Below are 54948 nucleotides of genomic sequence, written 5' to 3' on the forward strand. Positions count from 1 at the left end.
GCAGCAGCCGCCGCTGATCCCGCATGCCATCCACGGCTACCAGATCACCAAGAACTTCAACAAGTGCATGGACTGCCATGCCTGGCAGAAGACCAAGAACACCGGGGCCACCAAGGTGAGCGTCACGCACTTCAAGTCGCGCGAGGGCACCGAGCTCGACAACATCAGCCCGCGCCGCTACTTCTGCACCCAGTGCCATGTGCCGCAGACCGATGCCAAGCCGCTGGTGGAAAACAGCTTCCAGCGTGCGCGGGGGCTGCAGTGATCCGCCGGCCCGAGGCAGCGGCCGGCGTGCCGGCACCGCGCATTGAAGGAGACATGACGTGAACGACCACGAGAACGACAAGAGCCGGGCCCGGCCCGGCCTGATCCGCCGCTTCTGGCTGCTGGCCACCGGCGGCTTCGGCCTGGCCTTTGCACTGGGCATCCTGTTCTGGGGCGGCTTCAACACCGCGATGGAGTGGACCAACCGCGAGGCCTTCTGCATCTCGTGCCACGAGATGCGCGACAACGTCTACGCCGAGTACCGCAACACCATCCACTACCAGAACCGCACCGGCGTGCGCGCCACCTGCCCCGACTGCCACGTGCCCAAGGAATGGGGCCCGAAGATGATCCGCAAGATCCAGGCAAGCAACGAGGTGCTGCACAAGATCCTGGGCACCATCGACACGCCGGAGAAGTTCAACGCCAAGCGCGCCGAGCTGGCCCAGCACGAGTGGGACCGCATGAAGAAGAACGACAGCCGCGAATGCCGCAACTGTCACGACTTCAGCTACATGGACTACGCCGAGCAGAACCGCCGCGCCGCCACCAAGCACCAGGTGGCCTTCAATGCCGGCCAGACCTGCATCGACTGCCACAAGGGCATTGCCCACACGCTGCCGCCGATCGAGCAGCACATCGGCGCCGACAAGGCCGCCGCGGTGCAGGCCCCGGCCATGGCCCCGGCGCACCACGCGGCCGACGAAGGCGCCAAGGCCCCTGCGGCAGGCGCCAGCGCGGCCAGCGGCGGCTGAGGGTCCGGCAAGAGGTCAGCCAGTGGGTCGGCCAGTGGGTCGGCCAAGAGGTCGGCCAAGAGGTCAACCAAGAGGTCAACCTAGGGGCCGCTGAGCGGCCACGCCGGCCGCAGCGGCCGGCGCAGCGCTCAGGGCCGGCGCGGATCGCGCCCGGCGGCCAGATCGGCCAGCGCCTGCACCACCACCGCGCGATCGGCGGTGTCGTCGGGCTGGGTGGCCAGCCAGGCCTGCAGGCGGGCCTGGGCCCGCGGCCGGTCGGCCTGCTGCAGCGCGGCCAGGCCGTCGAGCAGCAGCACGCCGGGGTGCTGCGGCGCCAGGCCCTGCGCCTGCGCCAGCAGCTGCAGCGCACGCGCGTCAAAGCGCCGCCCGGCGGCCATCAGCCGGGCCTCGATCCAGTCGATCAGCAGATCGGCATCGCCCTGCGCCAGCGCCGCCGCGCGCTCGTAGGCTTGCGCGGCCTCGGCCTGGCGGTCCAGCACGCGGTATGAGCGTGCCAGCATGGCCCACTCTTCGGGGCGCGCCTGCCCGGCCGCGGCGGCCAGCCGCCGCTCGAGCCGCAGAACCATGCTGGCGGCATCGGGCGCGGCGCGGTGCTGGGCCGGGTCGAGCGCGCGCAGCTCACCCTGGCCGGCGTACAGCGCGGCCACCGCCAGCGGCAGCCCGGCCGCCACGCCCCAGAACCACAGGCGGCGCGCACGCGGCGCGCGCGGCAGGGCCAGCGCGGCGGCAGGTGCAGCGGTAGGTTCGGCGGATGCAGTGGCGGGTGCGGCCCCGGCCGGTTCGGGCGTTCCGGCCACCGCAGCCACATCGGCCACCGCAGCCACCTCGGCCGCCGCGGTCTGCTGCGCCAGCCAGGCACCGGCCGCCGCCACGCCGGCGCCGGCCACGGCCATGAAGGGCCAGGCGCCCCAGCCCAGGGTGCTGGCGGTGGCCAGGCCGATGTCGGCGCTCATGCGCGATCTCCTGTGGGTGGGGCCGCCGGGCCGGGCAGGCGCCGGGCCGCGCGGGCCACGGTGGCCACTCCGGCCAAGGCCAGCAGCCCGGGCACCACCCACAGCAGCGCGGTGGCGGCTGTCAGCGGTGGCTGGTAGGTGACGAAGTCGCCATAGCGCGCCACCAGCCAGTGGCGCACCTGCTCGGGCGTCTGGCCCTGGGCCAGGCGCTGGGTGATCTCGCGCTTCATGTCCTGCGCCAGCGGCGCGGTTGAATCGGCCAGGCTCTGGTTCTGGCAGACCACGCAGCGCAGCTCGCGCAGCAGCTGCTGCAGCGCCTCGTCGTACGGCGCCGCCATGGTGGGCTCTGTCAGGGCCTGCGGTGTCTGCGGTGCCTGCGGGGCGGTGCCGGGCGCGGCCAGCGCCAGCGTGGCGCACAGGCCGGCCGCGCTGGCCGCCACGCGGGCCCGCAGGAGCGCTCGGCGCGCGCTCATCGGCCGGCTCCGGCCACGCCCGCCGCCAGCAGCGGCAGGATGCGCTCGCGGATCACCTGCGGCGTCAGCGCGCCGACATGGCGGTGCACGATGCGGCCGGCGGCATCGGTGACAAAGGTCTCCGGCACGCCGTAGACACCCAGCTCGAGGCCCAGGCGGCCATCGGCATCCACGATGCTGGCGTGATAGGGGTCGCCGCCCTGGCGGCTCAGCCACTGCCGGGCGGCGGCGTCGTGGTCCTTGTGGTTCAGGCCCAGCAGCTGATCGGCGCGGCCTTGCGCGCGCAGCTCGGCGGCCAGCGCCAGCAGCGCCGGGTGTTCCTCGCGGCAGGTGCCGCACCAGCTGGCCCACACGTTGATGACCCGCGCTCGCCCCGCCAGTGCGGTGTGGCGCAGCGCCGGGCCTGCCGGCGCGGCCTGGGCGGCCGGATCGGCGGCGCCCAGGCGGGGCAGGTCAAAGGCCGGGAAAGGCTGGCCCAGCAGCGCCGAGGGCAGCGCCGTCGGGTCCTGCCGCAGACCCAGCGCCAGCAGACCCAGCAAGGCGGCCACCGCGCCCAGGGCCAGCCCCAGCGGCCAGCGCCGGCGCGGCGTGGCCGTTGGCGGCAGCGCGGGCTGGGGCGGCGCCGCGGCGGCGGAGGCGGAGGCGGATGCTGAAGCAAGGCTCATGTCGGGTCTCCAGCCCAGGTGTGGGGCCTGCGGGTGGGCAAGGCGGCGTGGGGCGCCGCGCCGGGGCGCGGCAGCGGCTGCCGGTAGCGCCGGGCCAGCGCGGCAATGGCCGCCCCCAGCGCCATCAGCAGCGCGCCTGCCCAGACCCAGCGCATCAGCGGCTTGACCTGCAGGCGCAGCGTCCAGGGCGCCTGGCGCAAGACCAGGGCGTCGGCCTGGGTGGCCGTGGCGCGCCCGGCCGTCAGGCCCGCCGCGCCGGCCGGCAGCACCGGTTCGCCCAGTGCCACATAGAGGTCGCGCCACAGGCCCGGCACGATGGCCGATTCGCTGGTGGGCATGGCCGCGCCGGGGTAGGCGCGCTTTTCGGGCTGCAGCGCCAGCGCGGCCTGGCCCGGGCACTGCAGCGTGAAGCGGCCGCGCAGCGCGTCGTAGTTGGCCCCTGGCAGCGGCCGCACGCCGTCAAAGCGCAGCAGGCAGTCACCCAGCCGGGTCTGCTCGCCCGGCGCCAGCGTGGCATCGCGCTCCTGGCCATGGCCGTTGACCATGGCCACCCCGGCGGCAAACACCGCCACGCCCAGGTGGGCGATCGTCATGCCCCAGGCACTGGCCCCCAGCCGGCCCAGGCGCGGCAGCGCATGCGCCAGCGTGGCGCCAGCCAGCCAGCCGGCCAGGCACAGCGTGAGCCACACCGCCGGCCTGACCTGGCCAAACCGCGCCTGCAGCAGCCAGGCCAGCGCCACGCCCGTCAACGCCAGCGCCAGGCCGGCCAGGGCCGGCCGCGGCAGCCGGGTGTGCCAGGCCTGCTGGGGCCGCTTGGCGGTGTGCGGCGCCTGCGCGGCCTGGGTGGTGCCATCGCGGCGCAGCCGGGCGCCACCCCAGCGCAGCCAGGGCGCCAGGCCGGCCAGTGCCAGCAGCGGCAGCAGCAGCGGCTGCAGCACGGCGTCAAAGTACGGTGCGCCCACCGACAGCTTGCCGGCCTGCAGCGCATCGATGGCCAGCGGGTACAGCGTGCCCAGCAGCACCGAGCCGCAGGCCGCCATCAGCAGCGCGCCGGCCAGTGCCAGGCCGGCCTCGCGCGAGGCCAGCGTCCAGGGGCCGGGCGCGCGGCGCGCGGCCAGCCGCGCGGCCTGCGTGCCCAGCAGCGCGGTGGCCACCAGCAGCGTGGCGGCCACCATCGCCAGCATCCACACGCCGCGGCGCGGATCGCTGGCAAAGGCATGCACCGAGGTCAGCACCCCCGAGCGCACGAGGAAGGTGCCCACCAGGCTGAGCGCGAAGGCTGCCACCGCCAGCACGCCGGTCCACAGCGCAAAGCTGCCGCGCTGCTCGCGCGCGGGCAGCACGTGCAGCAGCGCGGCCAGGGCCAGCCAGGGCATCAGCGAGGCGTTCTCCACCGGGTCCCAGAACCACCAGCCGCCCCAGCCCAGTTCGTAATAGGCCCACCAGCTGCCCAGCGCAATGCCCAGGGTCAGGCAGGCCAGCGCGGCCAGCACGAAGGGCCGCAGCAGGCGCACCCAGGCTTCGTCGGCGGTGGGCCGCAGCAGCCGCGCGATGACCACGGCAAACGGCACCACGGTGCCCACATAGCCCAGGTACAGCAGCGGCGGATGGAACACCAGGCCGGGGTCCTGCAGCATGGGGTTGAGGTCTTGTCCGTCCTGCGCCGCGGGCAGCAGGCGCAGAAAGGGGTTCGAGGCCAGCAGCACGAAGCCCAGCATGGCCACCGACACGGCGCCCAGCACGCCCACGCTGCTGCGCGCCAGCGCGGCGTCGCGCCGCTGCAGCACCGGGGCGGCCAGCAGGCTCCAGCCGGCCAGCACCAGCGCCCACAGCAGCATCGAGCCCTCGTGGCCGCCCCACACCGCCGCCAGCCGGTAGACCAGCGGCAGCTGGGCATTGCTGTGCTGGGCCACGTAGACCAGCGAAAAGTCGCGCTGCGCAAAGGCCGCGGCCAGCGCCACGAAGGCCCCGGCCACCGCCAGCGCCTGCACCCGCAGTGCCGCTGCCGCCAGGCGCGGCGGCGCGCCCCAGGCAGCCGGCGCCAGGCCGGCCAGCGCCTGCAGCGCGGCCGCGGCAAAGGCCAGCACCAGGGCCAGCTGGCCCAGCTCGCCGGTCATGGCCGGGCCCCCAGGGGCGCCGCGGCGGTGGCCTGCGGCGGCATCTCCACGCCGGGCGGGCGGTAGTTCTCGTCGTGCTTGGCCAGCACCTCGCTGGCCAGCAGGCTGCCATCGGGCTGCAGCCGGCCCTGCGCCACCGCCCCCTGGCCCTCGGCAAACAGGTCGGGCAGCACGCCGCGGTACAGCACCGGCACGGCGTGGCGGCGGTCGGCAATGACGAACTGCACCTGCATGCCGTCGGCCCCGCGCCGGATCGAGCCGGCCTGCACCATGCCGCCCAGGCGCAGCTGCTCGCGGCCGGCGGCCTCGCCGGCCAGCACCTGGGCCGGCGTGACAAAAAACACCAGGTTGCTGCGCAGCGCGCGCGCGGCCAGCGTGCCGGCCACACCCAGCAGGCCCAGCACGGCCAGGCCCAGCAGCAGGCGGCGGTGGCGCGGCTTCATGGCCGAGCCTCCGGGCCCTGCGCCAGGCCGGCTTCGGCCTGCTCGCGCCGCAGCCAGGCCCACTCGGCGGCCAGGGCCAGCGCGGTGAGGGCCACGGTGGGCCACACATAGGCGCCGTGGCGCCCCATGCGCGCAAAGGCCGCCAGATCGGGCCACCAGGGGGTGAGCAGGGTGTTCAACCAGTCAGGCATGGCCAGGCGCTCCGTGGACGGTGTGGTGGCTGGCCCGCCCCAGCGGGGCCGCTGCGCTGGCGGCCATGGCGCTGACGGCGGGGCCTGGCCCGCTGGCCTGGCCGCGCAAGGCGTCGAGCCAGTGGCTGGCCCGCTGGCGCGCGGCCAGGCGCAGCCGGAAGCGGCGCAGCACCACGGCGGCCGTCCAGGCCCAGGCGGCAGCACTGCACAGCAGCAGGGCCACCAGCATCGGCGTGGCCATGCGGGCGCCGCTGCTGGTGATGGTGGCGCCCTGGTGCAGCGTGTTCCACCACTGCACCGAGAAGTAGATGACCGGCAGGTTCAGCGCACCCAGCACCGCCAGCAGCGCGGTGCTGCGGTCGGCGCGCTCGGGGTCGTCGTGCGCGCGCTGCAGCGCCAGCTGGCCCAGCACCAGCAGCAGCAGCAGCAGCGAGGAGGTCAGCCGCGCATCCCACACCCACCAGCTGCCCCACATCGGCCGGCCCCACAGCGCCCCGCTGGCCAGGCTCAGTGCCGCCCACAGCGCCGCGCTGGGCCGCAGCGCCTGCGCCATCACGAACGACAGCCGGGTGCGCCAGACCAGGCCCACGGCGCTCCACAGCGCCAGCATGGCGTAGCAGAACATGGCCAGCCACGAGGCCGGCACATGCAGGTAGATCAGGCGGTAGCCCTCGCCCTGCACGGCATCGGCGGGCGTGACCACGAAGCCCAGCCACAGCCCCGGCACGGCCAGGGCCAGCGCCAGCCACGACAGCGGGCGGATCAGGCGCCGCGCCAGCGCATCGGCGCGGGGCGGGCTGGCAAACCAGAACACGATTCGGTTCAGCGACATGGTCTTGCTCCGCTCATTCCTCTATCGCCGCGGCCACCGCGGCCGCCGCGGTGCAGGGCGCCAGCACCGCGGCCAGCGCCAGCAGGGCGCCCAGCAAAGACAGCTCGGCTGCGGCCGGCAGGCCACGCTGCGCCTGGGCCACGGCCAGCGTGCCGAACACCAGCGCCGGCGTGGCCAGCGGCAGCACCAGCAGCACCGCCAGCGCAGCCTGGCCGCGCGCGCCGGCGCACAGTGCCGCGGCCGCGGCGGCCAGCAGGGCCAGCACGCCGGTGCCCAGCGCCAGCGCCAGCAGCAAGGTGCCCAGGGCCTGCGGCGCCAGCGCGAACTGCAGCGCCACCAGCGGCGCCACCAGCAGCACCGGCACCGCGGCCAGCACCCACTGCACCGCCATGCGCGCGGCCATCAGCAGCGCCAGCGGCACGCCGGCCAGGCGCCACTGGTCGAGCCAGCCGCTGCGCAGGTCGTCGTCGAACAGGCGCGCGCTGGCCAGCAGCACGGCCAGAAACGCCGCCACCCACAGCACACCGGGCGCCAGCAGCTGCAGCGTGGCCGCCTCGGGCCGCAGCGCCAGCGGGAACAGGCTGGTCACGACGACAAAAAACACCGCCTGCAGCGCCAGATCGGCCGGGCGCTGCCAGGCCAGCTGCCATTCGCGGCCGACGATGGCCCGCAGCGCCGGCGTCCAGTGCCGATCGGCCGCGGCCTGCAGGCCGGCCAGCGGCAGCGCGGCGGATGGCGGGGTCAGGCCCATGCCAGGCCCGCTGACCGGCTGGACGATGGCGCGCGGGCCGGCGGCGGCGCCGCGGCGGCCAGCCGCAGCACCTGGGCCCCGCTCAGGGCCGCGGGCAGCGCCTGGTGCGAGCTGAGCACCACCGCGCCGCCGCGCCGCAGCTGGGCCTGGCACAGGGCGGCCAGCCAGTCGCAGCCGGCCGAATCCAGCGCATCAAAGGGTTCGTCCAGCAGCCACACCGCGCGCGGCAGCAGGGCCAGCACCGCCAGCGCCACCTTGCGCCGCTGGCCGGCCGACAGCGTGCGCAGCGCCTGCGCGGGCGGCACCTGCAGCTGCGCCAGCTGGGCGTCGATGCGCGCGGGCAGCGTGCCGCCGTCGGGCTCGCCGGCCAGCATCAGCCACTGGTGCAGGTTGCGCCGGGCGTCCAGCGCGTCGGCCAGCGGCAGCGTGTGCCCCAGCCACCACAGCCCGGCAGCCGGGCGCTGCAGCCGCACCTGGCCCAGCGCCGGCGGCCGCAGGCCGGCCAGCGTGCGCAGCAGCGTGGTCTTGCCGCAGCCATTGGGGCCCTGCACATGCAGCAGCTGCCCAGCCTCCAGGTTGAGCGACAGCGGCCCCCACAACGGGCGGCCGGCGCGCGCCGCCACCAGGCCCTGCGCCTGCAACAGCAGCGGCGCAGCGGCCCGACCCGCGCTGGCGGCTGGGGCTGGGGCTGGGGCTGGGGCTGGGGCTGGGGCTGGAGCTGGAGCAGGTCTGGGGGCGGGCCCGCAACCGGCAATGGCAATGGAAATTGCGATTGCGATGGCAATGGCAATGGCAAGCCGGACGGCTCGCACGCAAAGACGCAGGGTGACGGCATGGCAACTGGCGTTACGCCGACGTGCCGTCATTGGCGCGTCGCAGCGGAGTCGCCATTGTGGGAAGCCGCTGCGTCGTCGGACTTGACTCAGGTCAAGCCGGACTCTCGGCCACGGCCCGTGCCGGCACCGGGGCGCTCAGCGCCGAACTCACTGCAACGTTGACCGCGGCGCTCACCGCGACATTGACCGCGACATTGACCGCGGCGATGGACGCGGCAGGCACCAAGGCCGGTGCCGCGGGCCGCACCGCCAGCGCGGCCGCCAGCACCGGCTGCAGCGCCAGCACCGTGCCCACCACGATCAGCGCCGGCGCCTGCACCTGCTGCGCCAGCACGCGCGCCGGCAGCGTGGCCAGGCTGCCATGGGTGATGCGCTGGTCCGCCGTGCTGGCGCGCTCGATGGTGGCCGCCGGCGTGGCGGCCGGCAGGCCATGGGCCACCAGGGCCGCGCAGATCTGCGGCAAGGCGCGCAGACCCATGTAGAACACCAGGGTCTGGCCGGGCCGGGCCAGCGCCGGCCAGTCGAGCGCGGGCTCGCCGCCGGCCTCGTCGTCGCGCCCATGGCCGGTGGCCAGCACCAGGCGCTGGGCATGGTCGCGGTGGGTCAGCGGCAGGCCGAAGGCCGCCGCCGCGCCCTGCGCCGCGCTGATGCCGGGCACCACCTCGAAGGGGATGCCGGCTGCGGCCAGCGCCTCGGCCTCCTCGCCACCGCGGCCGAACACGAAGGGGTCGCCGCCCTTCAGCCGCACCAGCGCCCGCCCGCCGCGCGCCAGCGCAATCATCAGCGCCGTGATCTCGTGCTGGCGCAGCGCATGGCGGCCGCAGCGCTTGCCCACGTCGATGCGCCGGGCCTGCGGCGGCACCAGGTCGAGCACGCCGGGGCCCACCAGGGCGTCGTGCAGCACCAGCCCGGCCTGACCCAGCAGGCGAGCGGCCTTGACGGTCAGCAGATCGGGGTCGCCGGGGCCGGCGCCCACCAGGCTCACGCGGCCCGGCGGGCGCAGGCCGCAGGGCCGGCAGGGCGGGGCTGACAGGTCGTCATCGATGCGTCGCATGGCGCCTCCGGTTTGCGCTGGATGGGGTGAGTCGATTCTTGGCAGCGCCTGCCGGAGCGTCCTTGAACTGGTTCAAGGACGCCCGGCCGCTGCGCCGCAAGCATGCGTGCCACGACAAGGAACCAACCCAAGGAGTGGACACATGCCCGCCAAGCTTCTCCGACTGAACCCCCTGGCCGCCGTGCTGGGCACCGCCATCGCGCTGAGCGCCCTGGCCCCTGCGATGGCGCAGGACAAGAAGGCCGTCACACCGGCCGAGATGAACTACCAGGCCGGCGCCTCGCCGCTGGGCGCCGAGCCGATGGTGCAGAGCAGCCACCCGAAGGCACCGCCGATGACCCAGGCCGAGTTCGACCGCGCGCGCCAGATCTATTTCGAGCGCTGCGCGGGCTGCCATGGCGTGCTGCGCAAGGGCGCCACCGGCAAGCCGCTGACCCCCGACCTCACCCAGGCCAAGGGCACCGACTACCTGAAGGTGTTCATCGCCTACGGCTCGCCGGCCGGCATGCCCAACTGGCTGACCAGCGGCGACTTCGACGACAAGACGGTCGACCTGATGGCGCGCTACATCCAGCACGAGGCGCCCACGCCGCCCGAGTTCGGGCTCGAGCAGATGAAGGCCACCTGGAAGCTGATCGTGCCGCCCGAGGCCCGGCCCAAGAAGAAGATGAACGGCTACAACATCGCCAACATCTTCAGCACCACGCTGCGCGACACCGGCGAGGTGGCCCTGATCGACGGCGACACCAAGCAGATCATCAACATCGTCAAGACCGGCTACGCGGTGCACATCAGCCGCCTGTCGGCCTCGGGCCGCTACCTGTTCGTGATCGGGCGCGACGCCAAGATCAACATGATCGACCTGTGGATGCCCAAGCCCGACAACGTGGCCGAGATCCGCGTGGGCCTCGAGGCCCGCTCGGTGGACACCAGCAAGTACAAGGGCTACGAAGACCGCTACGCCATTGCCGGCAGCTACTGGCCGCCGCAGTACACCATCATGAACGGCGACACGCTGGAGCCGCTGAAGATCGTGTCGACCCGCGGCAACACGGTGGACAAGCAGGAGTACCACCCCGAGCCGCGCGTGGCCTCGATCGTGGCCAGCCACTACAAGCCGGAGTTCGTGGTCAACGTCAAGGAGACCGGCCAGACCCTGCTGGTCAACTACTCGGACATCGATGCGCTGAAGGTCACCACCATCGGCACCGCGCGCTTCCTGCACGACGGCGGCCTGGACTCGACCGGCCGCTACTTCATGGTGGCCGCCAACCAGAGCAACAAGATCGCCGCGGTCGACCTGAAGGAAGGCAAGCTGACCAAGCTGATCGAGGTGGGCAAGATCCCGCACCCCGGGCGCGGCGCCAACTTCGTGCACCCGAAGTTCGGGCCGGTGTGGGCCACCGGCCACCTCGGCGACGAGACCATCTCGCTGATCGGCACCGACCCGGCCAAGCACAAGGCCCAGGCCTTCCAGGTGGTGGAGACGCTCAAGGGCCAGGGCGGCGGCAACCTGTTCATCAAGAGCCACCCGAAGAGCCAGCACCTGTACGTGGACACGCCGCTGAACCCCGATCCGAAGCTCTCGCAGTCGGTGGCGGTGTTCGATGTGAAGAACCTGGCCAAGGGCTTCACCGTGCTGCCCATTGCCGAGTGGTCCGGGCTGAAGGACGACGGCGCCAAGCGCGTGGTGCAGCCCGAGTACAACAAGGCCGGCGACGAGGTCTGGTTCGCGGTGTGGAGTGCCAAGAACAAGGAGAGCGCGATGGTCATCGTGGATGACAAGACGCTCAAGCTCAAGGCCGTGATCAAGGACCCGCGCCTGATCACGCCCACCGGGCACTTCAACGTGCACAACACCCAGCACGACGTTTACTAGTCCCCCCCCGAAGCGGCCTGGTGGCCGCTGGGTTGACACGGCCTTTGCCGGAGCGCATGCCTTGAATCGAGTCCTGCCGCTGCTGCTGTGGCTGGCCTGTGCTGCGGCGCATGCCGCCGACGGCGCGCCGATGGCCCCCGCGCCAGAACGCCAGGGCGCACTGGTGCGCATGGTGCGGCAGGACTGCGGCTCGTGCCACGGCATGCGCCTGAGCGGCGGCCTGGGCCCGGCGCTCACGCGCGAGGCCCTGGCCGACAAGCCGCTGGCCTTTGTGGCCAGCACCATCTTCCACGGCCGCCCGGGCACACCGATGCCCGGCTGGCGCCGCCTGCTCACCGAGGCCGAGGCCGACTGGATCGCGCAGCGCCTGGTGGCCGGCTTTCCCGAGGAGTCTGCGCGGTGAACCGCCGATCGATGTTCACACTGGCGGCCACGCTGCCGGCCTGGCCGCTGCTGGGCAACCTGGCTGGCTGCGCCGGGGCGCCGCCGGCAGCCGCTGCACCGGTGGCCGAACCCGTCGGCACCGGCGACCTGGGCGTGGTGATCGAGCGCGCCCGCGGCACGCTGGCCATCGTCGACACCACGCAGCGCCGCGTGCGCGCCGAGGTGCCGGGCCTGGGCGACCTGTCGCATGCCTCGGTGGTGTTCTCGCGCGACGGCCTGCACGCCTATGTGTTTGGCCGCGACGGCGGGCTCACCCAGGTCAACCTGCTCACCCAGCGCATCGTCAACCGCGTGATGCAGGCCGGCAACTCGATCGGCGGCGCGGTCAGCGCCGACGGCACGCTGGTGGCGGCGCAGAACTACACGCCCGGTGGCGTGAAGGTGTTCGACGCCCGCACGCTGGCCCTGGTGGCCGACATCCCGGCCTGGTACGGGCCCGAAGCCACCGCCGGCGACGGCGGGCGCAGGCGTTCGCGCGTGGTGGGCCTGGTCGATCTGCCCGACCGGCGCTTTGCCTTCAGCCTGTTCGATGCCGATGCGATCTGGATCGCCGATCTGTCGCAGGACCCGACCCGCCCGCAGATCACCCGCCTGCCCGGCATCGGCCGCCAGCCCTACGACGCGCTGGTCACGCCCGATGGCCGCCACTACATCGCCGGCCTGTTCGGCGAGGACGGCCTGGCGATGGTGGATCTGTGGGCGCCGCAGCCGCAGGCGCGCCGCATCCTGGGCGGCTATGGCCGCGGCCAGCAGCCGCTGCCGGTGTACAAGATGCCGCACCTGCGCGGCTGGGCGGTGGCCGGCCGCCATGCCTACCTGCCGGCCATCGGCCGCCACGAGGTGCTGGTGGTCGACACCGCCAGCTGGCAGGAGGTGGCGCGCATCCCGGTGGCCGGCCAGCCGGTGTTCGTGATCGCGCGGCCCGACGGCCGCCAGGTGTGGGTGAACTTCGCCCTGCCCGACTACCACCGCGTGCAGGTCATCGACACCCCCAGCCAGCGCGTGATCGACACGCTGGAGCCCGGCAAGGCCGTGCTGCACATGGAGTTCACGCCGCGCGGCGAGCAGGTGTGGATCAGCTGCCGCGACGACAACCAGGTGCAGGTCTACGACACCCGGCGCCGCCTGCCCGTGGCGCGCCTGGCACTGGATTCGCCCAGCGGCATCTTCTTCACCGCGCGGGCCGCGCGCACCGGCTTCTGAACCCGCCCGCCATGCCCCTCCACCGCCCCACCCCCGCCGGCCTGTGCGCGCCCAGCGAGCTGCACCTGGCCCTGCTCAACCCCTGGCAGCACGGCTTTCCGCTGGAGCGGGCGCCGTATGCGCGCCTGGCGCTGGCCAGCGGCCTGCCCGAGGCCGCGGTGCTGCGCCACCTGCGCCGGCTGCAGTACGAGGGCAGCCTCAGTCGCATCGGCGGCGTGTTTGCGCACGAGGCCGGCGGCGCCGCGCTGCTGGCGGCCATGCAGGTGCCGCCCGCGCGGCTGGAGGCGGTGGCCGCCACCGTGTCGGCCCATCCCGGCGTGAACCACAACTACCAGCGCGAGCACGCCTACAACCTGTGGTTCGTGATGACCGGCCAGGACCCCGACGCGGTGGACGACGCGATCGCCCTGCTGCAGCGCGCCACCGGCTTGCACGCGCTGAGTCTGCGCATGCGGCGGGCCTATCGCATCGATCTGGGCTTTGACCTCGATACCGCCCACACCCCCGCGCGAAACCCCGGACGAAGCCGTTCCCGCGCCGGCCGCGGCCAGCCGGGCCAGGTGCCGCCAATCGCCGATCATGAGCGTGCGCTGGCGGCCCTGGTGGAAGACGGCCTGCCGCTGCTCAGCCGCCCCTTCGATGCCTGGGCCGAGGCCCTGGGCTGGCCGCCCGAGCAGGTGCTGGCCACGCTGCAGCGCTGGCTCGATCAGGGCGTGCTGCGCCGCTTCGGTACCGTGGTGCGGCACCACGAGCTGGGCTACCAGGCCAATGCCATGACCGTCTTCGACGTGCCCGATGCGCAGGTGGACGGTCTGGGCGAACGCCTGGCCTGCCAGCCCGGCGTCACGCTGGCCTACCGGCGCGAGCGCGCCGCCGGCTGGCCCTACAACCTGTACTGCATGGTGCATGGCCAGCACCGCGACGAGGTGCTGGCGCAGATCGCGGCGCTGCGCCGCACCACCGGGCTGCAGGCCTTCCACCACCAGGTGCTGTTCTCGTGCCGGCGCTTCAAGCAGACCGGTGCGCGCCGCTTTCGCGCCCTGCCGCCGGGCAGCCCGGCGCCCCATGCGCTGCAAGCGCCCCCCGAACCGCCGGAGATCCGCCATGCCACGGCCTGAGCCCCTCAACACCGCCGACCTGCAGCTGATCGCCCGCCTGCACGGCGGCCTGCCGCTGAGCGATCGGCCCTTTGCCGATCTGGCCCAGGACCTGGGCTGCAGCGAAAGCGCGGTGATCGAGCGCCTGCGCCATCTGCTGGCCCACGGTGTGCTCACCCGCTTCGGCCCGCTGTTCCAGATCGAGCGCGCCGGCGGGCGCTTCGTGCTGGCGGCCATGGCCGTGCCCGAGGCGCGTTTCGAGGCCGTGGCGCAGCAGGTCAATGCCCACCCCGAGGTGGCCCACAACTACCGCCGCGAGCACCGGCTGAACATGTGGTTCGTGCTGGCCGCCGAGTCGGCCGCCGCGGTGGACGGCGTGCTGGCCACCATCGAGCGCGAGACCGGCCTGCCGGTGCTGGCCTTTCCCAAGCAGCGCGAGTTTTTCGTCGAGCTGCGCCTGCCGATCACGGCACCCGCCAGCCCTGCCGGAGGCCTGCATGCCCTTGTCTGATTTTGACCGCCGCCTGGTGGCCGCCACCCAGGGCGGCCTGCCGCTGGTGGCGCGGCCCTACGAGGCCGTGGGCGCGATGCTGGGCGTGAGCGGCGAGCTGGTGCGCGAACGCCTGGGCCAGATGCTCGACGAAGGCCTGGTGCGCCGCATCGGCGCGGTGCCCAACCACTACCGCCTGGGCTTCACGGCCAACGGCATGACGGTGTGGGACGTGGACGACGCCGAGGTTGACGCGCTGGGCGAGCGCGTGGGCGCGCTGCCGGGCGTGAGCCACTGCTACCGGCGCCCGCGCCACCTGCCCGACTGGCCCTACAACCTGTTCGCGATGCTGCACGGCCGCAGCCGGGCCGAGGTCGAGCGCCAGGCGCTGGCCATCCACTGCCTGCTGGGGCCGGCCTGCCGCGGCCACGACATCCTGTACTCGAGCGCGATCCTCAAGAAGACCGGCCTGCGGCTCTGAGCCGCGCCCCACCCACGACGGAGAGACCCGCATGTTTCGCATCTCGCAGTTCATGCGCGAGCTGGCCCAGGCCCAGCGCAGCGGCCACTACCCGGCCGCCAGCGCGCAGCGCCCGCCACGCCCCAGCGGCCCGGTGGTGATCTGGAACCTGATCCGCCGCTGCAACCTCACCTGCACGCACTGCTACGCGCTGTCGGCCGACCACGACTATGCCGGCGAACTGAGCACCACCGAGGTGTTTGCGGTGATGGACGACCTGAAGTCCTTTGGCGTGCCGGTCCTGATCCTGTCGGGCGGCGAGCCGCTGCTGCGGCCCGACCTGGCGGACATCGCGGCCCGCGCCAAGGCCATGGGCTTCTATGTGGGCCTGTCGACCAACGGCACCCTGATCGATGCCGGGCAGGCCGACCGCCTGGCCGCGCTGGGCTTCGACTACGTGGGCATCAGCCTGGACGGGCTGCGCGACACGCACGACCGCTTTCGCCGCCTGGCCGGCGCCTTCGACCGCAGCCTGGCGGCCGTGCGCCTGCTGCGCGAGCGCGGCGTCAAGCTGGGCCTGCGCTTCACGATGACCGCGCTGAACGCCCACGACCTGCCGGCCCTGCTGGCATTGATGCGCCGCGAGCAGGTGGACAAGTTCTACTTCTCGCACCTCAACTACGCCGGGCGCGGCAACATCCACCGCGCCAAGGACGCACGGCACCAGGCCACGCGCGCCGCGCTCGACCTGCTGTTCGACCGCGCCTGGTCGGCCGCGCGCGATGCCGCCACGGCCCACGCCGAAGACTATGTCACCGGCAACAACGACGCCGACGGCCCCTACCTGCTGCAATGGCTGGCGGCCCGCGAGCCCGGCCTGCATGCCCGCTTCGGCGCGGCGCTGCACGCGCGCCTGGTGGCCGGGGGCGGCAACGCCTCGGGGCAGATGGTGGCCAACATCGACAACCTGGGACAGGTGCACCCCGACACGATGTGGTGGCACCACACGCTGGGCTCGGTGCGCGAGCGGCCCTTCTCGGCCATCTGGAACGACTTGTCCGATCCGCTGCTGGCCGGCCTGAAGCAGCGCCCGCGCCCGGTGCAGGGCCGCTGCGCCGGCTGCCGGCACCTGGCCATCTGCAATGGCAATACCCGGGTGCGGGCCCAGCAGGTCAGCGGCAACGCCTGGGCCGAAGACCCGGGCTGCTACCTCGATGACCACGAGATCGGCCTGGCCCCCGCCATGCCCGCGCCGGCCACGGCCGCGCCGCAGGCCGCCACCCAGCCGCCCGGCACGCGCCTGGCCGACATCCCGCTGGTGCTGGCGCCATGAGCCGGCCTGCCGAACCCCGCGCCGCGGCATGGCGCCTGCGGCGCGGCCGACTGGCACGGCTGGCACGGCTGGCACGGCTGGCCTGGGCCCTGGGCCTGCTGGCCCTGCCCGTGGCCTGTGCCCTGGGCCTACTGGCCGGGCCCGTGGCCGCCGCCGGCCCCGGCGAGATCGACGGCGCCGCGCTGTACCGCCAGCACTGCGCGGCCTGCCACGGCGCACAGCGCACCGGTGCCATGGGCCCGGCCCTGCTGCCCGAGAGCCTGGAGCGCCTGCGCCCGGCCGAGGCCCTCAAGACCATTGCCGAGGGCCGGCAGGCCACGCAGATGCCGGGCTTTGCCGCCAGCCTGACGGCCGACGAGATGGCGGCACTGGCGCGCCACATCCGCAGCCCCGTGCTGCCGGCGCCGCGCTGGGACGAGGCCGACATCCGCGCCAGCCAGGTCACGCACCGGGCGCCGCAGGCCCTGCCGGCGCAGCCGCAATGGCGTGCCGACCCGATGAACCTGTTTGTCGTGGTCGAGGCCGGCGACCACCATGTGAGCGTGCTCGACGGCGACCGCTTCACGGTGCTGCACCGCTTTGCCAGCCGCTACGCCCTGCACGGCGGCCCGAAGTTCACGCCCGATGGGCGTTATGTGTTCTTCGGCTCGCGCGACGGCTGGATCAGCAAGTTCGATCTCTACAGCCTGCAGCTGGTGGCCGAGGTGCGCGCCGGCCTGAACATGCGCAACGTGGCGGTGTCGGGCGACGGGCGCTGGGTGCTGGCGGCCAACTACTTTCCGCACACCCTGGTGCTGCTGGATGCCGGGCTGAACCTGGTCAAGACCTACGCCGCCACCACGCGCGACGGCCAGGCCAGCTCACGCGTCTCGGCGGTGTACGACGCGGCGCCGCGCAAGAGCTTTGTGGTGGCGCTCAAGGACATTGCCGAGCTGTGGGAGATCAGCTACGACCGCCAGGCCGAGCCCATCCACGACGGCCTGGTGCACGACCACCGGCTGGGCGAGGCGCTGCCCACGGCGGGATTTCTGGGTGTGCGCCGCACACCGCTGGACGAGCCGCTGGACGATTTCTTCTTTGACCCGCCCTACCGCCATGTGCTGGGCGCCACCCGCGCCAAGGCCAGCGGTGAACCCAGCGCGCAGGTTGTCAACCTCGACATCCGCCGCAAGGTGGCGGCCTTGCCGATTGCCGGCATGCCGCACCTGGGCTCGGGCATCAGCTTTGCGCGCGAGGGCCGCCGCCTGCTGATGAGCCCCAACCTGAAGGACGGCGCGCTGGACATCATCGACCTCGGCCCCGAGGGCGGCATGGCCGCGCCGGGCGATGCGCGCGCCTGGCAGCGCGTGGGCCGCATCGAGATGCCGGGGCCGGGCTTTTTTGTGCGCAGCCACGAGGCCAGCCCCTTTGCCTGGGCCGACTCGATGATGAGCCCCGGCGCCAAGGACACGCTGACCATCATCGACAAGCGCAGCCTCAGCGTGGCCGGCCAGGTGCGCGAGCCGGGCAAGACGCTGGCCCACATCGAGTTCAGCAAGGACGGCCGCCACGCGCTGGCCAGCGTGTGGGAGATGGACGGCGCGCTGATCGTCTACGACGCCGCCACCTGGAAGGAGATCAAACGCCTGCCGATGCGCAAGCCGGTGGGCAAGTACAACGTGTTCAACAAGATCACGCGCTCGGAAGGCACTTCGCACTAGGGCCGGTTCGCACTACGGGAACGGTCGCGAAGGCCGGCGGGCCAGGCCGGCCGCGCAGATCAGCACCACAACCAGATGCGGCGCAGCCAGCCGGGCACGCGGTCGGTCTTGGGGGTGTAGTGCTGGCGCAGGTGGGCGTACATCGCAAACTCCTGTTGATTCATCCAGTGTCGATGAGCCGGACTGTATAGAACAACAGGTACGGGTGCAAGAGGCCCGGACGGTGGGCGCGGGCCCCGCCGCGGTTGGGCGGGTCAGGCCTTCAGGCGGGCGATCCGGCGCCCCATCACCTGGCCTGAACCGGCGCCGCAGCGGGCACCGGCAGGGGCTGCAGCGTGCAGTCGATCCCCAGCCATTGAAGCCGCAGGCCCTGCACCGCCACGCCGGCGGCGCGGGCACGGGTACACACGGCGGCCGGATCGGCCACCGCCAGCGTGACGCCCACCAGCGCATCGGCCGCCTCGGCTGCATCGACGGCTGCATCGACGGCGGCACCGTTGGCCGCCGCGGCCGGCGGCCGCACGTCGACGAAGCCCTCGTCCAGCAGCACGCGCCAGCCCGCGCCGTGACGCGCGGCACTGCCGTCGCCGTCGCCGTCGCCGTCGCCGCGGCCGTCGCCATCGCCACGGCCATCACCATCACCACGGCCATCCGGCAGCGGCAGCGGCAGCGGCGCCGGCCGCGCCAGCACCTGCGCCCAGCGCCGTGCCAGCGCCTCGGGCTGGCGCGCGCGCAGGGTCAGGCCCAGCACGCGCTGGCGGCCGGCCTCGCCCGGCTGCACCTGCCAGTCGGGCCCGCCCCAGCGCCAGGCGGCGGCCGGCCGCGCCTCGTCGAGCGAGACGATGGCGCCGCCGATGTCCTTGGGGTGCAGGTGCATGGCCGCGATGTCGTCGAACTCGGCCTGCCAGACACGGCGCACGCCCAAGGCGTCGAGCCGCGCGCGCTCGCGGGCCAGGTGGTCGGTCTGCAGGATCAGCATGTAGCCGCCATCGCCCTGGCGCGCCAGGTGGCGGCCGCAGGCGGTGTCGGGCCGCAGCGGCGAGACCAGCTCGATGAACTGGTCGCCGAAGCAGAACACCGCGTTGTCGATGCCGAACTCGGCCACGCCGGGGTCGCGGTAGGGCGCGGGCAGTTGCAGCACCTGGGCCAGCAGCGCGCGGCCTGGGCCCAGCGCGTGGGTGGCAAGAACGATCTGGCGGATGCGCATGCAGGGCTCTCCGGGTGGGTGGCCGGGCTGGGTCGGTGGCCGGGCGGGGTCGGTGGCCGGGCTGGGAGCGCGGCCGGCGGGGGCGGATGGGGCGGATCGTCGGCCCGGCGCGCGTGCCGGCCTGTCACGCGCGGATCAGGGCAAACCCGGTTCTCGATCAAATCATCAGCTCACATACTCATCACACCAGTTTGATGCTTTGTTGACCTCGGTCTGCTTCAGTGAGGAATGTCCAGCCATGAACCCCAAGATCGCGCTGTTCGGCGCCGGCGGCAAGATGGGGGTGCGCCTGTCGCGCAACCTGATCGGCTCGCCCTACACCGTGGCCCATGTGGAGCCCGGCGCCGCTGGCCGCCAGCGCCTGCACGACGAACTGGGCATCAGCGCCCAGCCGGCCGACACCGCGCTGGCCGGCGCCCAGGTGGTGGTGCTGGCCGTGCCCGACACGCTGATCGGCCGGCTGGCCGCCGAGATCGCGCCGCAGCTGCAGCCCGGCACCCTGGTGATCACGCTGGACGCGGCCGCGCCCTTTGCCGGCCACCTGCCGGCGCGGCCCGACCTCAGCTACTTCGTCACCCACCCCTGCCACCCCACGATCTTCAGCCCCGAGGTGCACACCCCCGGCGCGCCCGACTACTTCGGCGGCGGCACGGCGCCGCAAAGCATCGTCAATGCGCTGATGCAGGGCCCTGAAGCGCATTACGCGCTGGGCGAGGCCATCGCCCGCACGCTGTACCAGCCCATCCTGCGCAGCTACCGGGTCACGGTTGATCAGATGGCGCTGCTGGAGCCGGGCCTCAGCGAAACCGTCTGCGCCACCCTGCTCGACACCATGCGCGAGGCCATGGACGAGGTGGTGGCCCGCGGCGTGCCGGCCGACTGCGCGCGCGACTTCCTGCTGGGCCACATGACCATCCTGGCCGCGGTGATCTTCAAGCAGATCCCCGGCCAGTTCAGCGATGCCTGCAACAAGGCCATCGTCAACGGCAAGCCGCGCCTGCTGCGCGACGACTGGCGCCAGGTCTTCGACCGCGAAGAGATCGCCGAGAGCATCCGCCGCATCACCTGAGCGCGCGCCGCGCCAGGACACCCGGGCACCCGGGTGCCCGGGCCGGGCCCTGGCGCTGATCGCCACCACCACAAGCCACGAAGGAGACAAGACCATGACCCGCTCCACACAGCGTCCGCTGCGCGCCCTGCGCGCCACCCTGGCCGCCCTGCTGGCCACCGGCGCCGGCCTGGCCGCAGCCCAGACGGTGCTGAAGATCGGCTACACGCCGCCCACCGCCTCGCACTACGGGGTGGGCGCCACGGTGTTCTGCGACGAGATCACCAAGGGCACGGCCAACCGCTACAGCTGCCAGCACTTTCCCAGCAGCGCGCTGGGTGGCGAGCGCGAGATGATCGAGGCGGTGCAGCTGGGCACGCAGGATCTGGTCAACACCTCCACCGGGCCGCTGGGCAACTTCGTGCCCGAGACGCGCATCGTCGACATCCCGTTCCTGTTTCGCGACTACGAGCACGCGCGCAAGGTGATGGACGGCCCGATCGGCCAGGAGCTGCTGAAGAAGATGCAGGCCAAGGGCCTGGTCGGCCTGGCCTGGACCGAGAACGGCTTTCGCCACATGACCAACAGCAAGCGCCCCATCGTGCAGGCCACCGATGCCGCCGGCCTGAAGCTGCGCACCATGGAGAACAAGGTGCACATGGAGGGCTACAAGACCTTCGGCCTGCTGCCCACGCCGATGGCGTTTCCCGAGCTGTTCGGCGCGCTGCAGCAGGGCACGGTGGACGGGCAGGAGAACCCGATCCCGGTGATCCTGGCCAGCAAGTTCAGCCAGGTGCAAAAGCACCTGTCGCTGACCGGCCATGTGTACTCGCCGGCGGTGATCATCGTGTCGGCACCGGTGTGGAGCAAGCTGTCCGAGGCCGACAAGAAGGTCTTCACCGAGGCCGCCAAAAAGGCCGCCGTGGCCCAGCGCAAAAAGGTCAACGACGACGAGGCCAACGGCATCGCCCAGCTGCGCAAGGACGGCATGCAGGTGGTGGAGAAGGTCGACGGCGACAGCTTCCGCAAGGCCGTGACGCCGGCCTATGCCAACTTCGCCAAGGAGTTCGGCGCCGACAGGATCGCCGCCATCCAGGCCGTGCAGTGACCCGCCCAGCCCAACCCAGCCAATGAGCGACCCCACACCCCGCAGCGACGACGGCCGCATCCACGCACGCTACTGGCTCGAAACCCCGCTCACTCCCGGCCGCGCGGCCGAGATCATTGCCGGCGAGCAGTCCAGCGGCACCTTTCTGGCCCTGGCCAACGAGACCGCCGCGCTGAAGGCGCGCTCGGGCGCGCGGGTGGAGTCGCTGCAGGTGCTGGCCGTGGTCGATGCACCCAGCCTGCCGGGCCGCTACCCGCCGGGCAGCCGCTTCACGCGCTGCACGCTCGAGCTGTCGTGGCCGCTCGAGAACCTGGGCCCCTCGCTGCCCAACCTGCTGGCCACCATCGCCGGCAACCTGTTCGAGCTGCAGTGCGTCTCGGGCCTGCGGCTGCAGGCCCTGCGCCTGCCGCCGGCCTTTGCCGCGGCCTGCCCCGGCCCGGCTTTCGGCATTGCCGGCACGCGGCGCCTGGCCGGCGTGGCCCGCGGCCCGCTGATCGGCACCATCATCAAGCCCAGCGTGGGCCTGTCGCCCGAGCAGACGGCGCTCGAAGTGCGCCAGCTGATCGCCGGCGGCATCGACTTCATCAAGGACGACGAGCTGCAGGCCGACGGCCCGCACTGCCCCTTCGACGCGCGTGTGCGCGCCGTGATGCGCGAGGTGCGCGAGGGCGCGCAGCGCCACGGCCGCCAGGCCATGGTGGCCTTCAACCTGACCGGCGAGCTCGACGAGATGCGCCGCCGCCACGACCTGGTGCTGGCCGAAGGCGGCAGCTGCGTGATGGCCAGCCTGAACAGCATCGGCCTGGTCGGCCTGCGCGCCTTGCGCCAGCACAGCGCCCTGCCCATCCACGCCCACCGCAACGGCTGGGGCAGCCTCAGCCGCCATCCGGCGCTGGGCTGGGACTACGCACCCTGGCAGATGCTGTGGCGCCTGGCCGGCGCCGACCACCTGCATGTCAACGGCCTGGACAACAAGTTCAGTGAGAGCAATGCCGAGGTGGCCGCCGCCGCCCAGGCCGTGCTGGCGCCGCTGTGGCCCGAGGCGCCGATGGCGGCCATGCCGGTGTTCAGCTCGGGCCAGACCGGCCGCGTGGCCGCCGCCACGCTGGCCGTCACCGGCAGCAGCGACCTGATCTTTGCCGCTGGCGGCGGCATCTTCGGCCACCCCGGTGGCGTGGCCGCCGGCGTGACCGCGCTGCGCCAGGCCTGGCAGGCCGCCGAGGCCGGCGTGGCGCTGGAGGTGCAGGCCGCGCAGCAGCCCGAGCTGCGCGCGGCGCTGGGTTTCTGGTGAGCGGCCCGGCCATGGCCGACGCCAGGCACCCGGGCGCGCCCGGCCACGCGCCAGACGCCTGGCCCGCCGGCCCGCTGCTGGCCTACTGCGCCGACGACTTCACCGGCGCCACCGACGTGATGGAGGCCTTCACCGCGGCCGGGGTGTCCACGGTGCTGTTTCTGGCGCCGCCCGCGCCGCACTGGGTGCAGCGCTTTGCCGGCGTGCGCTGCATCGGCCTGGCCACCACGGCGCGCGGCCAGTCGCTCGCGTGGATGGACACCCACCTGCCCGAGGCCTATGCGCGGCTGCGTGCCTTCGGCGCACCGCTGCTGCAGTACAAGCTGTGCTCCACCTTCGACTCGGCGCCGCACATCGGCTCGATCGGCCGCGCCATCGACCTGGGCATCCAGGCGCAGGGCGGGCGCTGGTCGCCGATGGTGGTGGCGGCGCCGCGGCTGCGCCGCTACCAGGCCTTCGGCAACCTGTTCGCGGCGGTGGACGGCACCGCCCACCGGCTCGACCGCCACCCCACCATGAGCCGCCACCCGGTCACGCCGATGGCCGAGGCCGATCTGCGCCGGCACCTGGCCGCCCAGACCCCGCGCCGCAGCGCCCTGATCGACCTGGTGCAGCTGAAGGCCGGCCAGGGCAGCGCGCAGCTGCAGGCCCTGATCGACGGCGCCGCGGGCGACGACACCCCGGTGGTGCTGCTCGACGTGGTGGACGAGGACACCCTGGCCGCCGCCGGCGCACTGGTGTGGCAGGGCCGCGGCCAGGGCCTGTTCACGGCCGCCTCGTCGGGCCTGCAGGATGCGCTGGCCGCGCACTGGCGCGCCCGCGGCTGGCTGCCCGCCGCGCCCGGCCTGCCGCAGGCCGCGCCGGTGGCGGCCGTTGCCGCGGTCAGCGGCAGCTGCTCGCCGGTGACCGCCGCGCAGATCGCCTGGGCCCGCGCCCAGGGCTTTGCCGTGCTGCGCCTGGACATCGCCGCCGCGCTGCGGCCCGGGCCACCGCGCGATGGCCCGCCTGAGGGCACGGGCTCCCACACAAACGCACAGACGGGCGCCGGCTCGCCCGAGGTACAGCGCCTGGTCGACGCCGCGGCCCAGGCGCTGGCCCAGGGCCGCAGCCCGCTGGTGCATTCGGCCGAGGGCCCCGACGACCCGGCCGTGACCGGCTTTGACGCCCTGGCCGCCGCCGCCGGCCTGAGCCGCGATGCGGCCGCGCGGCAGGTGGGCGAGAGCCTGGCCGAGGTGATGCGCCGCCTGCTCGAGCGTGTGCCCGCCTTGCGCCGCGTGGCGGTGGCCGGCGGCGACAGCTCGGGCGCCGTGGCCGGTGCGCTGGGCATCGCGGCGCTCGACATCGAGGCCGGCCTGGTGCCCGGCGCGCCGCTGTGCCGCGCCTGGTCGGACCACGCCGCGCGCCAGGGCCTGCAGGTGGTGCTCAAGGGCGGCCAGATGGGCGCGGCCGACTTCTTCGGCCGCCTGCGCGCCGGCCGTTCGCCAGACTGATCGCGGCCCGGCCGAAGCGGCCGAAGCGGCCGCGGCGGCCGTGAAGGTGACTGTGAACGTGGCCGCGAACGTGACCGGGAAGGTGCCCATGGCAAAGACCGGTGTGGCGCAAGCCTTGCGCTATCCTCATCCGATGACAGGCGACCCGATCCAGCGCCGCAAGCTCTACCAGGAAGTGCTTGCCCGGCTGCAAGAGCGCATCCGCAGCGGCGAGCTGGCCCCCGGCGACCACCTGCCCTCCGAGCGCGAGCTGATGGCCTTCTACGGCGTGGGCCGCCCCGCCGTGCGCGAGGCGCTGCAGGAGCTGGCGCGCTCGGGCATCGTCGAGATCTCGCATGGCGAGCGCGCGCGTGTGGTGGTGCCCACCGCGCAGCTGCTGATCGCGCAGATTGCCGGCGGCGCCCAGCACCTGCTGCGCATGCAGCCCGACATGCTGGGCCACCTGAAGGAGGCGCGCGTGTTTCTCGAGGCCGGCCTGGCCCGCCTGGCCGCCGAACGCGCCACGCCGGCCGACGTGGCGCGGCTGCGCCAGCGCCTGGCCGAGCACCGTGCCTCGCTGGCCGCGCTGGATCAGTTCCTGAACCGCGACATGGCCTTTCACCGCGAGATCGCGGCCGTGGCCGGCAACCCGATCTTTCCGGCCATCGTCGAGGCGCTGTTCAACTGGGCCAGCGAGTACTACCGCTCGATCGTGCGCGCCCCCGGCGCCGAAAGCCTCACGCTGGCCGAGCACGAGCGCATCGTCGAGGCCATTGCCGCGCATGACGCCGCCGGCGCCGAGCAGGCCATGCGCGATCACCTGCTGCGCGCCAATGCGCTGTACCGCCAGGCCGATGCGCCGGCGGCCCGCGGCACGGCCGCGCCGGCCGCTGCTCAGTGCTCGACCAGCGTCAGGTAGACCAGGGTCTGGTTGAGCAGCTGGTAGGCAATCTCGCCAAAGGTGGCGGGCCCGCGCATGGTGCCCAGCGTGCGCCCTTCCAGCCCGCCGTGCTGGTAGTTGAGGATGCAGTTGCAGCTCATCACCAGCGTGCCGGGCAGCTGCTGCTGCGCCAGCGCGCGCTCGAAGCCGGCCACGTAATCGGGCAGTGGCCGCGCGCAGCGGTAGGCCACACCGGCAAACACCGGCGCATAGAAGTGCACCTGCCGGGCCGCGGCGTCCAGGGCCTTGATGCTCACGTTGACCAGCGCGCCGCAGTAGTCGGCCAGCAGCGGCAGGCGGGTGTCGGCGCCGTGCGCCAGCAGCCAGTCGTGCAGGTTGGCGGGCTGGCCGTCGATCAGGCAGTCGCCGGCGCTGAAGCCGCCGCTGCCGAACACGATGTCGGGGCCCGGGCCCGGCTCGAAGGGGTTGACGATGTCCAGGTGGGCCTGCTGCGCCGCCGCGATGGGCACATGCAGCACCAGGGCCTCGTCGTGCAGCAGCGCGCCGTCGGGCCCGTGCAGCACGCCGGGGCGCTCGCGGCCCAGGTCGTCCAGGTGCAGGCCGGCCACCCAGCCCAGCAGCGGGCGCTGGTACATCTCGGGGTAGTCGGGGGCCTCCTGCGCAAAGGCCTCGTGCACCGCCGAAAAGGCCGGCAGCACGATCAGCGAGAAGCCGTGCGCCGGCGCGTCGGCACACACCTGCGACAAGGTGTCGCGCCGGTAGCGCTGCACCCACGCGGCGGCACCCTGGCCGGCGGCCAGCTGCGGCAGCTCGGTGACAAACACCTGCTCGCGCGTGCACAGCCCGCCCGCCGCGGCCATGAAGTACGGGATGGTGCCGCCGATCCAGCACCCCGGCGGCAGCCGGCGCAGGGCCTGGGCGTCGCCGGCCACGCAGCAGGGCCGGCCGCTGCGCAGCAGCGCGGCGGCCTCGTCCAGCGACATCAGGGCCTGCACCAGCGCCGGCGCCGTTGCCGTTGCCGTTGCCGTTGCCGTTGCCGTTGCCGTTGCGGAGGCTTGCGCCGGGGCCGGGGTCAACACGGTGTCAGTGCGCATGCCAACGTCCGATCTGGGCGATCTCATGGCCCAGCATGGCCTGGTTGCGTTCGAAGAAGCGGTGCAGCTCCACCAGCTTGACCATGCGCACCTCGTCGTCGTCGATGCGCACGATCTGCTGGCGCAGCTTGGACAGCAGCAGCTTCAGGCCCAGCGCCCGCACCTCCAGCGCGCGCTGGCCCTGCAGCAGCTCCATCCACAGCGGGTCGGTCACCGCCGGCAGGCCATCGCCCAGGGTGCCGGCGCCCAGGTGGCGGCCGGCGCCACGCGCCAGCGCGCGCAGCTGCGCCAGCTCGTGGCCCAGCATGGCCTGGTTGCGCAGCACATAGCGGTGCAGGTCGGCGGCGGCCTGGGCATGCAGGTCGGCGTCCTGGTGCAGGGCCGCCTCGCGCTGCAGCTTTGACAGCAGCAGGCGCAGGCTCAGCGCACGCACCTCCAGCGCCACGCGGCCCAGCAGCAGGGCACGCCACAGCGGCGCCGTGGCCGACGGCAGCGGCTCGGTGTCGGGCCGGGCAGGCGCCGGCGGCCACGGCGCGATCTCGATGCCGGCCGTGGCCCGCCCGGCGGGCACCGCAGCGGGGGACGGCGACGATGACGGCGACGATGACGGCGAGAGCGGCGACAGCGCCGCCGCCATGGGCTGCGCCGGCGACTGTGCCGGCGTCTGCGTCTGCGTCTGCGTCTGCGTCTGCGTCTGCGTCTGCGACAGTGACTGCGGCAACGGCGGCGGCATCGGCGCGGGTGGCGTGGCGCCACCGCCATCGAGCCGGAACTTGAAACGCCACAGGTCGGCCACCGGCAGCTTCAGCAGCACGCACAGCTGCTCGACGGTGGCGCCGGCCAGCAGCAGGTCGATCACCTGGCGCGACAGCGCGCGGCTGAAGTGCTGGCCCTCCTCGCCGGCCCAGGGCAGGTTCTCGGGCACGGCCTCGCCGGGGGCCAGCGACAACAGCACCTGGCAGCGCTGGCCCAGCAGCGGCAGATGTTCCCAGCGCAGGTGGCGCAGCAGCGGCGCCGGCTGCTCGCGGCGAAGCCACAGGCGCGGCGCCGGCCGCGGCCGGCCGATCTGCACGGTGACCAGGCGCTGGTCGGCCGAGGGCAGCACTGCCAGCACGGCCCATGGGGCGCGGACGCACAGCAGTTGCGCCATCAGTGGCGCGTCGGCGATCGGCATGCTCGGGTCTCCAGGGGGCGCCGGCCGGCCGCAGGGGCGGGGCCTGGCGCCGGGTTGTTCAGCGGCCGCGCATGCTGCGGGGCAGGCCCTTCACCGGCCATCCCGTGCAAACCCCGGGCGCTGCTGCAGGCTGGCGCAGCCGGGCCGAAGCTTGCTCCAGGCTGTCACCGGCGCGCCCGCGCCACCGGCGTGCAGCACCGGCCTGCGGCGGCCCGGCCGGCCGCCGGCCCGGCTGTCGAATTTGTCGTGAACCAGACCACGGCCCACAGCCGCGACATCGCGGCAAGCCATTGATTTTCAACACGTTTTCTCTTGGCGATGGCTGGCACGCGTCTCGCAATGACGAGGCATCACACCCCCCACTCTCGAGGCCCGTGACATGAGCAACACTGCCTTCGTATCGATCGGCGACCTTCGCAAAGGTCATCAAGCTGTCAGCCCCGTCATTGAAACCGGGGGGGGCTGCGGCACCACCGGCGGCGAGGGCAAGGCCAGCTGCGGCACCTCGGCCGGCCCCGACGACATGCCCCAGGAGATCTGGGACAAGGTCAAGAACCATCCCTGCTACTCGGAAGAGGCGCACCACCACTACGCCCGCATGCACGTGGCCGTGGCCCCGGCGTGCAACATCCAGTGCAACTACTGCAATCGCAAGTACGACTGCAGCAATGAAAGCCGCCCCGGCGTGGTGAGCCAGAAGCTCACGCCCGAGCAGGCGGTGAAGAAGGTGGTGGCCGTTGCCAGCGAGATCCCGCAGATGACGGTGCTGGGCATTGCCGGCCCGGGCGACAGCCTGGCCAGCCCCACCAAGACCTTTGCCACCTTCAAGATGCTGCAGGAGCAGGCGCCCGACATCAAGCTGTGCCTGTCGACCAATGGCCTGGCCCTGCCGGCGCTGGTGGACGAGATCTGCAAGTACAACATCGACCACGTCACGATCACCATCAACATGGTCGATCCCGAGGTGGGCGCCAAGATCTACCCGTGGATCTTCTGGGACCACAAGCGCGTCACCGGCGTCGAGGCCGCCCGCATCCTGCACGAGCAGCAGATGAAGGGCCTGGAGATGCTGACCGCGCGCGGCGTGCTCACCAAGATCAACTCGGTGCTGATCCCCGGCATCAACGACGAGCACCTGATCGCCGTGAACCGCGAGGTGAAGAAGCGCGGCGCCTTCCTGCACAACATCATGCCGCTGATCAGCGAGCCCGAGCATGGCACCTACTTCGGCCTGAACGGCCAGCGCGGCCCCACCGCGCAGGAGTTGAAGGCCGTGCAGGATGCGTGCATGGGTGGCGCGAACCTGATGCGCCACTGCCGCCAGTGCCGTGCCGATGCCGTGGGCCTGCTGGGCGAAGACCGCTCGGAAGAGTTCACGCTCGACAAGATCGAGCAGATGGAAGTGGTGTACGACCTGGACAAGCGCCGCACCTACCAGAACGCGGTGGAGGCCGAGCGCCAGGCCCAGGTGGACGCCAAGCGCGCCGCGCTGGCCAGCTCGACCATCGACGACGGTGTCGACCCCGACATGAAGGTGCTGGTGGCCGTGGCCACCGAGGGCCATGGCAAGGTCAACCAGCACTTCGGCCACGCCACCGAGTTCCAGATCTTCGAGGTGAGCCGGGGCGAGGCGCTGTTTGTCGGCCACCGCCGTGTCGACCTGTACTGCCAGGGCGGTTTCGGCGAGGACGAGCAGCTGCCGTCCATCGTCAACGCCATCAACGACTGCCATGCGGTGCTGGTGTCGAAGATCGGTGCCTGCCCGCGTGACGAGCTCAAGGCCGCCGGCATCGAGCCGGTGGACCAGTACGCGCACGAGTTCATCGAGAAGGCCGCGCTGAGCTGGTTCAGCGACTACCGCCAGCGCATCGCCAGCGGCGAGATCACGCACCAGGTGCGTGGTGACGCCAGCATCCGCCAGGGCGCCTACACGGGCGCTGCCGAAGCGGCCGCCTGAAGCACATGCCAGCCCCCGGGTCGCTGCGCGACACCTGCCCCCGGTAGCAGACGCACAGGGGCACTCAGCCGCCCTGGGGCGGCCCGGCGGCGGCTGAGCTCCTTTCGACTTTCCGTCCCTCACCCCGATCGCCCACCTAACAGGAGATCACCATGGCCCTCAAGATCATCGCCTCCATGTGCACCGGCTGCTCGGCCTGCGAGCCCGAGTGCCCCAACGTCGCCATCCGCGAGAAGGGCGGCACCTTCATCATCGACCCGGCCAAGTGCACCGAGTGCGAAGGCCAGTTCGACTCGCCGCAGTGCGTGGCGGTGTGCCCCGTCGACAACTGCATCAAGAAGGCCTGAGCCGGCCATTGAGCTGCTGCGCAACCCGATCTCGCATCTGCGCTGCTCGCCGTACGGGAGTACGGCTGCGCTGCTCAATGCGACCTCGGGCTGCTCGCGACGCTCACTGACCGACTCAGCGCGCTGAACATCACCCAACACACCACCCCCCGCGAGACAACCATGCTGCAACCCCAGTTCACCGTCACCGCTGCCGCCGAGAAGTTCATGCGCCGCATGGTGCGTTTTTCAGAAACGCCGGCCGGCGGCTTTCGCCTGACGGTGACGCCGGGCGGCTGCTCGGGCTACGCCAGCGAGTTCACGGTCGAGGCCGCGCCGCAGGCCGGTGATGCCGATGTGCTGGTGAACGGCCTGCGCATGTTTCTGCCGGCCGAAAGCCGCCTGCTGCTGGAAGGCGTGAGCATCGACTTTGCCGACACGCCCACCAAGAGCGGCCTGACCTTCGTGAACCCCAACCAGGCCGCCTGCGGCTGCAGCAGCTCGGGCGATGCTCCGGCCGCCGCCGCCGCTGCGGCGCCGGCCCAGGCCAGCGTCACGCTGGACTCGATCCGCCGCATGGCCAAGGCCTGAGGGTCTGTCACCCATGGACGCCGCCGCCGACCTCGACTTCGACCACGCCGTGCTCGGTGGCGGCCTGCCGCCGCTGGCGGAAGCCGCCTTGTCGGCCGCCGGCCAGCACCGCAGCAGCGACCCGATGCGCGCGATGGCGCTGCTGATGAAGGCGCAAGACCTGGCGCCCGAGCACCCGGCGGTGCTGATCGCCTTTTACCGCCACCACTTCTACGGCCACCGCCTGGCCGCCGCGCGCGATGTGGCGCGCCGCGCGCTGGTGGTGGGCGCGCGCTCGCTGGGCCTGCCCGCGCTGTGGCGCGAGGTGCCGCGCACGCCGCTGCACCAGCAGCTGGGCCTGGCGCCCGACGCGCTGCGCACCGATGCGCCCAGCCGCTTCTACCTGTTCACGCTCAAGGGCTATGCCTACCTCAGCCTGCGCCTGGCCGATCTGGCCGAGGCCGGCGAGGCCCTGGCCCAGCTGCGCGCCATCGACCCCGACGACTGGGTGGGCGCGGCGCTGCTGGAAACCGTGCGCCTGCGTGCGCTGGCCGCCGCCGCCGGTGAAGACATCGACGAGCAGCCCGCACCCGCCGCCGTGTTTGGCGCCGCCGCCTGGGCACGCACGGCACCTGCCGCAGCGTTGGCCACCGGCGCCTGACGAAGGCACATCGTCATGAGCAGTCTGCTGGCACCCACCCTCGCAGCACCGGTGGCCGCGCCGGCAGGCGGCGCCACGGCCGGCGACATCCCCATCCAGGCCTGGGACGGCACGGCGCTCGATTGCGCCGCCTGCGTGCATGCGGCGCTGCGTCAGGCCGGCGGCTGCGAGCCCGGCCGCTGCTGCATGCAGGATGCCTACGCACGCCGCATCGACCGCTTCTTCCGCACCCATCCGACGCTGGCCGACGAGCACCTCGCGCATCCGTATTTCGAGGTGCGCGCCATCGCCGCGCGGCATGCCGACCTGTTCAGGCTGCCGGCCCTGCTGGCCGACCCCGACGAGACGGTGCGCCTGCAGCTGGCACTGCGTGTGCCGCAACGCCTGCTGGCCCGATTGCGCTGCGATCCGCACCGCGAGGTGCGCATCCGCGTGGCCCAGCGCCTGCCCGACGCCGAGCTGCCCACCATGATGCGCGACGCCGACTACGACGTGCGCCGCATCATCGCCCGCCGCCTGCCCGAGGCCCTGCTGCCGATCATGCTGCACGACGTGGACACCCAGGTGCGCGTGGAGGTGGCCCGCCGCGTGCCCATGCCCGCGCTGTGGCGCATGGTGGAAGACGCCGACGCCGAGGTGCGCCGCGTGGTGGCCGAGCGCCTGCCCGCGCCGCTGCTGCAGCCGCTGGCCCTCGACCCCGACTTTCTGGTGCGCTGGACGGTGGCCGGCCGCGCCGTGGGCCCGCTGCTCGAGCAGCTGCGCCACGACGCCGACGCCGAGGTGCGCGCCCAGGCCGAGGCCCGCCTGGCGGTGCTGGGTGCGGCGGCGTCCAACCCATGCACTTCTTCTTCACCCACCCCTTCCGACGACGAGGCCAACCATGGCTGACATTGCCCGTGACGACGACGCCGTCGAGATCGCCAGCCCGCCGCGCTTCACGATGGGCGAGCGTGTGCTCAGCCGCAGCGTGATCCGCAACGACGGCACCTACAACGGCAAGGACATCGGCGAGGTGCTGGTGCACAAGGGCGAGATCGGCTTCGTGCGCTCGATCGGCACCTTTCTGCAGCAGTTCTACATCTACGCGGTCGAGTTCGTCGACTCGGGCCACCGCGTGGGCATGCGCGCCAAGGAGCTGTGCACGCTGGACAACCTGCCACCCGAGGTGGTGGCGCAGCTGACCCAGCGCTTCGGCGAAGACGCCGAGCTGCTGCACGCCCGCGCCGACGCGTCCTGACCCGCCCCCTCCGCCCGCCACCACTGCCCGCCACCGAAAGCCGCCACCATGATGATCGAACCGCGCGCCGCCAAGTACCCCTGGGGCATGGAAGTGATTGCCGCCGTCGACCTCTACAACGACGGCAGCCTGCCCGAGGTGCCCGAAGACCAGCTGGTGATCGTGGCTGGCGGCCCGGGCGAGATCGTGCAGATCGGCCACCACACCGAGGCCAATGTGCCGCTGTACATGGTCGATTTCGGCATCGTGGTGCTGGGCTGCACCGAAGAAGAGATCCTGCCCGCCGGCAGCGCCGCGGCCAAGGCCCTGCTGGCTGGCGAGGCGCCGGCCGCCGCCACCGGGGTCGATGCATGAAACACCCGGCGGCAATGGGCGCGAGCGGGCCGAGCGCCGGGCCGCTCCCTGCCGGCCCGCTTTTCCCAAGGGGGATCGTCCCATGGATCCATGGGACGAGGGGCTCACATGACCACGGGCATGGCCGCGCTGTTCGATCTGGACTGGCAGCGCATCGTGCGCGCCCTGCCCGGCCGCGAGCGCTACAAGTACGTGCAGCCACGCGTCGAGCGCGAAGGCACGGGCTGGAAGATCGTCAGCCCCAACTGCTCACGCAACATCGACCCCGAGGGCGGCGAGATCGACATCGCCTGGTTCGAGCCCGATGCGCAAGCCGCCACCCAGGGCCGCTGGCGCCTGCATGCGCGCGACCACACCGCCGCGTGCTGGGTGCTCAGCCGCAGCGATCTCACGCTGCCCCAGGCCATCACGCTGGTGTGCACCGACACCCAGCGCAGCTACTGGCGCTAGCCGCTGAAAGACGCGGCCATGACTGCCCCCCAGGTCATCCCCCAGGACCCGAGCCCCGCCATGATCTACCTCGACCACAACGCCACCACCGAGCCGGCACCCGAGGCCATCGTCGAGATGGTCGACGCGATGGAACGCGCCTGGGCCAACCCCTCGTCGATGCATGTGCCCGGCCAGGCCGCGCGCAGCCTGCTGGCCGATGCCCGCACCCGCGTGGCGCGCTTTCTGGGCTGCGCCGGTGCCGAGCTGGTGTTCACCAGCGGCGCCACCGAGTCCAACACCATGGCCATCCTGGGCGCGCTGGCCGCACGCCGGGCCGAAGGCCGCACGCGCCTGCTGCTCTCGGCGGTGGAGCATCCCGGCCTGCTGGCGCTGGCCGCCCGGCTGGAGGCCGAGGGCGTGCCGGTCAGCCGCATCCCCGTTGACCGCCAGGGCCGCATCGACCTGGCCGCCGCGCAGGCCCTGCTGGGCCCCGATGTGGCGGTGATCAGCGTGATGGGCGCCAACAACGAGACCGGCGTGCGCATGCCGCTGGCCGAGCTGCAGGCGCTGGCCCGCGGCTGCGGCGCCTGGCTGCATGTGGATGCCACGCAGCTGGTGGCCAAGGCGCCGCTGCACTTCGCCACCAGCGGCATCGAGCTGATGAGCGTCTCGGCGCACAAGCTGCACGGCCCCAAGGGCGTGGGCGCGCTGCTGGTGCGCAAGGGCCTGGCCCTGCCCTCGCTGCTGAACGGCCGCCAGGAGCGCCAGCGCCGCGGCGGCACCGAGAACACGCCGGGCATCGCCGGCTTTGCCGCGGCCTGCGACCGCGCCGCGATGACCCTGGCCGACGACATCGCCCGCATGGCCGCGCTGCGCGACCGCCTGCAGGCCGAGCTGCTGCGCACGCTGCCGGCGGTGCATGTCTATGGCGCCCAGGCCGAGCGCCTGCCCAACACCTTGTGCGTGCGCTTCGGCCCGCTGCACAGCGACCCGGTGCTGGGCAAGCTCGAGCGCGCCGGCGTGATGGTGTCGTCGGGCGCCGCCTGCACCGCCGCCGGCACCGCGCCCTCGCATGTGCTGCTGGCCATGGGCGAGACGGCCGAGCAGGCGCAGTCGGGCATCCGCTTCTCGCTGGGCCGCGACACCACGGCCGCCGAGATCGAGGCCACCGTGGCCGCGGTCTACCGCGCCGTGGGCCCGATGCTGGGCGCCGCCGGCCTGGCGGTGCCCGAGTTCAGCACCAGCCCGCAACCGGCCCTCGCCGACGCGATGGCGGCCTGAACCGCCGGATCTGCCTGAACCGCCTGAGCCGCCTGAGCTGCCCGCACCGAATTCCTGAAACCGCCAACGCCGAGGTTCCCCCATGAAAGTGATGATGCGCCGCAATGCCGCCGGAGTGCTCTCGGCCTATGTGCCCAAGAAAGACCTGGAGGAGCCGGTGGTCGAGCAGGAGAAGCCCGGCCTGTGGGGCGGCAACGTCACGCTGGCCAATGGCTGGGTGCTGGCCATGCCCGAGATGGCCGAGGGCACCACGCTGCCGATCACCGTCGAGGCCAAGCGCCTCTCGGGCGACTGAACGGGCGGCCGGTCATGGACACCGCCACCGCCCCTGCCGCTCTCACCTGGGACGCCCCCACGCTGGCCGAGGCCCTGCAGCTGGCCGATGCCGCCAGCACCGTGCGCGAGGCCGCCGCCGCGCTGCGCCAGCGCTTTGCCCCGCTGCGCGTGGTGGTGGTTGATGCCTTCGACATGCGCGGTGAATCACCGGCCATCGCCGGCACGCGCCGCGCGCTGTTTTTCGGCAGCAGCGACGGCCATTGCTGGCAGGTGACGCAGGACCCGGCCCAGGTGTCGGGCCTGTTCGTCGTTGACCGCTGACATGAGCACGCCCCGAAGCGCCTTCGGCGCCTCCCCCCAGGGGGCACCGCCAGCGGCCCGGCGGAGCCGGCTCCGCGGCGGCCGCTGGCTTGCGCCTGATTCGTGCGGGGTGGGTGCCGCTTCACAGCACCGAATGTTTGACCGAGGCCAGCCATGAGCGCACTGCCCGCCGCCGACCTGCCCACCGAGGCACAAGGTGAAGAGGAATACGAAGAGATCGGCCTGCCCGAAGACGGCCTGCTGCTGAGCGACCCCGACATCAGCGAGGTCGAGCTCACGCTGGTGAGCCGCGCGCTGCAGCAGCCGCGCCTGTCGGCCGGCGCGATGGTCGAGCACTTCGAGGAGGCCTTTGCCGCCAGCCTGGGCCGCCAGCACGCCGTGTCGGTGGCCAGCGGCACGCTGGGCATCTGGCTGGTGCTGCGCGCCATGGGCATCGGCCCGGGCGCCGAGGTCATCGCCTCGCCCTATGGCTGGCACCAGGTGGCACACGCGGCCACGCTGGTGGGCGCCAGGCTGGTGTTCAGTGACATCAACTACTGGACCGGCTGCCTTGACCCGGTGCGCGCCGCAACCCAGCTCACGCCGGCCACCAAGGCCATCATCGCCGGCAATGTCAACGGTCACCCGGCCGACTGGGCCGGCCTGCGCGAGCTGGCCACCGCCCATGGCGTGGCGCTGATCGAGGACAGCACCGAGTCCATCGGCTCGCGCTTTCGCGGCCAGCTGGTGGGCCGCTTTGGCGACGCCTCGGTGTTCGACTTCTCGCAACCCTCGGCGCTGTGCTGCGGCGAGGGCGGCGTGATCGTCACCGACGACGACACGCTGGCCATGGAGCTGCGCTACCTGCGCGGCCGCAACATCAGCGACCGGCGCTCGGTGTCGGTGGGCTCGCGCGTGCCGCTGCAGGCCGCAATGAGCGAGCCCACCGCGGCGCTGGCGGCCGGCCAGCTGGCGCGGCTGCCCGAGATCCTGGCGCGGCGCAAGGCGGTGGAGGCGCTGTACCTCGAGCAGATGCAGAGCTTCGAGGGCATCAAGCCGCCGTATGTGGCGGTGGATGTCGACGAAGTGCACTGGATGCTGTTTCTGGTGCACCTGGGCAAGCGCTTCACCGTCAGCGCCTGCCAGCAGATCATCGATGACCTGGCCACCGAGGAGATCGAGTCGGCCCTGTTCTGCCAGCCGCTGCACCAGCAGTTCGCCTACCAGCAACAGGGCTGGCACCGCGGCCAGTTTCCGCTCACCGAGCGCATCGCCGATCGCGCGATCGCCCTGCCCTTCCACGGCCACCTCACGCCCGACCACGTGCAGTTCATCGTCAAGACGATGAAGGACTCGTCGATCAACGTCGGCGCCGGCGCTGCAATTTATTGACCCACCCCCGAAGCGCCTGCGGCGCCTCCCCCTCGAGGGGGCGCCACCAGCGGCCCGGCAGGGCCGGTTCCGCGGTGGCCGCTGGGTCAGATCGGTGCAATGCGATGCACCGGAGAGTTTGAGAACACTGTCAGAAGGATTCGAAATGAGCTTCGCCAACGTCACCACCCTGCCCGCCGCCGTTGCCGAAGGCCTGGCCGCCGGCACCCTGGCGCCCTACCTCGGCCCCGGCCTGCTGGCGCTGTGCGCCGGCAGCACGCCGCCGGCCGATCCGCTGGCCCTGGCCGGCGTGCTGTCCAGCAAGAGCTCGGTGCCGGGCAAGATCAAGAACCGCGTCACCGCCGTGGCCCAGTTCATCGAGAACTTCAAGCACCGCAAGACCCTGGTGGCGCTGATGACCGAGGCCTATGCCGCGCAGCCGGCGCCCTCGGCCCTGCACCAATGGCTGGCCGGGCTGCCCGTGCCGGTGATCGTCGACACCTGGTACGACGACACCGTGCGCATCGCCCTCACCGCCGCCCGCGGCGCCGCGGGCTGGAGCGAGGTGCAGGGCCTGAGCCAGAGCGAGCACTTCGGCACCTGGGTGGGCTGGTACGCGGCCGACGGCAGCGCCAGCCCCGACGAGCTGGCCGCGCCCACCGTGCTCTACAAGCCCTGGGGCGGCCATGCGCCGGCCGGCAACTTTCTGATCTCGGACACCGACTTTGTCGAGGTGCTCACCGAGATCGACATCCAGACGCCCATTCCCGCGCTGGTGCAGTCGCGCCGCGCTGCGCTGGGCTTCGTGTTCCTGGGCTGCCGCTTCAATGACCAGCTGCCGCGCGCCTTTGCGCGCCAGATCATGAAGCGCAGCGGCGGCCCGCACTACGCCGTGATGGCCGACGAGCCCACGCGCATGGAGGCCCGCTTTCTTGAAGAGCAGGGCATCACGCGCATCGCCATGTCGCTGGCCGATGTGGCCGCGCAGCTCGTTGCGAGCCCGGTGGCCCAGGCCGCCTGACTTGTCCGTCGACGCGCCATTGCCAAAGAGCGCCGTCATTTCCACAGCCCCCCGCCAGGAGCATCACCATGACCACCCTCACCCTGCAACCCTCCGGCAAGACCTTTGAGTTCGAAGCCGGCGCCAACCTGCTGCAGACCATCCTCGCCGCCGGCGAGCAGCTGATCAGCAAGTGCGGCGGCAATGCCAAGTGCGGCGCCTGCCACGTCTTTCTGAAGGAAGGCCGCAAGGGCGCCAGCAAGCTCACGCCCGACGAAAACGCCAAGCTCGACGCGATCGTCGGCGTCAGCAGCAAGTCGCGCCTGGCCTGCCAGGTCACGCTGCTGGGCACCGAGCCGGTGACGGTCGAGCTGCTCGGCGCCATGTCCGGGTTCTGACGCCGAGTACCGACCATGCCCCCCGTTGACGTCATCCACGAGCTTGCCGTCATCGGCGGCGGCCTGGCCGGCCTGGCGCTGGCCCACAGCCTGCAAGCCCGCCGCGTCGACTGGGCCTTGTTCGAGGCCCGGCCGCGCCTGGGCGGGCGCATCCTCACCACGCACACGCCCGAGGGCCTGGCGGTGGATCTGGGCCCGGCCTGGTACTGGCCCGAGCGCCATCCGTCGATCGCCCGGCTGGTGGCCGACCTCGGCCTGGACAGCATTGCCCAGCCCGACGACGGCCGCGTGCTGCTGCTCGACGATCCCAACCGCCAGCCACGCGCGCTGGCCTTCGACGGCGCCACTGGCACGCTGGCCGCCAGCGAAGACACGCCGGCCACGCCCGGTGCGGTGCACGGCGGCGCACGGCGCCTGAGCGGCGGCATGCAAGGCCTGGTGCAGGCCCTCAGCCAGGCCTTGCCGGCCCAGCGCCTGAACCTGGGCCAGACCCTGCAGCGCGTGGCCGACCACGGCAGCCATGTCAGCCTGCTGTTCAGCGGCGCCGAGGGCAGCTACACGGTGCAGGCGCGCCGCGTGGTGCTGTGCCTGCCGCCGCGCGTGGCCGCCGAGCGCATCGCCTTCGAGCCGGCGCTGCCGGCCGACGTGCTGCAGGCCATGCAATCGACCCCCACCTGGATGGCCACCGCCGCCAAGGCCGCCGTGCCCTGCGCGCGCCCGGCCTGGCGCGAGGCCGGCCTCACCGGCAATGCCTGGGTCACGCACCCGCAGGCCGTGCTGGCCGAGGTGTACGACGCCGGGCCGGCACCCACCGCGGGCGCGGCCGCCGGCGCGGCCGCGCTGGCCGGCTTCGTGGCGCTGGGCGTGGCCCAGCGGGCGCAGTTCCGCGCCGGCATGCCGCTGCTCATCGACAGCCAGGTGACCATGCTGTTCGGCGCCGAGGCCGCCCCCGGCACGCCGCAGCTGCACGACTGGGCCACCGAGCCGCTGAGCTGCAGCACGCTCGATCTGGAACAGGAAGCCCTGGCCGGCGAGCACCCGCCCTATGGCGACACCGCGCTGCAGGGCGCGCTGTGGCAGGGCCGGTTGTGGCTGGGCGGCAGCGAGACGGCACGCCAGGGCGGCGGCTACCTCGAAGGCGCACTGGCCAGTGCCGGCCGCCTGCGCCGCCAGCTCAGCGAGGCCGCCAGCGGCGACACCCCACCGGCCGCCGCAGCCGATCCCGATCCCGAGCCCGAGCCTGCAGCGCTGAACCCCGCCACACCGCCAGCGGCCGAGGCCGCGCTGGCCCAGGCCCTGCAGCACTACACCGCCTGGGTGCAGCAGCGCCGCGAAGAGGCCTTCTCGCGCTACCGCCAGCAGCTGCACCAGTCGCTGTCGCAGCAGCAGGCCGAGCAGCTGACCCAGCGCGCGCTGCTGGGCGCGCTGGAGTCGCTGTACGACGAGGCCCTGGCCGAGCTGGCCGCGCTGCCCACGCCCACCCACCACCTGCCGGTGCAGGCCGGGCGCCACACGCTCACGCCGCAGGTGCTGCAGCCCTTCATGGGCCTGGCCGACGAGCTGCTGGCCGAGGCGCTGCGCTTCAATGCCACCAGCTGCGCGCTGTCGAACTTTCCGTTCGAGCACCGGCCCGATGGCGAGTACGTGCGCGTGATCCGGCGTGATCTGGCCGCCGCCTGGCAGTCCTTCGCACTCGGCGCCAACCAGCAGCTGCAACAGAGGCCCGCATGAAGCTGGCGCTGGACTGGCGCGCCTACGACGGCTACGGCGAGGGCGATGCCTACGCCGCCGTGCCCAAGCGCGGCGAGGGCTTCGGCAAGGCGGCCGCGCTGTGCATCGGCAGCCGCCAATGCCAGAAGGCGCGCGGCGAGGCCGGCGACAAGGGCGTGATGTGCCCCAGCTACCGCATCCGCCACGATGAGCTGCACAGCACCCGCGGCCGCGCCGCGCTGCTGCGTCGGGCGCTGGATGGCGAGCTGGGCGAGGCCGCCTTCGCCGGCCCCGAGCTGGCCGCAGCGATGGATCTGTGCGTGGCCTGCAAGGGCTGCAAGCGCGAGTGCCCCAATGGCGTGGACATGGCCGCGCTGCGCGCCGAAACCCTGGCCCAGCGCTGGCTGGCGCAGCCGCCGCCGCGCCGCACCCGCCTGTTTGCCACGCTGCCGCAATGGCTGCCGCGCGTGGCCGCGCTGCCCGGCCTGCGCGGCCTGATCACGCTGCGCAACCGCCTGCCGCTGCTGGCACGGCTGGGTGAGCGGCTCACCGGCATCGCGGCCCGGCGCTCGCTGCCGCTGCCCGCGGCCCGGCCCTTTCACCGCCGGCTTGCGGCGCACACGGCCGACTCGCCCCACACATCCCACACATCCCACACCCCCCACACGCCCCAAACAGCCAGCACGGCCGCCGCAAACGCCCTCGCGGCGGCCGCGGCCGCGGCACCCGCGGTGCCGGCCCCGCGCGAGGTGGCGCTGCTGGTCGACTGCTTTGCCAACCACCTCGACCCCGCCGTGGCCGAGGCCGGCGTGGCCGTGCTGCGCGCGGCCGGCCTGGTGGTGCATCCGGTGGTGGCCGCGGCGGGCCATGCCGCGCTGTGCTGCGGCCGTGCCGCGTGGTCGGCCGGCTTCGTCGGCCAGGCGCGCGAGCAGGCGCGCGCGCTGCTGGCCGCACTGGCGCCGCACCTGGCTGCCGGCCGGCCGGTGATCGGCCTGGAGCCCTCGTGCCTGAGCATGCTGCGCGACGAGATCAACCTGATGGGGCTGGACGCGCAGGCCGTGCAGCACTTGGGCCGCCAGGCGCTGATGCTGGAGGAGTATCTGGCCCGCGAGCTGGAGGCCAAGCGCCTGGCCCTGCCGCTGCAGCCGCTGCCGGCCACCGCGCTGGTGCACGGCCACTGCCACCAGAAGGCCTTCGGCACGCTGAAGAGCATGCGCAAGCTGCTGGCCCTGGTGCCCAAGCTGCAGGTGCAGTGGATCGAATCCAGCTGCTGCGGCATGGCCGGCAGCTTTGGCTACGAGGCCGAGCACCATGCCGACTCGCTGGCCATGGCCGAGCTGGCCCTGCTGCCCGCCGTGCGCGCCGCCGCGCCCGAGGCCTTGCTGGTGGCCAGCGGCACCAGCTGCCGCCACCAGATCCGCGATGGCGCGCAGCGCGAAAGCATGCACCTGGCGCAGCTGCTGCAGGCCGCCCTGCCGGTGCCGGGAGCCCCGGCGTGACCCTGCTGGCCACGCCGCACCGCTTTGCCGCGCTGGGCGCGCCCATCGTGCAGCCGGCCACGGCCACGCCGCTGCCGGCACCGCAGCTGCTGTGGCACCAGCCCGGCCTGGCCGAAGGCCTGGGCCTGCCCGCCCCGTGGTGCGCCGGTGCCACCGGCCTGGCGCTGCTGTCGGGTGAGCTGGCCTGGCCTGGCTACCCGGCGGTGGCCAGTGCCTATGCCGGCCACCAGTTCGGCCGCTACAGCCCGCAGCTGGGCGATGGCCGCGCCCTGCTGCTGGCCGAGCTGCACACGCCGCAGGGCCGGCAGGAGCTGCAGCTCAAGGGCGCCGGCATCACGCCCTTTGCGCGTGGCGGCGATGGCCGCGCGGTGCTGCGATCCACGCTGCGCGAGGCGCTGGCCTGCGAGGCCCTGCATGCGCTGGGCGTGCCCAGCACGCGCGCGCTGGCCGTGGTGGCCTCGCCGCTGCAGGTGCTGCGCGACGAGCAGGCCGAAACCACCGCCGTGCTGTGCCGCGTGGCGCCCAGCTTTGTGCGCTTCGGTCATTTCGAGTTTCTGGCCCGCCAGGGCGATGCCCGGCATCTGCAGCGCCTGGCCGACTGGGTGGCCACCCAGCTGTTCGGCCTGCCGGACGACGCCGCGCTGCCGGCACCGCAGCGCCACGCCGCCTGGCTGCGCGAGGTGGCCACGCGCAGCGCCCGCCTGGTGGCCCAGTGGCAGACGCTGGGCTTCTGCCACGGCGTGCTCAACACCGACAACTGCGCGCTGCTGGGCCTCACACTCGACTACGGGCCCTTTGGCTTTGTGGAGCGCTACCGGCCGCACCACATCCCCAATGCGTCAGACACCGACGGCCGCTACCGCCTTGAAGCCCAGCCGGCCGTGATGCGCTGGAACCTCGAGCGCCTGCTGGCCGCCTGCCAGGGCCTGCTGGGCGACGATGCCAACTCTGCCGCCGACTCCGCCGCCGGGCACACCACCGCGGTGCTGGCCGCGTACGACAGCGCCTATGCGCAGACGGTGATGGCGCGCTGGGCCGCCAAGCTGGGCCTGGCCACGGTGCAGCCGGGCGATGACCGCCTGGTGCTGCGCTGGCTCAAGCTGCTGCAGCAGGGCCGTGCCGATTTCACCGCCAGCTTTCGCGCGCTGGGCGAGCAGCCGCCTGCCGCCCTGCGCGAGCGCTTCGGCGCCGCCGCCCCGGCCTTCGACGCCTGGGCGCAAGACTGGCAGGCCCGCCTGGCCGCGCAGGGCGAGCCCGCGGCCGTGGTGCGCGAGCGCCAGCGCCTGGCCAATCCGCGCCATGTGCTGCGGACCCACCTGGCGCAGGCCGTCATCCAGGCCGCGCAGGCGGGTGATGCCGCGCCGCTGCAGCGCCTGATGGCCGTGCTGGCCCGCCCCTTCGACGACCAGCCCGGCGCCGACGACCTGGCCGCCCCGCCGCCGGCCGGCACGCCGGTGGCCGAGCTCAGCTGCTCGGCCTGACGACACCCCCTTCACCCGCCGGGTTCCCACCGCCATGAAACTCCAGCTTGACCGCCCCCAGGTGCTGGCCCTGGCCCAGGCCTTTCCCACGCTGCAGATGCTGCAGGACCAGTTGCGCTACGGCCACCGCATCGAGCTCAGTGCCGGCAGCCTGCCGCTGGATGCGCTGGACATGCTGGCCCGCCTGTACGACCAGGCCGGCGCCGCGCTGATCGGCCGCGCCGCCCAGCTGCGCGCGCTGGTGGCCGCGCTGCGTGAAGGCGCCTGCGAGCCGCGCTTTGCGCCCGGCAGCGAGATCGAGGCGCTGCTGCCGGCCCTCGTTTCCTACCTGATGAAAAACGCGGCAGCCCATGGCGGCCGCGGCTGGCTGTTTGCCGCCAACACCGACGGCAAGCCGCTGCCGTGGGTGGTGACGCGCATCGACTACGTCAGCGGTTCATCCGAAGAAAACGCCAAGCTGATGGTCGAGCTGAAGGCCCAGGCCAAGGCCTCGGTGCTGAGCCAGACGCTGCGCCTGGCCGATGCGGATCTGCGCGCGCTGGCCGGCCCGCTGGAGGCCGGCCCCACCATCGCCGAGCTGCTGGCCGCCAAGGGCTTCTTGAAAGAGACGCCCGAGCTGCTGGCCGCCAACGACGCCACCGCCGAGCGCTACGTGGCCTGGCGCGGCCGCTACGGCGCGATGTTCAATGCCAGCGGCACCGGCTTCCATGCCGAAGACCCGAACGCCACACACCGCGACACCGACTGGAGCCGCAAGGACCAGATCGTGCTGGCCTCGGGCGGCGGCAGCGCCAGGCTGGTCAACGACGAAGGCATCCTGCCGCCGCGCGCCGCGCTGCTGGATGCGCCGGGCGACATCCTGGGCCCCTACCTGCGCAAGGCCGGCAAGAGCAGTGACTTCGAGTACGAGCGCGAGGCCACCGATCTGAAGAACCAGCTGCAGGCCCTGGACAGCGCCGGCACATCGCTGTTCACGCGGCTGCCGGTGCATGGCTACCTGTTCATGTTCCACCTCGAGCTGCACCAGCACCTGTGGGTGCATGTGGACGACATGCAGCCGCATGTGTACTCGCCCGAGCTGAAGGGCAAGCTGGTGCTGCCGCGCGAACAGACCGACCTGATCGACATCCTCACCGCCGAGATGGACGTGCTGATGGACGACGTGGTGGCCGGCAAGGGCGGCGGCACCACGGTGCTGTGCGCCGGGCCGCCGGGCGTGGGCAAGACGCTCACCGCCGAGGTGTATGCCGAGGTCATCGCCCGGCCGCTGTACCGCGTGCATTCGGGCCAGCTGGGCCTGAACGTGGCGCAGATGGAGCAGGCGTTGAAGGAGGCGCTCACCCGCGCCCAGCGCTGGGGCGCGGTGATGCTGATCGACGAGGCCGATGTCTACATCCGCAAGCGCAGCGACGACATCGCGGCCAATGCCGTGGTGGGCGTGTTCCTGCGCGTGCTGGAGTACTTTGACGGCCTGCTGTTCCTCACCACCAACCGCATCGACGACATCGACGAGGCCATCGTCAGCCGCTGCATTGCGCTGATCCGCTACCACGCGCCCGACCAGGCCGCGCGCGAGCGCATCTGGCGCGTGATGGCGCAGCAGTTCGAGCTGCCCATCGACGACGCGCTGGTCAGCACCCTGGCCGCCACCTACCCGCAGGCCAGCGGCCGCGACATCAAGGGCCTGGCCAAGCTGGTGGCCAAGACCTGCCGGCACCAGAACCAGCCGCCCACGCTGGCGGTGTTTGCGCGCTGCGCGCTGTTTCGTGCGCTGGATGCGCAGGCGGTGGACGAGCCGGCTTTGGCGGGGGGCTGACATGTACCACCGCTCGCTCTACGAGATCGTGATCGACTGTGGCAAGGCCATCCGCAAGCTGACGGCCGAGATGCAGGACGAAGGCGAGCTCTTCGCCAGCGCGCTGACGCTGCGCGCCGTGGAGGCGCAGCTGCTGATCATGGCGCACACGCTGGGCAATGTGACGCCGGTGCTGCACCAGAAGCTGGCCCAGGTGGACTGGCTGGGCTGGAGCGCGCTGCACGAGAAGCTGCGCCACGGCATCCAGCCGCGGCGCGAGGAGATCTGGTATGCGGTGAACGGCCTGGTGCCGCAGACCTTGGACCTGCTCACCGAGCTGCGCCGCAAGCAGCCGGTGTGGTTCGGCATTGAATACTGAAATGGGACACCCGGCCTCGCGGGTACGCGAGTCCACCCGCCGGGCGGGTTGGCCGGCCGGCTTCGGAGCGGCCGGGCGCTCGGCCGGCTGCCGCATCACGATGGAGTTTTGACTCATGGCCATACCTGACCTGGGCTATCTGGCCCTCAGCGAGAACCCCAGCGCCGAGGCCGGCCGCGCGCTGATCCGCCAGTTCGTGCTGGTGCGCGAGGCCGACCGCATGGGCTACGACGACATCTGGCTGGGCGAGCACCATGCCGATGGCAGCTGGCCGCAAAGCGCCATCGTGGCCTTGCTGGGGCATCTGTCGGCGGCATCGACCAAGGCGCGCATCGGCGCGCTGCCGCTGCTGCCGGCGCTGCGCCAGGCCCAGCCGCTGGCCGAAGACCTGGCCACGCTGGATCTGCTGGCCAAGGGCCGGCTGGAACTGGCCGTGGCCAGCGGCGCGGCGCAGCCGGCCGTGCTGGCCGCGCATGGCCTCACGCCCGCCAAGGCGCGCGAGCGCCTCCTCACAGTGATGGCCGAGCTGCAGCAGATCCTGGCCACCAAGGCGCCGCTCGACTCGGGCCCCGGCACCGCCGACCTGGTGCCCGCCCCGGGCCGCGCACAGCTGCCCACCTGGCTGGCCGCCGACGACGAGGCCAGCCTGCGCCATGCCGGCGCGCAGGGCTGGGGCGTGGTGTCTGCCGCCACGCACACGCTGGCCCGCGTGCAGCGCGCCCACGGCATCGCCAGCCAGGCGGCGGCCGCTGCCGGCCTGGCCGCCCCGCCGCTGCTGCTGGCGCGCTTTGCCTGCAGCGCCGACACGCATGAGGCCGCGGTGGCCATCGCCCGCCCCTACCTGGAAAGCTTTGCCCAGCGCGCCAAGGCCGCGGGCTGGGGTGCCGACCTCGCGCGATCGCTGGCCACCAACCCCGAGGCCCTGCTGGCCGAATCGCTGGTGGGCAGCCATGCCGAGGTGGCGCAGCGCTTCAGCGCGCTGGCCAGCACGCACGGCGCCAGCCGCGTGGCCATCGTGCCCACCTCGGGCCAGTTCGACACGCACAAGCACATCCTCGCCGCCTTCGTCGACGAGGTGCGGCCGCTGCTGGACGACTGAAGGCACCGGCGTGGGGCGGGGTATCGGGGTGGAGAGTGGGTGGGCTGAGCTTGGCCTCGGGGTTCGGCGCCTTGCCTGCCACCCCGGCACGGCGCACCATCACCGCTCTGCTGTTCGGAGTCCGCCATGCAAGACACCCCCGCCAAGACCCCCTGGCACCTGTGGCTGGTGGGCGTGTTCGACTACGTGATAAATATTGCCTGGGGCCCGGCCTACCTAGCCAGCGCGGGCTTCACGCCCGAGCAGATGGCGCACTACCAGGCCATGCCGCTGTGGATGATGTCGGTGTGGGCCGTGGGGGTGTTCAGCGCATTCGCCGCATCCATCGCGCTGCTGCGGCGGCGGGCGCTGGCCGCGCCGGTGTTCTGGCTGTCGTTGGCGGCCTTTGGCATCAGCGTGGCCTACAACCCTCTGCTCACCAACGGCGCGGCCATCCTGGGCCGGCAGATGAACATCACCAGCGCGGTGATCGCGGCGCTGTTGCTGCTGTTTGCGCTGTATGCCCGCGCTCAGGCACGTCGAGGTGTGTTGCGCTGAAGGCCAGCACAGCGCGCGCAGAACGGCGCCAGCAGCAGCGAGCGCCACACGCGCCAGGCCGAGCAGCCCGAGATCGCCGCGCGCGTGGCGCTGCACCAGGTGGCCAGCTACCTGGGCATCACCAACGTGGCGCTGTCGCGCATCCGCCGCCGCATGCGGCAGCGCCAGGCCGTGGTCCCCCTGTCATAGCGCCCCGAAGGCCACGGACACCGGGGGGTTCGGGCCCAGTTCCATCCCTGAGTCATACGCTGCGTTGGCAAGTTGTGGTAACAATTGGTCAACGACGAATCAGGGAGAAGGAATGGAGCAGACGCCGGCTCAAGCCGTGCGATGGCCGGGCCTTGGACTTCTCGCCCGGCAGCGCCTGCGGCAAGCTTGGCCGCAGATGCGCGCTGGTGCTCGCCACGGCCTGCCGGTCGTGCTGTGGCTCGCCTGCATCCTCTACTGGTGCGAGCAGGCTCACCTGTTCCACGCCTTCGACGAGTGGGCGATGTCAAGGGCACTCGGGCGGCAGATCGAGACCCGCGACGCGATCCAGTGGCAGACGCAGGCAGCGAAGAATCCGTGGCTGACGCGCCTGGTGGTGCGCGACCAGGCGCATGAGCCGATCTCGTCCGATCAGACGCGGCTGCGGCTGGACCAGGACAAGCCATTTTCCCGTGTGCGGCTGGCCGAGTACCTCGAGCAGTTGAACAAGAGTCTGCCGGCAGAACCGCCCAGCGTGATCGGCATCGATGTCGATGTGACGCCACTTGAAGACAGCCCATCCGACGCGGGCAGTGCCCAGCGGCTGAAAAACGCGCTGTTGAAGCTGGCCGAGCGCCATGTCGTCGTGGCGGCGGCACTCGACCGCCGCGAACAGGCCCATGTCGCTGCGCGCAATGCGTTCATGCGGGATCTCTGCACGGGCGCCAACAAGCAGGGGCAGGTGCCGCGGCTGGCCTTCGCGAGCATTGCAGTGGCGTCTGAGCGTGGCAAGGCGCTGATCGACGTGCCCTACGAAAGCAGGAACAGGAAGGCGCCAACGTCCTTCCATTCCGGGGCCGTGCCCGCAGTGTTTCCATCGCTGGGCGTGGTGCTTGGCGAAGCCGCGGCGCGGTATGTCCTGGAGCCCGGCGCGAACGGCGGCGCGCCGACAACGCGTTGGGGACAGCAGGACGACCAGCACGGTCCCCAGACCCTGACGACACTGTGCCAGCAGGCCAACGGAAGCCAGCCCACCACGCTTGACCTGGCCGCAGCGGCATCCGACGGTGCCAGCACGCTGCCCCACTACTACGAGCCTCGACACCTCAACACCGCCAGGGCCGATCCGCTGATCCAGACCTTCGAGATCGACAGCCCGGCGGATCTCCTGCACATCAGCCTGCCAACGCGCGTGCTGCTGATCTCCGTGGATGACGACACGGCGTCCGACCAGCACCTCCAGTTGCGGCTGACCGACGCCACGCGCCATCTGGTGCCCGGCGACCGGATTCATGCCGTCACCGCCATCGGCCGGGCCTTCCCCCTCCAGCCGTCGCACGGCCTCGCCTGGCTGGTCGACCTGGCGGTGGGCATGGTGTTCGCGGCGCTGGGGCATGCCCTGAAACCAGGGCAGCGGATGCGCCGGCACTACCCGATGGCCGGGCTCTGTCTGGGTCTGATCGGCCCGCTGGCCCTGGGCGGCCTGGGCTGCTGGCTGGCCGACGGGCTGAGTGCCAAGCTGCTGTGGCAAGGCGTCTGGCTGCTGCCCGTGCCCATGATGGTGGGCATGGCCCTGCACGCCTATGGCGAGGCGGGCATGCCGGCCCACGACCACGACCACGGCCACGAAGGCGCGCATGGACAGGCGGCGCCATCGACAGCCCAGGGCAGACGCAACGGGTGGGCCACCGTGCGCAACGGCGCATCAAGGCTGCGTCACTGGTTGACGCCTCCCGCTGCCGACGCCCAAGACAGCCGCTCGCGTGCCGACCAACTGGCCGCCTGGTGGCTGGCATCGTGGGGAACGCTGCTGCTGGTGACCTCGGTGCTGGCCCACCTGCAGCTCCACGCCTGACACACGCTTGAACGGGAGTACGACATGAAGCGCATTCGCACAGAGTCAACCACGAACCGGCCGGCACCGCGATGGCGGCTGGCGGCGCTCCCTGCCACCTGGGCCTTGGTGGGCGGGCTGGCCGCCAGCCCCGCCTGGGCCGCGGGGCAGCAATGCCTGGCCAGTTGTGCCAATGGCAACGGCTGCGTGGTCAAGGAGGCTGACCGCACGTCCATGCCCTTCACCGGCCAGCTCAAGGCACTGGACAACAGCTGCGACCGTTTTAGCGTGGAGAGTGGCCCGGTCTTTGTGCAATACCGCCACAAGGGCGAGTCGCTGACGATCAAGGTGGCGCAAGGCCAGATCGCCACGGCCATGGGCCACCGCCGGCAGGACCCGTGCGATGAACTGCGCGCCAAGTGCCTGCAGGTCATGGACGAACAGCGCCGGGCCGGCAAGGCGGGCAAGGGCTTCGATGGCACCGGGGCGGCCGACGCGCGCCGCGGCAGCCCCTGCGAGATGGGCCTGCCCTGCGGATCGGTGCTGCCGCCCCAGGGCGACTGGGTGGTGCGGCTGCAGCAGGCCGCGTTCAACGGCACCTGGCGCGTCACAGCCAGCCGGGGTGGCGGCACCGACTTCGAGATCCCCATCAGCAAGGGCCTGGCGCGGCTGCAGCAGCCCCGCCTGGTGCCCGGCGCCAGCTACCGCTATGTGTTGCTGGACGAGCGCGGCAGCCCCGTCGCTTCAGGCGACTTCTCCGTGGGATCGCCCAACTCGGTGCGCGATGTGGCGGACAGCGAGGCCGAGCATGTGCGCGCGGGCCTGCCCGCACGGGCCGCACGCTACCGCGCCCTGGCCGACAACGACTTCGACTGGGACGCCGTTCAACTGGCCCGCGATGTGCCGGCCGAGGGAGAAGCCCGATGAAACAAGGCACCGCACGCCCTCTGAACCGCTGCCACGGCCTGGTGCTGATGGCCGCCCTGCTGCTGTCAGGCTGCGCCGAGGTCAAGAAGCAGGCCGAGGCCATGGCCGGCGCAATCCAGTCGAGCACCACGCCCGCGCCAGCAAGCACCGAAAGCACCGCTGCCGCGCGCCCGGCGCCGGCAGCAGCACCAACGACGGGGAGCAGCACTTCGACAACATCCGGCGCCGGCAGCAGCAACTCTGCACTGCCGGGCGCCAGCAGCACGGGCGGCAACGTGGTGGCGGCGGCGGCCGTTGCCAAGGCCAACTCGGTGCCGGTGAACGAGAAGGCGCTGCGCGGGCTGCTGCCCGACCGCACCTGCGCCAAGCCCGACGAGCAGTTCGACGTGACGCAGAAACTCATCCAGTACGGCGGGCAGAACGCCGTGCTGAGGCTGCAGCGCATGCTCACCACCGACTTCCAGCAGGCCGAGCTGACGCCGCAGGACCGCGCCATGCTGCGCTACATCGCCTACACCACGATCTGGATTCCGCAGGAGGTGGAGGAGAAGGCCGGCGCGCTGTGGAGCGCCTTGGCATCCGACGACAGTGGCGGCGGCGGCAAGGCCGCGCGCTTCAAGCGCCTGGCCGAGCGCATGGACTTCATGCGCAGCCAGGCAAGCGACTATCCCGGCACCGCGCGACTCAGCCAGGTCAACACGCTGGAAAACGGCATCTATGCTCAGCCCGGCGGCATCGTGGCGGTGTCGCGGACGTTCATCGAACTGCTCGACACCCACAGCGCGGCCCAGGATCTGGTGCTGGCCCACGAGTTCTCGCACCTGTACAAGCGCCACGCCATCAAGGAACTGCAGTACCAGCTGCTCACCAGCTCGGCGGGCCTGCGCATCGCCAGAGTGCTGCTGCGCAAGAACATGGGCGCGGCCTCCGACAGCAATGTGGCCATCGAGGCCCTGGCCTATCTGAAGGTGGCCAGCGATCTGGTCGAGTTCATCAAGACCACCACCACGCACTTCGGCAAGGAACAGGAGCTTGAAGCCGACGCCTGTGCCGTGGAGTGGCTGCAGCGCGCCAAGCTCGATTCGCGCGGGGCCTGGGCCGGATTTAAGGTGATGGCCGCGCAGGCGCCTGCCAACGATGCCGCCTACTTCAAGCTGCACCCGAGCACCAAGGAGCGCGAGCTGAACTACAGCCGCCGCCTGCAGAACGCCCCGCGGACCAAGTGACCGATGCACCCAGGCGGGTGCTGATGACCCGCCGGCTCACCCGCCCGCTCTGGCTGGCCCTGCTGATCAGCCTGCTGGCCGGCTGCGCCACGCTGGCCGCCAGCGCGCTGGACGAGCGCTTCGGCCCCGCCCAGCCCACGCGGCACGATGCGCCGCTGCCGCCGGTGCACAGCGCGCCCAGGTACACGCGCCACATCAAGCCGCTGTTCGACAGCCGCTGCGTGGTGTGCCACGGCTGCTATGACGCGCCCTGCCAGCTCAAGCTCACGCGCTGGGACGGCATCGCCCGCGGCCTCAGCAAGGCCAGCGTGTATGGCGAGCTGCGGCTGCACGAGGCCCCGCTCACCCGCCTGGGTGTGGATGCGCAACAGGCCTCGCAATGGCGCGGCATGGGCTTTGATCCCGTGCTCAATGAACACAGCCCGGCACCCGAGCACCAGCTGGCCGCCAGCGTGCTGTGGCGCAGCCTGCAGCTGAAGGCCCAGCACCCGCTGCCCACCACGCCGCTGCTGGCCGAGGCCGATTTCGACTTCTCGCTCAACCGCCAGGCCAGCTGCCCCAACCTGGCTGAATTTGATGCCCATGCCCGGCGCCAGCCCTTGGCCGGCATGCCCTACGGCCTGCCGGGCCTGAGCGCGGCTGAGCTGGATCTGGTGCGGCGCTGGCTGCTGGCCGGCGCACCCGACGATGCAGCGCCCACGCTGCCCGCACCCATCACGGCCCAGGTGGCGCAGTGGGAGGCCCTGCTCAATGGCGACTCAAACCGCCAGCAGCTGGTGGGCCGCTACCTGTATGAGCACCTGTTCCTGGGCCACCTGGTGTTCGAGGGCGATGCGCAGCGCCATGTGTTCCGCCTGGTGCGCAGCCACACGCCGCCCGGCCAGCCGATTGCGCTGATCGCCACCCGCCGGCCCTTTGATCCCCCCGGCACGGCGCGCCCCTACTACCGCCTGCAATGGGACCGCGAAACCCTGCTGGCCAAGACCCACATGCCCTACACGCTGGGCGCCGCGCGCCTGGCGCGCTGGCGGGCCTGGTTCGAGCAGCCGGCCTACACCGTGGCCACGCTGCCCGGCTATGCGCCCGAGCTGGCATCCAACCCCTTCAAGACCTTTGCCGCGTTGCCGCTGCAGTCGCGCTACCGCTTTCTGCTGGACGACGCGGGCTTCTTCGTCAACAACTTCATCAAGGGCCCGGTGTGCCGCGGCCAGACGGCGCTGGACGTGATCCAGGACCGCTTCTGGGTGTTTTTCACCGACCCCGACATCGGCGCCAGCGACCACGCCGCGCAGCTGGTGGCGCGCGAGGCCGAGCTGCTGCGCATGCCCGCCGCCGACGGCAGCAGCCCCAGCCTGCTGGCCTGGCGCGCCATGGCCCAGGCCGAGGATGCGCTGCTGGCCGCCAAGAGCCGGGCCATGGACGCGCAATTCGGCCCCGGCCGCACGCCGATTGACCTGCGCTTTGTGTGGCGCGGCGACGGCCACAACGCGAATGCCGCACTGACCATCTTTCGCCACTTCGACAGCGCCACGGTGGAGCAGGGCCTGATCGGCGAGCCGCCCGCCACCGCCTGGGTGATCGGCTACCCGCTGCTGGAGCGCATCTACTACCTGCTGGTGGCCGGCTTTGATGTGTATGGCAACACCGCGCACCAGCTGCACACCCGGCTGGCGATGGACTTTCTGCGCATGGAAGGCGAGGCCAACTTCCTGATGCTGCTGCCCCGCACCGCGCGCCTGCCGCTGCGCGACCGCTGGTACCGCGGCAGCAGCGACGAGGTGAAGAACCGCGTGCTGGGCAGCGTGTACCGCTTTGATGCCGACAGCGGCATTGCCTACCCCCAGGGCCTTGACCCGCAGCAGCACCTGTACGCCCTGCTGCACCAGCGCCTGGCCCCGGTGCTGGGCCAGCGCCACGCCATCAACCCCGGCACCGAGCCCGACCCCACCGCCCGCCAGGCCCTGCAGCAGCTGGCCACGCTGCGCGGCCCGGCCCTGCAATGGCTGCCCGAGGCCATCCTGCTGCGCATTGACAGCACGGATCAGACCCCAGCGCGTTATGTGAGCGTGCTGCGCAACACCGGCCACCTGAACGTGAGCACCCTGCTGCGCGAGAGCGCCATGCTGGCCCCCAGCGAACACAGCCTCACCGTGGCCCCCGGTTTCATCGGCGCCTACCCCAACGCCCTGCTGCACGCCACGCCCGACCAACTGCCGGCCCTGGTGCAGACCATCGCCGGATTGACAAGCGACGCCGACTACCGCGCCCTGGCTGACCGCTTTGCCATCCGCCGCACCGATGCGCGCTTCTGGCAAGCCAGCGACGCGCTGATGGCCGCCTACCGGCGCTGGGCACCGGGTGAGGCGGGGGTGCTGGATTGGGGGCGGTTGGAGAACAGGTAGCGCAGGCCGGTCTGAACCGCCTTCAATCGTGGGATCCATGGCCTGGCTGTAGCCAAGTCCGCTGGCACCATCGTCTCGGCATCCATAGCATTGGCGCGCGATTCGGCTGAATGCAGCGAATGGGCGTTGCGCGATTCCGGATCGCCAACAGGGGAGGATCCAAAATGTTCTTGTCGAAGATCAAAACCATTGCTTGGGCTGCATTGGCCATCAGCTCAATTGGCGGTGCTCAGGCTGCCGCTCAACTCACCGCCACTTTCCGCGACCCGGTCGGCACCGTGCTGGCGACAGACGCCATCGACGTTTGGATCAAGTTGACCAATGTCGGCGACGAAGCGTTCACTTTTGACCGCGATGTGGGCCCTGAGGCGAACTACGGCATGCCGTCGCCCTTCAGCTTGCCCAGCGTCGGCAGCAACATTGCGAATTCGTTGTCCAACGTGCCCTTCGAAAGCTATGACCGAGTAAGCTTGTTCGTCTTCGGGCGCTGCACTGAAACCTTCACCACAGGCTGCAACGCCGCAGGCGCCTACGTTGCTCAGGTGCCTGCAGGGCAAGGCTGGTTCGCTGTCGGCTCGCGCTTCACTTTGGATCCCAGCGCGTCATTGGAGATGCCGTTGTTCACGCTGACTCCCGATGGCGGTACGGCAGCTGCCGGGTCTTACATCGCCTACAACGTCGGCGTCGGCGTGTTCATTTACGGAAAGGACGCCGACGGAAACACATTGCAAGCTGACTTGCTGAGGATTGGCACCTGCCCCACCTCGGACGTCTCTTGCGCCTTCCAGCGCACCGTGGTCGCTGTACCTGAGCCAGACGCAGTTGCGATGATGCTGACTGGCCTGCTGCCCATTGCTGCGGCAGTGCGCCGTCAGCGACGTCGTCGCTGAGCAGTAGCGCGCGCCGCCCTTCACGCCTGTCTGGCGTTCACCCTCCCCAACACCGCCGGCGCAATCAGCCTGTGCATCGGCGTCACCGGCAGCATGTACAGCCGGCCCAGCAGGTTGTGCAGGTGAACCACGGTGGTCAATACGATGCGGGCGGGCTGGGTGGCATCGGCGTGCAGGCGGCAAACAGACAGCACCACGTGCAGGTGCTTGTCGTCGTCTTCTACCAGCACCTCGTCGTCGCTGCGGCTGCGCAGCGTGAAGATGCCCACGCGGTCGCCCGGGTGCTGGGGCATGGGCTGCGGGACCTGCTGGCCCTGGGCGCCGGCCAGGCCCAGATCGCCCAGGTTCTTGAGGCCGAAGCGCACCACCACGCGGTTGCGCAGGCGCATGGCCATGTCCACCCAGCGCGGCGTGGCGGCCAGCGCGGCCATCAGGTGTTCCATCGCCGTGCGCTCGGGGTGCTGCACGGCCACCTGCCAGGCGTCGTGAAAGTGGGCGCCGGGCAGCAGGCGGGCGATGGCGCTGCCGGTCGGCACGGCGCAGGCTTGTACGGGGGTGGGGCGCATGGGGCAGCGGGCCTGGGCCTAGGGTTTGGGGGTGGCGGTGGGGGGGCCGGGCTCGGCGTCTTGGGCCGGGGTGGCGGCCTGGGCCAGCAAGGCGCAGGCCTGGCGGGTGTCTACCTGGGCGCCCAGGTGGCGCAGCAGGTGCATCAGGCCCAGCCAGGCGCGGTCCCACGACATCAGCTCGGCCGACATGGCCTGCACATGCCGCGCCAGACCGGCCTGGCGCTGGGCGTCCAGGCGGGGCGGCGTTGACTTGCTGGCAAAGTCGAAAACACCGCCGGTGAGCGGCTCGGTGGCCCAGTCGAGCAGCACGGTCACGGCGGGCAGCACGCAGCGCTCAAAGTCGGCCAGGCCCAGGCCGGGCGCCGCCAGGCGCAGGTGCTGGTAGGTGTGGCGCAGCGTGGCCGCATCGGCGCGCGGGGGGCCGATCCACTGCGTCCACAGGCGGGCCAGGCCGTGCGTGAAGTGGCGTGGCAGCACCTGGGTGCAGCCAAAGTCGAGCAGGCCCACGCGGCCGTCGGGCAGAAACAGCACGTTGCCCGGGTGCAGGTCGGCATGGGTGCGGCCCAGTTGCAGGGCACCGTGCAGCAAGCCGTCCCACAGGGCCTGGCCCTGGCGGTTGCGCACGGCGGCTGGCGGCTGCTGCGCGCACCAGGCCTGCACGTGCTGGCCCTGCAGCAGCTCTTGCGTGAGCACGGTGCGGCGTGAGTGGCTGGCAAAAACCTGGGGCACCACGATGTCGGCATGCAGCGGGTGCGCGGCAAACCAGCGCTGGGCCTCGGCCTCGTGCTCGTAGTCCACCTCTTCGCGCAGCTGGCGGCTGATCTCGGCCAGGATGCGGTCTACCACCGTGCTATCAGGCAGGGTGAGCAGGCGCTGGCCCAGGGTGTTGAGCGTGCCGCGCAGCAGGCTCAGATCGGTGTCCAGCGTGGCGGCGATGCCGGGGTATTGCACCTTCACGGCCACGGCGCGCCCGTCGTGCATCACGGCGCGGTGCACCTGGCCCAGGCTGGCCGCGGCAAAGG

At 72.2% G+C, this 54948-nt stretch carries 56 protein-coding genes (2 of these 56 only partly in view); 41 read left to right on the plus strand and 15 right to left on the minus strand.

The genetic code is table 11. The annotated features are described in order from the left end of the window. Both N4G63_RS26240 and N4G63_RS26245 read left to right on the plus strand, forming a co-directional pair. Nucleotides 1–265 carry the 3' portion of a nitrate reductase cytochrome c-type subunit gene (locus N4G63_RS26240; RefSeq protein ID WP_314600696.1) on the plus strand. 209 nt of this gene lie to the left of the window's left edge, so only the last 265 of its 474 coding nucleotides appear in the window; the start codon falls outside the window, past its left edge; the stop codon is at nt 263–265. 58 nt (nt 266–323) lie between these two features. Beyond that, complete coding sequence (locus N4G63_RS26245) at nt 324–1019, plus strand: NapC/NirT family cytochrome c (RefSeq protein ID WP_443112116.1); 696 nt, start codon at nt 324–326, stop codon at nt 1017–1019. Nucleotides 1020–1147: 128 nt separating this feature from the next. On the opposite strand, the gene N4G63_RS26250 is transcribed toward N4G63_RS26245, so the two are convergent. From N4G63_RS26250 to cobA, 10 genes are all read right to left on the minus strand, one after another. Further along, nucleotides 1148–1972, minus strand: coding sequence for a tetratricopeptide repeat protein (locus N4G63_RS26250; protein ID WP_314600697.1), 825 nt, complete (start codon nt 1970–1972; stop codon nt 1148–1150). Further along, nucleotides 1969–2445 (minus strand): cytochrome c-type biogenesis protein, encoded by a 477-nt coding sequence (locus N4G63_RS26255; RefSeq protein WP_314600698.1) that lies wholly within the window; start codon nt 2443–2445, stop codon nt 1969–1971. Before N4G63_RS26255 ends, N4G63_RS26250 begins: the two co-directional genes overlap by 4 nt. Beyond that, a complete protein-coding gene (locus N4G63_RS26260; RefSeq protein WP_314600699.1) occupies nt 2442–3110 on the minus strand; it encodes a DsbE family thiol:disulfide interchange protein in 669 nt (222 codons plus the stop codon). The genes N4G63_RS26255 and N4G63_RS26260 overlap by 4 nt, the downstream gene beginning before the upstream one ends. Beyond that, on the minus strand, nt 3107–5227 hold the full coding sequence (locus N4G63_RS26265) for a heme lyase CcmF/NrfE family subunit (protein WP_314600700.1): 2121 nt from the start codon (nt 5225–5227) through the stop codon (nt 3107–3109). Before N4G63_RS26265 ends, N4G63_RS26260 begins: the two co-directional genes overlap by 4 nt. Then, nucleotides 5224–5670 (minus strand): cytochrome c maturation protein CcmE, encoded by a 447-nt coding sequence (gene ccmE, locus N4G63_RS26270; protein WP_314600701.1) that lies wholly within the window; start codon nt 5668–5670, stop codon nt 5224–5226. Before ccmE ends, N4G63_RS26265 begins: the two co-directional genes overlap by 4 nt. Then, nucleotides 5667–5861 carry a heme exporter protein CcmD gene (gene ccmD / locus N4G63_RS26275; protein WP_314600702.1) on the minus strand — a complete coding sequence of 65 codons (195 nt, stop codon included), beginning with the start codon at nt 5859–5861 and terminating at the stop codon, nt 5667–5669. Before ccmD ends, ccmE begins: the two co-directional genes overlap by 4 nt. After that, nucleotides 5854–6693 carry a heme ABC transporter permease CcmC gene (ccmC, locus tag N4G63_RS26280; protein WP_314600703.1) on the minus strand — a complete coding sequence of 280 codons (840 nt, stop codon included), beginning with the start codon at nt 6691–6693 and terminating at the stop codon, nt 5854–5856. Before ccmC ends, ccmD begins: the two co-directional genes overlap by 8 nt. Before the next feature lie 13 nt (nt 6694–6706). Further along, nucleotides 6707–7444, minus strand: a complete 738-nt coding sequence (locus N4G63_RS26285; protein WP_314600704.1) for a heme exporter protein CcmB — start codon at nt 7442–7444, stop codon at nt 6707–6709. After that, a complete protein-coding gene (ccmA, locus tag N4G63_RS26290; protein WP_314600705.1) occupies nt 7435–8085 on the minus strand; it encodes a heme ABC exporter ATP-binding protein CcmA in 651 nt (216 codons plus the stop codon). The genes N4G63_RS26285 and ccmA overlap by 10 nt, the downstream gene beginning before the upstream one ends. Nucleotides 8086–8371: 286 nt before the next feature. Beyond that, nucleotides 8372–9334 carry a uroporphyrinogen-III C-methyltransferase gene (gene cobA / locus N4G63_RS26295; protein WP_314600706.1) on the minus strand — a complete coding sequence of 321 codons (963 nt, stop codon included), beginning with the start codon at nt 9332–9334 and terminating at the stop codon, nt 8372–8374. Between the two features lie 223 nt (nt 9335–9557). Here cobA and N4G63_RS26300 point away from each other — a divergent pair, with 223 nt between their 5' ends. From N4G63_RS26300 to N4G63_RS26335, 8 genes are all read left to right on the plus strand, one after another. Continuing rightward, nucleotides 9558–11213: a cytochrome D1 domain-containing protein gene (locus tag N4G63_RS26300; RefSeq protein WP_314600795.1), complete on the plus strand. Its 1656-nt coding sequence runs from the start codon at nt 9558–9560 to the stop codon at nt 11211–11213. Between the two features lie 130 nt (nt 11214–11343). Beyond that, nucleotides 11344–11616, plus strand: a complete 273-nt coding sequence (locus N4G63_RS26305; protein WP_314600796.1) for a c-type cytochrome — start codon at nt 11344–11346, stop codon at nt 11614–11616. 11 nt (nt 11617–11627) lie between these two features. Further along, nucleotides 11628–12860 carry a cytochrome D1 domain-containing protein gene (locus tag N4G63_RS26310; protein WP_443112119.1) on the plus strand — a complete coding sequence of 411 codons (1233 nt, stop codon included), beginning with the start codon at nt 11628–11630 and terminating at the stop codon, nt 12858–12860. Nucleotides 12861–12871: 11 nt separating this feature from the next. Then, nucleotides 12872–13978: a siroheme decarboxylase subunit beta gene (gene ahbB / locus N4G63_RS26315; RefSeq protein ID WP_314600708.1), complete on the plus strand. Its 1107-nt coding sequence runs from the start codon at nt 12872–12874 to the stop codon at nt 13976–13978. Beyond that, nucleotides 13965–14468: an Lrp/AsnC family transcriptional regulator gene (locus N4G63_RS26320; RefSeq protein WP_314600709.1), complete on the plus strand. Its 504-nt coding sequence runs from the start codon at nt 13965–13967 to the stop codon at nt 14466–14468. Before ahbB (N4G63_RS26315) ends, N4G63_RS26320 begins: the two co-directional genes overlap by 14 nt. After that, on the plus strand, nt 14455–14928 hold the full coding sequence (gene ahbB, locus N4G63_RS26325) for a siroheme decarboxylase subunit beta (RefSeq protein ID WP_260791205.1): 474 nt from the start codon (nt 14455–14457) through the stop codon (nt 14926–14928). Before N4G63_RS26320 ends, ahbB (N4G63_RS26325) begins: the two co-directional genes overlap by 14 nt. Nucleotides 14929–14959: 31 nt before the next feature. Continuing rightward, complete coding sequence (gene nirJ, locus N4G63_RS26330) at nt 14960–16240, plus strand: heme d1 biosynthesis radical SAM protein NirJ (protein ID WP_314600710.1); 1281 nt, start codon at nt 14960–14962, stop codon at nt 16238–16240. Then, nucleotides 16237–17940: a cytochrome D1 domain-containing protein gene (locus tag N4G63_RS26335; protein WP_260791209.1), complete on the plus strand. Its 1704-nt coding sequence runs from the start codon at nt 16237–16239 to the stop codon at nt 17938–17940. The genes nirJ and N4G63_RS26335 overlap by 4 nt, the downstream gene beginning before the upstream one ends. A gap of 286 nt (nt 17941–18226) precedes the next feature. On the opposite strand, the gene N4G63_RS26340 is transcribed toward N4G63_RS26335, so the two are convergent. Continuing rightward, the gene (locus N4G63_RS26340; protein WP_260791218.1) at nt 18227–19147 is read right to left on the minus strand and encodes a VOC family protein; all 921 of its coding nucleotides are present in this window, start codon (nt 19145–19147) and stop codon (nt 18227–18229) included. 238 nt (nt 19148–19385) lie between these two features. On the opposite strand from N4G63_RS26340, the gene N4G63_RS26345 reads away from it, so the two are divergent. The 5 genes from N4G63_RS26345 to N4G63_RS26365 all read left to right on the plus strand — a co-directional run bounded on the left by N4G63_RS26345 (nt 19386) and on the right by N4G63_RS26365 (nt 24982). Then, nucleotides 19386–20216 carry a phosphogluconate dehydrogenase C-terminal domain-containing protein gene (locus N4G63_RS26345; RefSeq protein WP_260791220.1) on the plus strand — a complete coding sequence of 277 codons (831 nt, stop codon included), beginning with the start codon at nt 19386–19388 and terminating at the stop codon, nt 20214–20216. 94 nt (nt 20217–20310) lie between these two features. Then, nucleotides 20311–21303 (plus strand): TRAP transporter substrate-binding protein, encoded by a 993-nt coding sequence (locus N4G63_RS26350; protein WP_314600711.1) that lies wholly within the window; start codon nt 20311–20313, stop codon nt 21301–21303. Nucleotides 21304–21325: 22 nt separating this feature from the next. Further along, nucleotides 21326–22594 (plus strand): ribulose-bisphosphate carboxylase large subunit family protein, encoded by a 1269-nt coding sequence (locus tag N4G63_RS26355; protein WP_260791126.1) that lies wholly within the window; start codon nt 21326–21328, stop codon nt 22592–22594. Nucleotides 22595–22605: 11 nt separating this feature from the next. Then, a complete protein-coding gene (oiaK, locus tag N4G63_RS26360) occupies nt 22606–24084 on the plus strand; it encodes a 3-oxo-isoapionate kinase OiaK (protein ID WP_314600797.1) in 1479 nt (492 codons plus the stop codon). A 133-nt stretch (nt 24085–24217) separates the two neighbouring features. Further along, complete coding sequence (locus N4G63_RS26365) at nt 24218–24982, plus strand: transcriptional regulator NanR (protein ID WP_260791123.1); 765 nt, start codon at nt 24218–24220, stop codon at nt 24980–24982. Here N4G63_RS26365 and N4G63_RS26370 read toward each other — a convergent pair. Both N4G63_RS26370 and N4G63_RS26375 read right to left on the minus strand, forming a co-directional pair. Further along, complete coding sequence (locus N4G63_RS26370; protein WP_314600712.1) at nt 24958–26058, minus strand: DUF6976 family protein; 1101 nt, start codon at nt 26056–26058, stop codon at nt 24958–24960. The two genes, N4G63_RS26365 and N4G63_RS26370, sit on opposite strands and share 25 nt — an antisense overlap. Continuing rightward, nucleotides 26048–27232: a hypothetical protein gene (locus N4G63_RS26375; protein ID WP_314600713.1), complete on the minus strand. Its 1185-nt coding sequence runs from the start codon at nt 27230–27232 to the stop codon at nt 26048–26050. The genes N4G63_RS26370 and N4G63_RS26375 overlap by 11 nt, the downstream gene beginning before the upstream one ends. A gap of 379 nt (nt 27233–27611) precedes the next feature. On the opposite strand from N4G63_RS26375, the gene nifB reads away from it, so the two are divergent. From nifB to N4G63_RS26505, 26 genes are all read left to right on the plus strand, one after another. Next, a complete protein-coding gene (nifB, locus tag N4G63_RS26380) occupies nt 27612–29189 on the plus strand; it encodes a nitrogenase cofactor biosynthesis protein NifB (protein WP_314600714.1) in 1578 nt (525 codons plus the stop codon). Nucleotides 29190–29341: 152 nt separating this feature from the next. After that, the gene (locus N4G63_RS26385) at nt 29342–29536 is read left to right on the plus strand and encodes a 4Fe-4S binding protein (RefSeq protein WP_260791115.1); all 195 of its coding nucleotides are present in this window, start codon (nt 29342–29344) and stop codon (nt 29534–29536) included. A gap of 162 nt (nt 29537–29698) precedes the next feature. Next, a complete protein-coding gene (locus N4G63_RS26390) occupies nt 29699–30106 on the plus strand; it encodes a HesB/IscA family protein (protein WP_260791113.1) in 408 nt (135 codons plus the stop codon). A gap of 13 nt (nt 30107–30119) precedes the next feature. Continuing rightward, nucleotides 30120–30746 carry a hypothetical protein gene (locus N4G63_RS26395; RefSeq protein ID WP_260791111.1) on the plus strand — a complete coding sequence of 209 codons (627 nt, stop codon included), beginning with the start codon at nt 30120–30122 and terminating at the stop codon, nt 30744–30746. Between the two features lie 15 nt (nt 30747–30761). Then, the gene (locus tag N4G63_RS26400; RefSeq protein ID WP_260791109.1) at nt 30762–31634 is read left to right on the plus strand and encodes a 4Fe4S-binding leucine-rich repeat protein; all 873 of its coding nucleotides are present in this window, start codon (nt 30762–30764) and stop codon (nt 31632–31634) included. Next, nucleotides 31627–31983, plus strand: coding sequence for a nitrogen fixation protein NifZ (locus N4G63_RS26405; protein ID WP_260791107.1), 357 nt, complete (start codon nt 31627–31629; stop codon nt 31981–31983). Before N4G63_RS26400 ends, N4G63_RS26405 begins: the two co-directional genes overlap by 8 nt. A 51-nt stretch (nt 31984–32034) precedes the next feature. Next, complete coding sequence (locus N4G63_RS26410) at nt 32035–32337, plus strand: nitrogen fixation protein NifZ (protein WP_260791139.1); 303 nt, start codon at nt 32035–32037, stop codon at nt 32335–32337. Between the two features lie 108 nt (nt 32338–32445). Beyond that, nucleotides 32446–32787: a DUF3024 domain-containing protein gene (locus tag N4G63_RS26415; protein WP_260791105.1), complete on the plus strand. Its 342-nt coding sequence runs from the start codon at nt 32446–32448 to the stop codon at nt 32785–32787. 60 nt (nt 32788–32847) lie between these two features. Further along, nucleotides 32848–34050 (plus strand): cysteine desulfurase family protein, encoded by a 1203-nt coding sequence (locus N4G63_RS26420; RefSeq protein ID WP_443112120.1) that lies wholly within the window; start codon nt 32848–32850, stop codon nt 34048–34050. Between the two features lie 82 nt (nt 34051–34132). Further along, complete coding sequence (gene nifT / locus N4G63_RS26425) at nt 34133–34345, plus strand: putative nitrogen fixation protein NifT (protein ID WP_260791101.1); 213 nt, start codon at nt 34133–34135, stop codon at nt 34343–34345. Nucleotides 34346–34359: 14 nt separating this feature from the next. After that, nucleotides 34360–34647, plus strand: coding sequence for a hypothetical protein (locus N4G63_RS26430; RefSeq protein WP_314600715.1), 288 nt, complete (start codon nt 34360–34362; stop codon nt 34645–34647). Nucleotides 34648–34869: 222 nt separating this feature from the next. After that, on the plus strand, nt 34870–36018 hold the full coding sequence (locus N4G63_RS26435; RefSeq protein ID WP_260791137.1) for a DegT/DnrJ/EryC1/StrS family aminotransferase: 1149 nt from the start codon (nt 34870–34872) through the stop codon (nt 36016–36018). 145 nt (nt 36019–36163) lie between these two features. Continuing rightward, nucleotides 36164–37018, plus strand: coding sequence for an SIR2 family NAD-dependent protein deacylase (locus tag N4G63_RS26440; protein ID WP_260791096.1), 855 nt, complete (start codon nt 36164–36166; stop codon nt 37016–37018). Nucleotides 37019–37086: 68 nt separating this feature from the next. Continuing rightward, on the plus strand, nt 37087–37395 hold the full coding sequence (locus tag N4G63_RS26445) for a 2Fe-2S iron-sulfur cluster-binding protein (protein WP_260791094.1): 309 nt from the start codon (nt 37087–37089) through the stop codon (nt 37393–37395). A gap of 15 nt (nt 37396–37410) precedes the next feature. Beyond that, nucleotides 37411–39126 carry a flavin monoamine oxidase family protein gene (locus N4G63_RS26450; protein WP_314600716.1) on the plus strand — a complete coding sequence of 572 codons (1716 nt, stop codon included), beginning with the start codon at nt 37411–37413 and terminating at the stop codon, nt 39124–39126. Further along, on the plus strand, nt 39123–40604 hold the full coding sequence (locus N4G63_RS26455; RefSeq protein WP_314600717.1) for a (Fe-S)-binding protein: 1482 nt from the start codon (nt 39123–39125) through the stop codon (nt 40602–40604). The genes N4G63_RS26450 and N4G63_RS26455 overlap by 4 nt, the downstream gene beginning before the upstream one ends. Continuing rightward, entirely contained in the window at nt 40601–42085 is a 1485-nt protein-coding gene (locus tag N4G63_RS26460) for a protein adenylyltransferase SelO (protein WP_314600718.1), read from the plus strand. Before N4G63_RS26455 ends, N4G63_RS26460 begins: the two co-directional genes overlap by 4 nt. A gap of 34 nt (nt 42086–42119) precedes the next feature. Then, the gene (locus tag N4G63_RS26465; protein WP_314600719.1) at nt 42120–43901 is read left to right on the plus strand and encodes an ATP-binding protein; all 1782 of its coding nucleotides are present in this window, start codon (nt 42120–42122) and stop codon (nt 43899–43901) included. A gap of 1 nt (nt 43902) precedes the next feature. Next, nucleotides 43903–44259 carry a ribonuclease HepT family protein gene (locus tag N4G63_RS26470; RefSeq protein ID WP_314600720.1) on the plus strand — a complete coding sequence of 119 codons (357 nt, stop codon included), beginning with the start codon at nt 43903–43905 and terminating at the stop codon, nt 44257–44259. A 115-nt stretch (nt 44260–44374) separates the two neighbouring features. After that, nucleotides 44375–45358: an LLM class flavin-dependent oxidoreductase gene (locus N4G63_RS26475; RefSeq protein ID WP_314600721.1), complete on the plus strand. Its 984-nt coding sequence runs from the start codon at nt 44375–44377 to the stop codon at nt 45356–45358. A 126-nt stretch (nt 45359–45484) separates the two neighbouring features. Further along, nucleotides 45485–45895: a hypothetical protein gene (locus N4G63_RS26480; RefSeq protein WP_314600722.1), complete on the plus strand. Its 411-nt coding sequence runs from the start codon at nt 45485–45487 to the stop codon at nt 45893–45895. Nucleotides 45896–46196: 301 nt separating this feature from the next. Then, entirely contained in the window at nt 46197–47936 is a 1740-nt protein-coding gene (locus N4G63_RS26485) for a hypothetical protein (RefSeq protein WP_260791178.1), read from the plus strand. Between the two features lie 213 nt (nt 47937–48149). Next, nucleotides 48150–48842, plus strand: coding sequence for a hypothetical protein (locus tag N4G63_RS26490; RefSeq protein ID WP_314600723.1), 693 nt, complete (start codon nt 48150–48152; stop codon nt 48840–48842). After that, nucleotides 48839–50068 (plus strand): M48 family metalloprotease, encoded by a 1230-nt coding sequence (locus N4G63_RS26495; RefSeq protein ID WP_260791174.1) that lies wholly within the window; start codon nt 48839–48841, stop codon nt 50066–50068. The genes N4G63_RS26490 and N4G63_RS26495 overlap by 4 nt, the downstream gene beginning before the upstream one ends. Nucleotides 50069–50091: 23 nt before the next feature. Continuing rightward, nucleotides 50092–52470, plus strand: coding sequence for a fatty acid cis/trans isomerase (locus tag N4G63_RS26500; protein ID WP_260791172.1), 2379 nt, complete (start codon nt 50092–50094; stop codon nt 52468–52470). 164 nt (nt 52471–52634) lie between these two features. Further along, nucleotides 52635–53360 (plus strand): PEP-CTERM sorting domain-containing protein, encoded by a 726-nt coding sequence (locus N4G63_RS26505; RefSeq protein WP_314600724.1) that lies wholly within the window; start codon nt 52635–52637, stop codon nt 53358–53360. Nucleotides 53361–53380: 20 nt separating this feature from the next. Here the strand turns inward: N4G63_RS26505 and N4G63_RS26510 are convergent, their stop codons facing one another. Together N4G63_RS26510 and N4G63_RS26515 are read right to left on the minus strand one after the other, a co-directional pair. Then, nucleotides 53381–53926 (minus strand): DUF2867 domain-containing protein, encoded by a 546-nt coding sequence (locus N4G63_RS26510; RefSeq protein ID WP_314600725.1) that lies wholly within the window; start codon nt 53924–53926, stop codon nt 53381–53383. 18 nt (nt 53927–53944) lie between these two features. Then, a protein-coding gene (locus N4G63_RS26515; protein ID WP_314600726.1) for an ABC1 kinase family protein crosses the window boundary here: on the minus strand, nt 53945–54948 show its 3' portion. The gene runs 409 nt beyond the window's last position; 1004 of the gene's 1413 nt are visible here — the last part of the coding sequence; its start codon lies beyond the right edge, outside the window; its stop codon occupies nt 53945–53947.

This window comes from Aquabacterium sp. OR-4 (assembly GCF_025290835.2).
In the GTDB taxonomy this organism is placed as follows: Bacteria; Pseudomonadota; Gammaproteobacteria; order Burkholderiales; family Burkholderiaceae_C; genus Pseudaquabacterium.

Coding starts and splice junctions, on each gene's coding strand:
- N4G63_RS26250 (WP_314600697.1), bottom strand. CDS start 1,972: ATGAGCGCCGACATCGGCCTGGCCACCGCCAGCACCCTGGGCTGGGGC.
- N4G63_RS26255 (WP_314600698.1), bottom strand. CDS start 2,445: ATGAGCGCGCGCCGAGCGCTCCTGCGGGCCCGCGTGGCGGCCAGCGCG.
- N4G63_RS26260 (WP_314600699.1), bottom strand. CDS start 3,110: ATGAGCCTTGCTTCAGCATCCGCCTCCGCCTCCGCCGCCGCGGCGCCG.
- N4G63_RS26265 (WP_314600700.1), bottom strand. CDS start 5,227: ATGACCGGCGAGCTGGGCCAGCTGGCCCTGGTGCTGGCCTTTGCCGCG.
- ccmE (WP_314600701.1), bottom strand. CDS start 5,670: ATGAAGCCGCGCCACCGCCGCCTGCTGCTGGGCCTGGCCGTGCTGGGC.
- ccmD (WP_314600702.1), bottom strand. CDS start 5,861: ATGCCTGACTGGTTGAACACCCTGCTCACCCCCTGGTGGCCCGATCTG.
- ccmC (WP_314600703.1), bottom strand. CDS start 6,693: ATGTCGCTGAACCGAATCGTGTTCTGGTTTGCCAGCCCGCCCCGCGCC.
- N4G63_RS26285 (WP_314600704.1), bottom strand. CDS start 7,444: ATGGGCCTGACCCCGCCATCCGCCGCGCTGCCGCTGGCCGGCCTGCAG.
- cobA (WP_314600706.1), bottom strand. CDS start 9,334: ATGCGACGCATCGATGACGACCTGTCAGCCCCGCCCTGCCGGCCCTGC.
- N4G63_RS26300 (WP_314600795.1), top strand. CDS start 9,558: ATGGCGCAGGACAAGAAGGCCGTCACACCGGCCGAGATGAACTACCAG.
- N4G63_RS26305 (WP_314600796.1), top strand. CDS start 11,344: ATGGCCCCCGCGCCAGAACGCCAGGGCGCACTGGTGCGCATGGTGCGG.
- N4G63_RS26310 (WP_443112119.1), top strand. CDS start 11,628: ATGTTCACACTGGCGGCCACGCTGCCGGCCTGGCCGCTGCTGGGCAAC.
- ahbB (WP_314600708.1), top strand. CDS start 12,872: ATGCCCCTCCACCGCCCCACCCCCGCCGGCCTGTGCGCGCCCAGCGAG.
- N4G63_RS26320 (WP_314600709.1), top strand. CDS start 13,965: ATGCCACGGCCTGAGCCCCTCAACACCGCCGACCTGCAGCTGATCGCC.
- ahbB (WP_260791205.1), top strand. CDS start 14,455: ATGCCCTTGTCTGATTTTGACCGCCGCCTGGTGGCCGCCACCCAGGGC.
- nirJ (WP_314600710.1), top strand. CDS start 14,960: ATGTTTCGCATCTCGCAGTTCATGCGCGAGCTGGCCCAGGCCCAGCGC.
- N4G63_RS26335 (WP_260791209.1), top strand. CDS start 16,237: ATGAGCCGGCCTGCCGAACCCCGCGCCGCGGCATGGCGCCTGCGGCGC.
- N4G63_RS26340 (WP_260791218.1), bottom strand. CDS start 19,147: ATGCGCATCCGCCAGATCGTTCTTGCCACCCACGCGCTGGGCCCAGGC.
- N4G63_RS26345 (WP_260791220.1), top strand. CDS start 19,386: ATGAACCCCAAGATCGCGCTGTTCGGCGCCGGCGGCAAGATGGGGGTG.
- N4G63_RS26350 (WP_314600711.1), top strand. CDS start 20,311: ATGACCCGCTCCACACAGCGTCCGCTGCGCGCCCTGCGCGCCACCCTG.
- N4G63_RS26355 (WP_260791126.1), top strand. CDS start 21,326: ATGAGCGACCCCACACCCCGCAGCGACGACGGCCGCATCCACGCACGC.
- oiaK (WP_314600797.1), top strand. CDS start 22,606: ATGGCCGACGCCAGGCACCCGGGCGCGCCCGGCCACGCGCCAGACGCC.
- N4G63_RS26365 (WP_260791123.1), top strand. CDS start 24,218: ATGACAGGCGACCCGATCCAGCGCCGCAAGCTCTACCAGGAAGTGCTT.
- N4G63_RS26370 (WP_314600712.1), bottom strand. CDS start 26,058: ATGCGCACTGACACCGTGTTGACCCCGGCCCCGGCGCAAGCCTCCGCA.
- N4G63_RS26375 (WP_314600713.1), bottom strand. CDS start 27,232: ATGCCGATCGCCGACGCGCCACTGATGGCGCAACTGCTGTGCGTCCGC.
- nifB (WP_314600714.1), top strand. CDS start 27,612: ATGAGCAACACTGCCTTCGTATCGATCGGCGACCTTCGCAAAGGTCAT.
- N4G63_RS26385 (WP_260791115.1), top strand. CDS start 29,342: ATGGCCCTCAAGATCATCGCCTCCATGTGCACCGGCTGCTCGGCCTGC.
- N4G63_RS26390 (WP_260791113.1), top strand. CDS start 29,699: ATGCTGCAACCCCAGTTCACCGTCACCGCTGCCGCCGAGAAGTTCATG.
- N4G63_RS26395 (WP_260791111.1), top strand. CDS start 30,120: ATGGACGCCGCCGCCGACCTCGACTTCGACCACGCCGTGCTCGGTGGC.
- N4G63_RS26400 (WP_260791109.1), top strand. CDS start 30,762: ATGAGCAGTCTGCTGGCACCCACCCTCGCAGCACCGGTGGCCGCGCCG.
- N4G63_RS26405 (WP_260791107.1), top strand. CDS start 31,627: ATGGCTGACATTGCCCGTGACGACGACGCCGTCGAGATCGCCAGCCCG.
- N4G63_RS26410 (WP_260791139.1), top strand. CDS start 32,035: ATGATCGAACCGCGCGCCGCCAAGTACCCCTGGGGCATGGAAGTGATT.
- N4G63_RS26415 (WP_260791105.1), top strand. CDS start 32,446: ATGACCACGGGCATGGCCGCGCTGTTCGATCTGGACTGGCAGCGCATC.
- N4G63_RS26420 (WP_443112120.1), top strand. CDS start 32,848: ATGATCTACCTCGACCACAACGCCACCACCGAGCCGGCACCCGAGGCC.
- nifT (WP_260791101.1), top strand. CDS start 34,133: ATGAAAGTGATGATGCGCCGCAATGCCGCCGGAGTGCTCTCGGCCTAT.
- N4G63_RS26430 (WP_314600715.1), top strand. CDS start 34,360: ATGGACACCGCCACCGCCCCTGCCGCTCTCACCTGGGACGCCCCCACG.
- N4G63_RS26440 (WP_260791096.1), top strand. CDS start 36,164: ATGAGCTTCGCCAACGTCACCACCCTGCCCGCCGCCGTTGCCGAAGGC.
- N4G63_RS26445 (WP_260791094.1), top strand. CDS start 37,087: ATGACCACCCTCACCCTGCAACCCTCCGGCAAGACCTTTGAGTTCGAA.
- N4G63_RS26450 (WP_314600716.1), top strand. CDS start 37,411: ATGCCCCCCGTTGACGTCATCCACGAGCTTGCCGTCATCGGCGGCGGC.
- N4G63_RS26455 (WP_314600717.1), top strand. CDS start 39,123: ATGAAGCTGGCGCTGGACTGGCGCGCCTACGACGGCTACGGCGAGGGC.
- N4G63_RS26465 (WP_314600719.1), top strand. CDS start 42,120: ATGAAACTCCAGCTTGACCGCCCCCAGGTGCTGGCCCTGGCCCAGGCC.
- N4G63_RS26470 (WP_314600720.1), top strand. CDS start 43,903: ATGTACCACCGCTCGCTCTACGAGATCGTGATCGACTGTGGCAAGGCC.
- N4G63_RS26475 (WP_314600721.1), top strand. CDS start 44,375: ATGGCCATACCTGACCTGGGCTATCTGGCCCTCAGCGAGAACCCCAGC.
- N4G63_RS26480 (WP_314600722.1), top strand. CDS start 45,485: ATGCAAGACACCCCCGCCAAGACCCCCTGGCACCTGTGGCTGGTGGGC.
- N4G63_RS26485 (WP_260791178.1), top strand. CDS start 46,197: ATGGAGCAGACGCCGGCTCAAGCCGTGCGATGGCCGGGCCTTGGACTT.
- N4G63_RS26490 (WP_314600723.1), top strand. CDS start 48,150: ATGCCCTTCACCGGCCAGCTCAAGGCACTGGACAACAGCTGCGACCGT.
- N4G63_RS26495 (WP_260791174.1), top strand. CDS start 48,839: ATGAAACAAGGCACCGCACGCCCTCTGAACCGCTGCCACGGCCTGGTG.
- N4G63_RS26500 (WP_260791172.1), top strand. CDS start 50,092: ATGACCCGCCGGCTCACCCGCCCGCTCTGGCTGGCCCTGCTGATCAGC.
- N4G63_RS26505 (WP_314600724.1), top strand. CDS start 52,635: ATGTTCTTGTCGAAGATCAAAACCATTGCTTGGGCTGCATTGGCCATC.
- N4G63_RS26510 (WP_314600725.1), bottom strand. CDS start 53,926: ATGCGCCCCACCCCCGTACAAGCCTGCGCCGTGCCGACCGGCAGCGCC.